This window comes from Archangium sp. (assembly GCF_036277355.1).
GTDB lineage: Bacteria > Myxococcota > Myxococcia > Myxococcales > Myxococcaceae > Archangium.
The window spans coordinates 56,411-113,826 of the sequence record NZ_DASUNC010000142.1 but is presented as its reverse complement, the minus strand read 5'-3'; the positions used below and the strand labels follow the sequence as shown (position 1 = coordinate 113,826).

Annotated in this window: 48 protein-coding genes (2 of these 48 running past the window's edge); 17 read left to right on the top strand and 31 right to left on the bottom strand. The window is 69.8% G+C overall.

Features of this window, described 5'->3' with window-relative positions; genetic code table 11:
* A protein-coding gene (locus tag VFZ09_RS34870) for an aspartate-semialdehyde dehydrogenase (protein ID WP_329732065.1) crosses the window boundary here: on the bottom strand, positions 1-787 show its 5' portion. 242 nt of this gene lie to the left of the window's left edge; 787 of the gene's 1,029 nt are visible here — the first part of the coding sequence; it begins with the start codon at positions 785-787; its stop codon lies beyond the left edge, outside the window.
* Positions 788-996: 209 nt separating this feature from the next.
* Here VFZ09_RS34870 and VFZ09_RS34865 point away from each other — a divergent pair, with 209 nt between their 5' ends.
* From VFZ09_RS34865 to VFZ09_RS34840, 6 genes are all read left to right on the top strand, one after another.
* Positions 997-1,542 carry a PDC sensor domain-containing protein gene (locus VFZ09_RS34865; RefSeq protein ID WP_329732064.1) on the top strand — a complete coding sequence of 182 codons (546 nt, stop codon included), beginning with the start codon at positions 997-999 and terminating at the stop codon, positions 1,540-1,542.
* Between the two features lie 4 nt (positions 1,543-1,546).
* Positions 1,547-3,445: a methyl-accepting chemotaxis protein gene (locus tag VFZ09_RS34860; protein ID WP_329732063.1), complete on the top strand. Its 1,899-nt coding sequence runs from the start codon at positions 1,547-1,549 to the stop codon at positions 3,443-3,445.
* Positions 3,446-3,510: 65 nt separating this feature from the next.
* The gene (locus VFZ09_RS34855) at positions 3,511-4,338 is read left to right on the top strand and encodes a hypothetical protein (protein WP_329732062.1); all 828 of its coding nucleotides are present in this window, start codon (positions 3,511-3,513) and stop codon (positions 4,336-4,338) included.
* A gap of 15 nt (positions 4,339-4,353) precedes the next feature.
* Positions 4,354-5,370 (top strand): type VI immunity family protein, encoded by a 1,017-nt coding sequence (locus VFZ09_RS34850; RefSeq protein WP_329732061.1) that lies wholly within the window; start codon positions 4,354-4,356, stop codon positions 5,368-5,370.
* Between the two features lie 224 nt (positions 5,371-5,594).
* The gene (locus tag VFZ09_RS34845) at positions 5,595-6,740 is read left to right on the top strand and encodes a hypothetical protein (protein ID WP_329732060.1); all 1,146 of its coding nucleotides are present in this window, start codon (positions 5,595-5,597) and stop codon (positions 6,738-6,740) included.
* Between the two features lie 39 nt (positions 6,741-6,779).
* Positions 6,780-7,841, top strand: coding sequence for a peptidylprolyl isomerase (locus VFZ09_RS34840; protein ID WP_329732059.1), 1,062 nt, complete (start codon positions 6,780-6,782; stop codon positions 7,839-7,841).
* 12 nt (positions 7,842-7,853) lie between these two features.
* Here the strand turns inward: VFZ09_RS34840 and VFZ09_RS34835 are convergent, their stop codons facing one another.
* The 7 genes from VFZ09_RS34835 to VFZ09_RS34805 all read right to left on the bottom strand — a co-directional run bounded on the left by VFZ09_RS34835 (position 7,854) and on the right by VFZ09_RS34805 (position 17,075).
* Positions 7,854-10,034: a serine/threonine protein kinase gene (locus tag VFZ09_RS34835; protein WP_329732058.1), complete on the bottom strand. Its 2,181-nt coding sequence runs from the start codon at positions 10,032-10,034 to the stop codon at positions 7,854-7,856.
* A gap of 3 nt (positions 10,035-10,037) precedes the next feature.
* Positions 10,038-12,302: a protein kinase domain-containing protein gene (locus tag VFZ09_RS34830; RefSeq protein WP_329732057.1), complete on the bottom strand. Its 2,265-nt coding sequence runs from the start codon at positions 12,300-12,302 to the stop codon at positions 10,038-10,040.
* A gap of 140 nt (positions 12,303-12,442) precedes the next feature.
* On the bottom strand, positions 12,443-13,177 hold the full coding sequence (tsaB, locus tag VFZ09_RS34825) for a tRNA (adenosine(37)-N6)-threonylcarbamoyltransferase complex dimerization subunit type 1 TsaB (protein WP_329732056.1): 735 nt from the start codon (positions 13,175-13,177) through the stop codon (positions 12,443-12,445).
* Between the two features lie 10 nt (positions 13,178-13,187).
* Positions 13,188-13,625 carry a septal ring lytic transglycosylase RlpA family protein gene (locus VFZ09_RS34820; RefSeq protein WP_329732055.1) on the bottom strand — a complete coding sequence of 146 codons (438 nt, stop codon included), beginning with the start codon at positions 13,623-13,625 and terminating at the stop codon, positions 13,188-13,190.
* 114 nt (positions 13,626-13,739) lie between these two features.
* Positions 13,740-15,371 (bottom strand): RIP metalloprotease RseP, encoded by a 1,632-nt coding sequence (gene rseP, locus VFZ09_RS34815; RefSeq protein ID WP_329732054.1) that lies wholly within the window; start codon positions 15,369-15,371, stop codon positions 13,740-13,742.
* 82 nt (positions 15,372-15,453) lie between these two features.
* Entirely contained in the window at positions 15,454-16,281 is an 828-nt protein-coding gene (locus VFZ09_RS34810) for a phosphatidate cytidylyltransferase (RefSeq protein WP_329732053.1), read from the bottom strand.
* Positions 16,278-17,075, bottom strand: a complete 798-nt coding sequence (locus VFZ09_RS34805) for an isoprenyl transferase (RefSeq protein WP_329732052.1) — start codon at positions 17,073-17,075, stop codon at positions 16,278-16,280. Before VFZ09_RS34805 ends, VFZ09_RS34810 begins: the two co-directional genes overlap by 4 nt.
* Before the next feature lie 274 nt (positions 17,076-17,349).
* Between VFZ09_RS34805 and VFZ09_RS34800 the strand changes: the two genes are divergently transcribed.
* On the top strand, positions 17,350-18,546 hold the full coding sequence (locus VFZ09_RS34800; protein WP_329732051.1) for a serine/threonine-protein kinase: 1,197 nt from the start codon (positions 17,350-17,352) through the stop codon (positions 18,544-18,546).
* Positions 18,543-19,496, top strand: a complete 954-nt coding sequence (locus tag VFZ09_RS34795) for an RluA family pseudouridine synthase (protein ID WP_329732050.1) — start codon at positions 18,543-18,545, stop codon at positions 19,494-19,496. Before VFZ09_RS34800 ends, VFZ09_RS34795 begins: the two co-directional genes overlap by 4 nt.
* Here the strand turns inward: VFZ09_RS34795 and VFZ09_RS34790 are convergent.
* Entirely contained in the window at positions 19,381-19,629 is a 249-nt protein-coding gene (locus VFZ09_RS34790) for a YjbQ family protein (RefSeq protein ID WP_329732094.1), read from the bottom strand. The genes VFZ09_RS34795 and VFZ09_RS34790 overlap by 116 nt on opposite strands.
* Between VFZ09_RS34790 and VFZ09_RS34785 the strand changes: the two genes are divergently transcribed.
* Entirely contained in the window at positions 19,561-19,749 is a 189-nt protein-coding gene (locus VFZ09_RS34785) for a hypothetical protein (RefSeq protein WP_329732095.1), read from the top strand. The two genes, VFZ09_RS34790 and VFZ09_RS34785, sit on opposite strands and share 69 nt — an antisense overlap.
* Before the next feature lie 30 nt (positions 19,750-19,779).
* Positions 19,780-20,994: a DNA polymerase IV gene (locus VFZ09_RS34780; RefSeq protein WP_329732049.1), complete on the top strand. Its 1,215-nt coding sequence runs from the start codon at positions 19,780-19,782 to the stop codon at positions 20,992-20,994.
* Here VFZ09_RS34780 and VFZ09_RS34775 read toward each other — a convergent pair.
* Both VFZ09_RS34775 and pcnB read right to left on the bottom strand, forming a co-directional pair.
* A complete protein-coding gene (locus VFZ09_RS34775; protein ID WP_329732048.1) occupies positions 20,991-21,995 on the bottom strand; it encodes a hypothetical protein in 1,005 nt (334 codons plus the stop codon). The genes VFZ09_RS34780 and VFZ09_RS34775 overlap by 4 nt on opposite strands.
* Before the next feature lie 134 nt (positions 21,996-22,129).
* The gene (pcnB, locus tag VFZ09_RS34770) at positions 22,130-23,815 is read right to left on the bottom strand and encodes a polynucleotide adenylyltransferase PcnB (RefSeq protein ID WP_329732093.1); all 1,686 of its coding nucleotides are present in this window, start codon (positions 23,813-23,815) and stop codon (positions 22,130-22,132) included.
* A 75-nt stretch (positions 23,816-23,890) separates the two neighbouring features.
* On the opposite strand from pcnB, the gene VFZ09_RS34765 reads away from it, so the two are divergent.
* Together VFZ09_RS34765 and yjjX are read left to right on the top strand one after the other, a co-directional pair.
* Positions 23,891-24,910 (top strand): NAD-dependent epimerase/dehydratase family protein, encoded by a 1,020-nt coding sequence (locus VFZ09_RS34765; RefSeq protein WP_329732047.1) that lies wholly within the window; start codon positions 23,891-23,893, stop codon positions 24,908-24,910.
* Between the two features lie 25 nt (positions 24,911-24,935).
* A complete protein-coding gene (yjjX, locus tag VFZ09_RS34760) occupies positions 24,936-25,487 on the top strand; it encodes an inosine/xanthosine triphosphatase (protein WP_329732046.1) in 552 nt (183 codons plus the stop codon).
* An 82-nt stretch (positions 25,488-25,569) separates the two neighbouring features.
* On the opposite strand, the gene VFZ09_RS34755 is transcribed toward yjjX, so the two are convergent.
* The 14 genes from VFZ09_RS34755 to VFZ09_RS34690 all read right to left on the bottom strand — a co-directional run bounded on the left by VFZ09_RS34755 (position 25,570) and on the right by VFZ09_RS34690 (position 39,383).
* Positions 25,570-26,130, bottom strand: a complete 561-nt coding sequence (locus VFZ09_RS34755; protein ID WP_329732092.1) for an adenine phosphoribosyltransferase — start codon at positions 26,128-26,130, stop codon at positions 25,570-25,572.
* Between the two features lie 46 nt (positions 26,131-26,176).
* The gene (locus VFZ09_RS34750; RefSeq protein ID WP_329732045.1) at positions 26,177-27,040 is read right to left on the bottom strand and encodes a D-hexose-6-phosphate mutarotase; all 864 of its coding nucleotides are present in this window, start codon (positions 27,038-27,040) and stop codon (positions 26,177-26,179) included.
* An 88-nt stretch (positions 27,041-27,128) separates the two neighbouring features.
* Entirely contained in the window at positions 27,129-28,385 is a 1,257-nt protein-coding gene (locus VFZ09_RS34745) for an MFS transporter (RefSeq protein WP_329732044.1), read from the bottom strand.
* A gap of 9 nt (positions 28,386-28,394) precedes the next feature.
* Positions 28,395-29,339, bottom strand: coding sequence for an ABC transporter substrate-binding protein (locus tag VFZ09_RS34740; RefSeq protein ID WP_329732043.1), 945 nt, complete (start codon positions 29,337-29,339; stop codon positions 28,395-28,397).
* A gap of 57 nt (positions 29,340-29,396) precedes the next feature.
* Positions 29,397-30,017: a GDP-mannose pyrophosphatase NudK gene (gene nudK / locus VFZ09_RS34735; protein WP_329732042.1), complete on the bottom strand. Its 621-nt coding sequence runs from the start codon at positions 30,015-30,017 to the stop codon at positions 29,397-29,399.
* A 1-nt stretch (position 30,018) separates the two neighbouring features.
* On the bottom strand, positions 30,019-30,927 hold the full coding sequence (gene mtnP / locus VFZ09_RS34730) for an S-methyl-5'-thioadenosine phosphorylase (protein WP_329732041.1): 909 nt from the start codon (positions 30,925-30,927) through the stop codon (positions 30,019-30,021).
* Positions 30,924-32,051, bottom strand: a complete 1,128-nt coding sequence (locus tag VFZ09_RS34725; protein WP_329732040.1) for a fatty acid desaturase family protein — start codon at positions 32,049-32,051, stop codon at positions 30,924-30,926. Before VFZ09_RS34725 ends, mtnP begins: the two co-directional genes overlap by 4 nt.
* 12 nt (positions 32,052-32,063) lie before the next feature.
* The gene (locus VFZ09_RS34720; RefSeq protein WP_329732039.1) at positions 32,064-32,741 is read right to left on the bottom strand and encodes an HAD-IA family hydrolase; all 678 of its coding nucleotides are present in this window, start codon (positions 32,739-32,741) and stop codon (positions 32,064-32,066) included.
* Complete coding sequence (locus VFZ09_RS34715) at positions 32,734-34,074, bottom strand: hypothetical protein (protein ID WP_329732038.1); 1,341 nt, start codon at positions 34,072-34,074, stop codon at positions 32,734-32,736. Before VFZ09_RS34715 ends, VFZ09_RS34720 begins: the two co-directional genes overlap by 8 nt.
* 34 nt (positions 34,075-34,108) lie before the next feature.
* The gene (locus tag VFZ09_RS34710; protein ID WP_329732037.1) at positions 34,109-35,236 is read right to left on the bottom strand and encodes a DegT/DnrJ/EryC1/StrS family aminotransferase; all 1,128 of its coding nucleotides are present in this window, start codon (positions 35,234-35,236) and stop codon (positions 34,109-34,111) included.
* Positions 35,233-35,739 carry an NUDIX hydrolase gene (locus VFZ09_RS34705; protein WP_329732036.1) on the bottom strand — a complete coding sequence of 169 codons (507 nt, stop codon included), beginning with the start codon at positions 35,737-35,739 and terminating at the stop codon, positions 35,233-35,235. Before VFZ09_RS34705 ends, VFZ09_RS34710 begins: the two co-directional genes overlap by 4 nt.
* A 15-nt stretch (positions 35,740-35,754) precedes the next feature.
* Positions 35,755-36,861, bottom strand: a complete 1,107-nt coding sequence (locus VFZ09_RS34700; RefSeq protein WP_329732035.1) for a DegT/DnrJ/EryC1/StrS family aminotransferase — start codon at positions 36,859-36,861, stop codon at positions 35,755-35,757.
* Entirely contained in the window at positions 36,854-37,909 is a 1,056-nt protein-coding gene (locus tag VFZ09_RS34695; RefSeq protein ID WP_329732034.1) for a Gfo/Idh/MocA family oxidoreductase, read from the bottom strand. The genes VFZ09_RS34700 and VFZ09_RS34695 overlap by 8 nt, the downstream gene beginning before the upstream one ends.
* Before the next feature lie 241 nt (positions 37,910-38,150).
* The gene (locus VFZ09_RS34690; protein ID WP_329732033.1) at positions 38,151-39,383 is read right to left on the bottom strand and encodes an IS3 family transposase; all 1,233 of its coding nucleotides are present in this window, start codon (positions 39,381-39,383) and stop codon (positions 38,151-38,153) included.
* A gap of 340 nt (positions 39,384-39,723) precedes the next feature.
* Here VFZ09_RS34690 and VFZ09_RS34685 point away from each other — a divergent pair, with 340 nt between their 5' ends.
* Complete coding sequence (locus VFZ09_RS34685) at positions 39,724-40,824, top strand: citrate synthase (protein ID WP_329732032.1); 1,101 nt, start codon at positions 39,724-39,726, stop codon at positions 40,822-40,824.
* A gap of 24 nt (positions 40,825-40,848) precedes the next feature.
* Here VFZ09_RS34685 and VFZ09_RS34680 read toward each other — a convergent pair whose 3' ends face one another.
* The 3 genes from VFZ09_RS34680 to VFZ09_RS34670 form a co-directional block, all read right to left on the bottom strand.
* The gene (locus VFZ09_RS34680) at positions 40,849-42,246 is read right to left on the bottom strand and encodes a cytochrome P450 (protein ID WP_329732031.1); all 1,398 of its coding nucleotides are present in this window, start codon (positions 42,244-42,246) and stop codon (positions 40,849-40,851) included.
* Between the two features lie 80 nt (positions 42,247-42,326).
* Complete coding sequence (locus VFZ09_RS34675; RefSeq protein WP_329732030.1) at positions 42,327-47,939, bottom strand: Ig-like domain-containing protein; 5,613 nt, start codon at positions 47,937-47,939, stop codon at positions 42,327-42,329.
* 103 nt (positions 47,940-48,042) lie between these two features.
* Positions 48,043-49,992 carry a carboxypeptidase-like regulatory domain-containing protein gene (locus VFZ09_RS34670; protein ID WP_329732029.1) on the bottom strand — a complete coding sequence of 650 codons (1,950 nt, stop codon included), beginning with the start codon at positions 49,990-49,992 and terminating at the stop codon, positions 48,043-48,045.
* 176 nt (positions 49,993-50,168) lie between these two features.
* On the opposite strand from VFZ09_RS34670, the gene VFZ09_RS34665 reads away from it, so the two are divergent.
* The 4 genes from VFZ09_RS34665 (at position 50,169) to VFZ09_RS34650 (ending at position 56,464) form a co-directional block, all read left to right on the top strand.
* Complete coding sequence (locus tag VFZ09_RS34665) at positions 50,169-50,843, top strand: family 43 glycosylhydrolase (RefSeq protein ID WP_329732028.1); 675 nt, start codon at positions 50,169-50,171, stop codon at positions 50,841-50,843.
* A gap of 40 nt (positions 50,844-50,883) precedes the next feature.
* Positions 50,884-52,110 (top strand): cytochrome-c peroxidase, encoded by a 1,227-nt coding sequence (locus VFZ09_RS34660; RefSeq protein ID WP_329732027.1) that lies wholly within the window; start codon positions 50,884-50,886, stop codon positions 52,108-52,110.
* Positions 52,111-52,316: 206 nt separating this feature from the next.
* Positions 52,317-54,134, top strand: coding sequence for an ATP-binding protein (locus VFZ09_RS34655; protein ID WP_329732026.1), 1,818 nt, complete (start codon positions 52,317-52,319; stop codon positions 54,132-54,134).
* Positions 54,135-54,163: 29 nt separating this feature from the next.
* Positions 54,164-56,464, top strand: coding sequence for a tetratricopeptide repeat protein (locus tag VFZ09_RS34650; RefSeq protein WP_329732025.1), 2,301 nt, complete (start codon positions 54,164-54,166; stop codon positions 56,462-56,464).
* A 110-nt stretch (positions 56,465-56,574) separates the two neighbouring features.
* Here the strand turns inward: VFZ09_RS34650 and VFZ09_RS34645 are convergent, their stop codons facing one another.
* The 3 genes in view from VFZ09_RS34645 to VFZ09_RS34635 are tightly spaced (each overlapping or abutting the next) and all read right to left on the bottom strand, a layout consistent with a single transcriptional unit that may run on beyond the window.
* Entirely contained in the window at positions 56,575-56,907 is a 333-nt protein-coding gene (locus VFZ09_RS34645) for a hypothetical protein (RefSeq protein WP_329732024.1), read from the bottom strand.
* Positions 56,904-57,398 carry a 4Fe-4S binding protein gene (locus VFZ09_RS34640; protein WP_329732023.1) on the bottom strand — a complete coding sequence of 165 codons (495 nt, stop codon included), beginning with the start codon at positions 57,396-57,398 and terminating at the stop codon, positions 56,904-56,906. The genes VFZ09_RS34645 and VFZ09_RS34640 overlap by 4 nt, the downstream gene beginning before the upstream one ends.
* Positions 57,395-57,416: the 3' end of a nitrate reductase cytochrome c-type subunit gene (locus VFZ09_RS34635; protein WP_329732022.1), read on the bottom strand. It continues 767 nt past the right edge of the window; the window shows 22 of its 789 coding nt (coding positions 768-789); the start codon falls outside the window, past its right edge; its stop codon occupies positions 57,395-57,397. Before VFZ09_RS34635 ends, VFZ09_RS34640 begins: the two co-directional genes overlap by 4 nt.

Below are 57,416 nucleotides of genomic sequence, written 5' to 3'. Positions count from 1 at the left end.
CCACCGGGGCGGGCTTCTTCAGCCGCACGTGGAGGCTGAGCCCGTGGCCGAAGAAGGTGGGCACCTGCACGGCGGTGCCGGCCACCACGGGCACCTCGCCCTTGCTGGCGAAGAGCCGGGCGCACTCCAGCGTCCAGCCGGCCTCCTCCTCCGTCCAGGGCGAGTTGGCCAGGAAGGGGCCCACCTGGGGCACCAGGTTGAAGGCCACGCGGTGGGGGAAGACGTGGGCCTCGGGCTCGCGGCCGGACAGCAGCGCGGACGTCTGCTGCTCCAGCTCCTTGAGGCCCCGCTGGCCCGAGGAGGACACGCCCATGAGGGCCGTCACCTGCACCTGGGCCACGCCGAAGGCCTGGCGCAGCGGCTCCACCAGGGTGGCCACCGCCGTCGTCACCGCCGAGGGCAGCGCCACGATGCGGCCCTTGAAGGAGGCGCCCAGCACCTCGGAGTTGAAGCCGGGGAGCACCAGCGGGACGTTGCCCTCGGCGCGGAAGGCGTTGCTGGCGTCCACCACCCAGGCGCCCGCGGCCTGGGCCAGGGGGGCCAGGGTGCGCGAGGCGTCCGCCGGGGTGGCCAGCAGCACCAGGCCCGTGCCCCGGAGCGTCTCGGCGGACACCGGCTCCACCTCCAGCGTCTCCTCGCCGTACTCCACCTCCTCGCCCTCGGAGCGCTCCGAGGCCAGCACGCTGAGCTGCTCGGCGGGGAAGTCCCGCTGCAGCAGGGTGGAGAGCACCTCGGTGCCCACCACGCCCGTGGCGCCCACCACGGCGATTCGCAGGTTCTCGTTCATGGCGGTCCCTTTACCCCAGCCCCCCGCCCGGCGCGCGGCCTTCGGTGGTAGACGTCTACCACTCAGGTAGGACAAAATACGACATCACTGGTAGACGTCTACCACCGTGGCGCCCGCCGGGGGCTGTCCCACCGTGTCCGCATGGAGGGGGAGCAGGGGCGCGGGCCCGACACGGGTGCGCGCGTCCCCTTCCGGTAGACTGGTGGGACATGTCGATGTGGACCCTCGTCTCGTTGTTGCTGCTCGCGAACGTGCCGCCGGACGGCGCGGCGCAGATGAAGAAGGTGGACGGGCTGATGCCCGAGCTGCGGCGCATGGCCACGGATCCGTCGGTGGTGCGCGAGGTGAAGAAGCAGAACGCGCGGCGCGTGTCCCTGGAGAGCATCCGGCAGTGGGACGAGGAGTGGCGCGCGACGCCGGCCCTCACCCCGCTCAAGCGCCAGCTGCTGGGCAACCCGTGCGCGCGCACGCTCGGCGGCTACCGGGAGCGGCTGGGCCGGGTGGTGGCCGAGGCCTTCGTCATGGACAACCAGGGCGCGCTGGTGGGCGCCACGCGGCGCACGTCCGATTACTGGCAGGGCGATGAGCCCAAGTGGCGCCAGTCCTTCAATGGAGGCCGGGGTGGGGAGCTGCGTGAAAAACCCTTCTTCGACGACTCCTCCCAGTCCTATGTCGTCCAGGTGTCCCTGCCGGTGAAGGATGGCGCCCGCGTCATCGGCGCCCTCACCGTGTCCCTCTCCCTGCTCGAGCTCTGAAACCATGAACCTCCCCCTCTCGCGAGGCCTCAAGCTGCGCGGCCGCATCACGCTGTCGGTGGCGATGCTCTCGGCGCTCGCCATCCTGTCCGTCACCGGCGTGGGCCTGTCCTTCACCCGGCGCACGTTGTCCAAGCAGATCCACGCCACGTTGAGGGCCGAGGCCGAGGGCTTGAAGGATCTGGTGGAGCGCATCCTCGCCGAGCGCGAGGCCAACGTGCGCGGCTGGTCCGAGGACGCCATCCTGCGCGGGGCGCTGCTCTTCGACACCTACGACAAGAGCGACGCGGTGCTGGCGGGGCTGGTGAAGCACCACCCCTCCCTCAGCGGCTTCGTGCTCTTCAACGAGCAGGGCCGCGCGGTGTCGGCCAGCTCGGAGGCGCTGCTCAAGAGCTTCCAGGGCCGGGAGCGGGAGGTGCGCGAGACGGCGTGGTACCGGGCGGCGCTCGAGGGGCGCTTCACGGCCGACGCGCTCGCGCGGGAGAAGGACGCGGCCTTTGGCAAGCGGGTGCTGCCGCTGGCCGCGCCGGTGAAGAGCCCGGCCAGTGGCGCCCGGATCGGCGTGCTGCTGGCCGCGTATGACTGGAGCCAGGTGCGGGACGTGGTGAAGGCCGCGATGCAGCGGGCCCGCGAGCGCGCCCAGGACAGCTTCGCCCTGGAGGTGCGGAGCGAGGAGGGCACGGTGCTCTTCAACTCACGTCCCGCGGATGCGGCGCCGCTGGTGCGGCCCGTGTCGCAGGAGGCCATCAACGGCACGGACGTAAAGGACGTGGGAGACGGCTGGCACTTCGTGGCCACCCTGGACGCGCGGGAGGCGTATGCCCCGCTGGCGCAGGCGGCCACGGTGGCGCTCGGGATGCTGGGGTTCTTCCTGGTGCTGGCCGTCGCGGGCTCGTGGTGGCTGGCGCGTGGCATCGCCCGGCCCATCTCCGCGCTGAGCGAGGCGGTGACGCACGTGCTCGAGGAGGGAGACCTCTCGCACCGCGTGGAGGTGAACAGCGGGGACGAGGTGGGGGAGCTGGCCCACGCCTTCTCGCGGATGATGGAGCAGCTGCGCCAGACGACGGTGGGCCTGCAGCAGGGCACGCGGGTGCTCACCGGCGCGGTGGCGGAGCTGAGCCAGGCGGCGGAGCACCAGGAGCGCAACCTCTCGCGCCAGGCGGCGGCCATCCAGGAGACACAGGTCACCGCGCAGGAGATTCAACAGACGTCGAAGATGGCGGAGGAGCGCTCGCGGGCGGTGCTGCAGGTGACGGAGCGGGCGGAAGAGGTGGGCCGCCTGGGCGAGCAGACGCTGGGAGCGAGCATCGCGGGGCTGCAGGAGCTGCATGAGAAGGTGGGGCGGCTGGCCAGCACCATCCTGATGCTGGGCAACCGGACGCAGCAGATTGGAGAGATCGCCCAGACGGTGAAGGATCTGGCGGACCAGTCGAACATGCTGGCGCTCAACGCGGCCATCGAGGCGGTGCGCTCGGGCGAGCACGGCAAGGGATTCGGCGTGGTGGCGCGCGAGATTCGCGCCCTGGCGGACCAGTCCATCGAGTCGACGGACCGGGTGCGGGAGCTGCTGGACGATATCGGCAAGTCCATCCAGGACACGGTGTCGATGACGGAGAAGGGGCAGCAGCAGATGCAGGGCGGGCTGGCGCAGATCAAGGCCAGCGGCGAGAGCCTCCGGGAGCTGACGTCGATCGTGAAGGACAACGCGGGAGCGGCGAGGCAGATCGCCGTGGCGGTGAGCCAGCAGAACGCGGGCATCTCGCAGATCTTCACCGCGGTGTCGGACCTGTCGTCGCTGATGGAAGAGACGATGCAGGGAGTGCAGGCCACCACGCGCGCCACGAGCTCCCTGCGCGAAGCGGCCGAGCGCATGGAGTCGGTGGCACGCACCTACCGGGCCTAGTGCACCTGCCCCGCTCTGTCCCGAGACAGGGCGGGGTTCCATCCCGACACGCCAGGGAACACGTGATGTCCTCCCTTCACACAGGCTCGCGCTGGGGCCGGCCAGTCCAGGGCATGCGGTTCCTCGCCACCGTGTCGGTGGCCGCGCTCCTCTGCCTCTCCTGCTCCATGGTCCATCCCCGTGTCCATGGGGGTGGGCAACTCACCGGTACCCGAGCTCAGTTCAACCAGTCGTGTGGTGCGGCCTGCGCGGCCCCGGTCAATGCAAGCACCGGGGAGATCCTCGCGCCCGCTGCGTCCCGGGCCGGCCAGGTGTTCGAAACAGTCGTCCAGGCCACCGAAGCCCTCCAGGGATTCATCCACGTCACCAGGTTCCTCGATGAGGCCCAGAGGGGCGTCGTCGAGGACGTCCTGAAGCAGTGCGTGCATACAGCCAACAGGAAGGTGGACGAAGAGCTCTTCGGCAAGGATCGCACCCTGCCCGACTCGGAATGCGAGAAGGAGCCCACCGTCAAGGACAAGCTCGCCCCCTCCTGGGCGCGGCACCTCGGGAAGCTGAAGCACGCGGTCGCCTTCGAGTGCATCCAGAGGAAGCTCGCGGAGAAGTTCCCCGACAACTTCGCCGTGGAGCCGCGCTACCGGAAGGACGAGATCACGAAAGAAGTGCTGCTCACCGACAGGCGCACCGGCTCGCTCCGGCCCGATATCGTCATCCACTTCACCCGCAATGCCACCCGGATTCAGTGCATCTACGACCTCAAGTTCCCTTGTGGCTATGAGGTGGGCAACCCCTGGAACGCGGAAGCCGTGAGGCAGATGAAGTCGTACGAAGGACTCGGTGGTCAGTGCAAACCCGCCCTCGTCACTCCCCAGTTTGGTGTTGATCGCCGGTAGTGCTTGCCGATGGTCATGAACCCCTCCCCTCGTATCCGCATCTCGGGCCCGGTCAGGACCAGGAGTTGGACGCGTGAGACGGGCGCCACCGAGCGCATCGAGGACCGGCTCCTCATCCGTGACCTGGTCCGCATCGTCTTCTTCGTCCCCTGCGACCACTTCCAGATCTCAGCGGGCGTGTCGCATGCGCTCGACAGCTATCTCCGCGCCGTGGAAGGACACCCCGAGGCGCTCTCTCGCTACACCTGCTGTTACTGGGAACCGCGAGACCTGAGCGAGCGGGGTTGGGAGCTCATCCGGGAGAGCCTGCGGCCCAAGGAGCGCAGGTACTTCGACGACTACACGCCCGACGAGGCCTTCCATCCCGAGAAGGAGGGTGCGGATCCGTATTTCAGCATCTACGCCGATGACGATCGCGGCTACGCCTTCAGCTATCACGCCCGGCTTGCCTGGCGTGAGCCGCCACCACACAGCGTGAGTGTGCTCCAGGTCACCCTGCCAACGGAGTACCTCGAGGAGCGTGGTGCGGACGCTGTGCGCGCTCTGGCGCTCGACATGGGCTCCCGGTTGCCCTTTGCCTCGGGACATGCCGGCCTCGCCCTCTCCTGCTGGTACCCCGTGGACGAGCAGCTGGACCGGCTTCGCCCGGTGATATTCCGTCACCCCGGCTTCGACATCCGCAACGCCAGCATCCACGACAACATGGGCACCCGGGTGGATGGCATCCACTGGCTGAACTTTCTCGGGCAGCCCGTGCTGAATGCGTTGGGTGGAGCATCAGTCCTCCAGGCCCGGCTCCAGTGCCCCACGACCACCGTGCAGGAGATGGAGGAGCAGCGCGTCGTCGTATCGACAGGCTCCTGCCCCGAAGCGGGAGACTTGGATCGAGGCCAGGACCTTCCGGCATACCGCGAGCTCGCGAGGGTGCTGGAGCCCTGGATGGAGCCATTCCCCTGGCGTCTCACTCATTTCACGGACCCCTCCGTCGAGGAGGAGTTGCGACGCTGGTGGAGGCGCTTCCTCGACTGGTGACAGCAGTCACCAGGAGAAACTGGAGTCACCAGGGGCCGGTCATCAGCCGGGCCCCGGAATCCCTCGCGAGTCCCCCGGCTCGCGAGCATTTCCCGAGGGAAGACGGGCCTTTCACTCGTTCCCGCCGGGTCGCGTAGGCATTGGCACACCTCCTGCTCTGGATGGCGCACATCAACGGCGAACAGCCGCCGCGCCACCCACCCCCATCTTCGCAGGAGCCTTCCATGACCACGCCCGTCTCCAACAGCCATCCCTCGCTGCACCGCTCCAACTCGGCCCCCGTGCTCGGCGCCAGCGAGAAGCCGGCCCTGACCCGGACGAACTCGGCGCCCCACCTCACCACGCCGCCCAGGAGCGCCCCCGCGGCCTCCAAGCCCCAGTCCCTCCACACGCAGGACACCCTGGAGCCCGCCGCCAAGACGTCCGCCGCCGCCGCGAAGCAGAACCTGCTCGGCAAGTACGTGCAGAGCGCCACCGACGCCGCTCACGCCAATGGCGCCGCGGGTGCGTTCGGCAAGCTGAAGGCGGGCGGTGGCGTCGCCGCCGGTGTCGCCGGCATCGGCACCAACGCCGCGGGTCTCGCCAGCGCCATCAAGAACGGTGACGGCAGCCAGGCCACCGACAGCGCCCTCCTGCTGGGCAAGAGCGTGCTGAACACCGTCAAGGGCGGGCTCGACGTGGCCGCCATGATCCAGTCCGGCAAGGAGTTCAAGAACCTCAAGGGCGCGGCCCAGGCGGCCCTCGGCGCCCACGGCGAGGTGGGCAAGAACATCGCCGGCAAGGTCGCCGAGTCCGTGCTCTCCGGCAAGCCGCTGCGTGACATCGACGTGCTGGGCGAGCTCGCGAAGTCCAAGGGCTTCGGGGCCACCATCGGCACCACCCTGAAGCAGGGCGCCGCCGATGCACTCCGCGCCGTGGGTGGCGGGAAGCTGGCCGGGAAGCTCGAGGGCGGCATCGCCAAGGCGGGCCAGCAGGTCGCCTCGGGCCTCAAGGCGGGCGATGCCATCGTCGACGCCGCCAAGGGCGCCGAGGCCGCGGCCAAGCTGGGTGCCAAGGGCGCGAGCACGGCGGCCAAGGCGGCCGGCCGGTTCGCCCCGGGCGTCAACATCGGCATCGCCGCGCTCGACACGGCCCTGGCCGCCAAGACGATCGCCGATCCCAACGCGAGCATCGCCTCCAAGGTGACGTCCGGCATCACCGCCGCCGGCTCCATCGTGGCCGCCACCAACATCCCCATCGTCTCGCAGGTGGGCGCGGCCGTCTCCACCGCCTCCTCCGTGGCCGGCGCGGTCGTCGAGAACTTCGGCGCCATCAAGGAGGGCGCCAAGAAGGTCGGCGAGGGCATCAAGAACTTCTTCAGCGGCTGGTAGTCGTCCCCCCCTGGTCCCCACCTCGCAGAGGCACGCACCATGAACTCCCACACCTCCAGTCCCCAGTCGTTCGGATTGCCCCGGATCTCGCCCACCTGGCGCGACGAGCGGAGTCACCCCGTGGTGCTGCCCCAGGTGGAGGCTCCCTCCCTGGAGGGGCTGTCCGTCACCCTCCCCTCCCCCCAGGGCTTCACCTCCGAGCAGGTCCAGGAGCGGTTCCTGGAGCTGGCGCGGCCCCACGCCACCGAGCACCACCGCTACCCCACCGAGCACATCGCCTGGGGGGACGAGGTCCTCCTCAACATCGCGGGCTACTCCCAGGGCCACCTCATCCCCTTCAGCCTGCGCACCGGCGAGTGGCTCCCCGTCCAGCCGGATCCGCTGCTGCCCGGCCTGTATGAGACGCTCGTGGGCCGCTCGCCCGGCGAGGGACTGGTGGTGGAGGTCACCCTGCCCGCGGAGTACCCCGTCGAGTCGCTGCGCGGCACGCCGGCCCGCTTCGTCCTCCAGGTGCAGGCCGCCCGCGAGGTGAGGTACCCCGACTTCGAGAGCGAGGCGTTCCTCATGGCCTTCGGCCGGGGCCACACGCTGCAGGAGGCCATGCGCGACGTCGTGCGGCAGATGGAGGACGAGGCGGCGCAGCTGCTCCTGGTCCAGGCCCAGCAGCAGGTGCTCAACCAGGTGGCCGCGCGCACCCGGGTGGAGATTCCCCGCGAGCTGGTGGACGAGGAGATCCGCCGCCGCTGGAGCACCAGCGAGGGCCGCTCCGCCAGCGAGCTCCAGTTCAACGGCCCGGAGCGGGAGGAGTCGCTCGGCGCGTGGCTGAAGGACGTGGACACCCGCGCCGAGGTGGAGCACCGGCTGCGCATCAGCCTCGCCCTGGGCGCCATCTGCAAGCGCGATGGCCTGACGCTCACGCCGCAGGTGGTGGAGAAGGTCCTCCGGGACCAGGCCCACGCCGCCGGGCTGACGATGGACGAGCTGGCGGACGCCCTGCGCGCCGAGCCGCGCAACCTGGCCCGGATCGATCAGGTGGCCTGGCACCTCATGGCGGTGGACCACGTCATGCGCCGGGCACGGATCCAGTTCGAGGGCGCCTGAGTCCCGGGCCGCTCAATCCTTCCGCTCCAGCGGGGAGACGCGCCGCACGCCGAGCGTCTCCCAGTCGATCCGGAACTTCGCGAGCGGCGCGGAGCGAGAGCCGATTCCCAGCACGCCGTACCGCTCGCCCTCGGAGAAGGTGAACTCGCCGCGGGCGTGCTCCACGCCCCCGCGCTCCAGCTGGAAGAGGAGATGCGCGTTTCTCGACTGTCCTCCCTCCTCGTCCTCCAGGAAGAGCGGGAGGCTCAGGCCGCACCGTGTGCGGGTGCTGAAGGAGAAGGACGCGAGGAGATGCACCTTCTCGCCCGTGACGACCTCCACCCCCTCCAGCGCGAGCCGCGCACCCCGAAGGCAGTCCGACGAGCTCCCCAACCATTGCTTGTGCTGGGAGAGATCGATGTCTCCAGGCGTCTCCAGCCGCAGCTCCACGGAAGGAGTGTCGTGCGACCGGCTCGGCCGGACCGGCTCCGGGGAGGAGGTGCGCGAAGGAGAGAAGACACGGCCGTCCCGTCCGAGGTCCCCGGCCTCACGAGACCAGGTCTCGGAAGGCACCGGGCCGGTCCGCAGACGTACTTCATCCAGGGCCATCGCCGGAGCCAGCTCGCCGGGCACCAGGGCATCCCAGCCGATGCGCAGTCCCTCACCGAGCCCGCCCTCCGGCACGGGCTCCACGTCCTCCGCCACGCGCCCCCCCTCCACCCAGAGGCGCATGCCGGTGGCGCCCCACTCCAGCGCGACGTACATGAAGCGGCCCAGCTCCAGCGGCTGGGGAGACACCAGCTCGCGCGGGCCCACTGCGAACGTCAGCCGTCCCGACTCGTCCAGCCGGAGTTGGAGCGTGCGCTGGATGCCCGCGTACGCCGTCAGCACGGGACCGGCGCCCGGCCGCTCGCGGCTGAGCCACAGGGACAGGGCCCCCTCGGACGGAATCGCGAACCCCGGGTGCCCTTCTTCCCGCACCACCCCGAGCGAGCCCGTGCCCCCCAGGAGCACGCCCCGTCCCCGCGCTCCTGGCACCAGGTCCACCTCCAACGGCTTCAACGCGGGCCCTCGCTCCGCGCTCTGGAACAGGAGCGCCCTGCCGGAGTCCTCGAAGGACCAGTGGGCCAGCACCTTGCCGGCCGGCGTCTCCCCGGAGGGTGACTCCTGTGCGGGCGGCTCCGGAGACTCCGTGGGCCTGGAAGACTCCACGGGCTTCGGCGGCGCTCGCGGGGCGGCCACCACGGCCGGAGCGGGCGCGGGCTCGCGTTTCGCCGACACGAAGGCCACGACGCCCACGGCCAGCGCGGCTCCGGCGGCGGCCAGGGGCCAGCGTGGAGCGGTCTTCGGCAGGGGCGCATCGAGCGCCAGCAGGGCATCCGCGGCACTGGGGAAACGGTCCTCGGGCCTGCGCGCCACGAGCTTCCGGAGGAAGGCCCGGAACTGCTCGGACACGTGGATCTCCCGCGTGAAGACCAGCTCCCAGTCTCCGCTGAGCAGCGTCTCCGGCGGGCGCCGGCTGAGCAGGTGCAGCAGCGAGGCCCCGAGCGCATACAAATCACTCACCGGCGAGACGCTGCCCCCGAGCTGCTCCGGGGCCATGTAGCCGAAGGTGCCGTTGAGCGTGGCCTCGTGCGTGCGGCCCTCGCGCAGCGCCCGGGCCGAGCCGAAGTCCACCAGGACGATGTGACCGTCCTCGCGCCGGATGAGGTTGGCCGGCTTGACGTCGCGGTGGAGCACGGGCGGCTGGCGCGAGTGCAGGAAGCCGAGGATGCGCAGCACCTCGCGGGCGATCTTCCGCGCCTCGGCCTCGTCGAAGCGGTGGTGCTCCAGGCGCGCCGCCAGCGACTCGCCGGAGACGTAGTCCTGCACCAGGTAGAAGCGGGCCTGGGCGCCCTCGCCCTCGGCGAAGGAGGCGTGGAGCCGGGGGATGTTCGGATGGGAGAGCGCCTGGAGCAGGCGGGACTCGCGCTCGAAGGCCTCCACCTTGTCCGCGTCCGGCGCGTGCGCGAAGACGAGCTCCTTGATGGCCACGGAGCGGCCCTCGGCATCGAGCGCCAGGTACAGCCGGCCATGCACGCTCTGCGAGAGGACCCGCTGCACCCGCAGCCCGCCCGGAGCCCGCGCGGCACCACAGAAGGAGCAGCGAGGCTCCGCACAGGGACGGGCACACGCCACGCACGAGCCGGGGGCACTGCCAACGGGAGCGCTCACGCCCTACTCCTCCACCAGGGTGACATTGTCGATGGCGCCCTCGACGCTCGCGCCATACCCGAGGATCGCGATGCTCTTCACGGCCCGGATGGGCCCTGCCTTGAACGGGACGAGCAGCTCGTTGAGCTCCACCTTCACGTGCTGCCACTTGCCCGGGCGGACCGGCACGAAGTGCACGGCGGTGTCTCCACGGAGGGCGGACTGCGCCGGAAGAGAGCCCAGCTCCACGAAGAGCGCCTTCGTCCCGGGGCTGGACTCCATATGGAAGCTCATCCAGAGGGACAGGCCCGCGCCCGGTGCGTTCCGCGTCAGCTGCACGTCCAGCTCGAGCCACAAGCGGCTCGCCCGGTAGACGCCGTGCTCCCGGGGCTGCGTCACCAGGAAGACGCCCCGCTCCGTCCCGGGGCCCGCATGGAAGAGCGACAGGTGCGGGTTCCCCGCCTCCTCGACGAGCGTGAACTCCTGCTCCACGCCCTCGGGGAGCGGCTGCGGCTCCCACCGGCGGAGTCCGCGGAAGAAGTCCTCGGAGAAGAGCGGCGGCTCCGGGGTGTACTCGCCCGCCGCGCCGGGGCTCCCCTGCTCCAGGGCCGCGAGCGCCGCCACCGCCTCCTCGGGCAGCACGCCGCGATAGAGGGTCAGGTCATCGAGGGACACCCGGGGCGGCGCGCTCGCGTCCGGCTCCAGCGGGTTCCTGCCGAGCCAGAGCGTCTGGCCCTGACGGGAAGCGAGCACGGGCGTGGGGTCCTCGGCCACGAGCCGGCCACCGATGTACAGGCGCGTCCCATTCTTCCCCCAGGTGGCCACGACATGGTGGAAGACGTCCGGCGCGAGCCGCACGCGCGGCTTGAGCCACCGGGAGCCCTCGGCGCTGAACTCCAGGTGCCCGCCGTTGACGACGAGCTCGAGGTGCGGGCCCGCGGGGCTACCGCCACCGGAGGTGCCCTTCGAGGCGACCACCGTTCCCAGCGTGTCCAGGAAGGCGTTGCGCCGCAGCCAGACGGAGAGCGAGCCCTCCTCGAGCCCCTCCATGACGAAGGGCTGCTCGGAGCCCGCGCTCGCGGAGTCCCGCACCACCTCCACGGTGAGCGACTGCCCGAGCCGGAGCGCGCTGCCCCGCAGGCCGGTGTCGCGCATGCCCACGGGCGTGGCGAGGTCGAAGCGCCGCTGATCGTCGCGCGCGAGGCGCGTCAGGGTGGGGTCCTCGCCCTGCGTCTTGCGCAGCACGGGGTCGTCCTCGTCGAACCGCCAGCGCGCGTGCGGAGGGAAGTCCGGCAGCAGCGGCAGGTGCGGCTCCCACGGAGCGGGACGGGGTGGCTCCACCTTCACGGGCTCGGTCACTGGAGGGCTCGCCTCGGGTGGAGCATCGGGAGCCCTGGCGGACGGACGCGCGGCCCACACGGTGATGGCCACCACGGCACCCAACGCGAGCACCGGAAGGGTGGCACGGCGCCAGAGGGGCACCGGCTGGTTGTCCCCCGAGGACGACTCCAGCGCGAGCTGCGCATCGAGCGCGGAGCGGAAGCGTTCGGCCGGGTCGCGCGCGATGAGCTTGAGGAGGAAGCGCTCCATGCGCGGAGAGACGAAGGCATGGGCCGCGACGTCCAGCGAGAGGTCCGACGCGAGCATCTCCTCGGGAGACCTGCCGCTGAGCAGGTGCAGCAGCGAGGCGCCCAGCGCGTAGAGGTCGCACGTCTCGTCGAGCGTCCCGCCGAGCTGCTCCGGGGGCATGTACCCGAAGGTGCCCACCATGGTGGCGCCGGCCGTGCCCGAGCCGAAGAGATCTCTCGCGGCGCCGAAGTCGACGAGGAACACGGCCCCATCGTCGCGGCGCACGAGGTTGGCGGGCTTCACGTCGCGGTGGACGATGCGCGGCGACAGCTCGTGCAGGTAGCGCAGGACGTCGAGCACCTGCCGGGCCACCTCGAAGGCCTCCTCGTCACGGAGGCGGCGCTTGCGGAGCAGGTCGCGCAGGGAGGTCCCCTGGATGAGCTCCTGGGCGAGGTAGAGGCGCGTGTGGACGCCACTGCCCTCCTGGAAGGAGTCCACGAAGCGGGGGATGCGCGGATGGGAGACCTGGCGCAGCAGGCGGGCCTCGCGCTCGAAGTCCTCGAGCTGCCGAGCCTCGGGCACCAGCGAGAAGACGAGCTCCTTGAGGGCCACCTGTCCGCCGCCGGGCGCCTGCGCGACGTAGAGCCGGCCATGGGGGCTCTGCGAGAGGAGGCGCAGCACCCGGTAGCCTCCGGGCATGGCCGCGGCGCTGCAGAGCACGCACCGTCCTTCCGCCAGCTCGCCTTCACAGAGCGGGCAGTGCGAGGGAAGAGACGCGTCGGAGGCGGAACGGGGGGCGGGGGCGCTCACGGCCGGGACAGTCTACCCCGGCGGCGCGAGGACCCCTCGCGGTTACACCCTCAGTCCTCCTTGAGGCGCGCGGTGGGCGGAGGCCCGGGCAGCGGGGGGAACTTGGGGTTGCGCTCGGGCTCGGAGGCGCGGACGTAGTGCGGCTCCAAGGCGAAGAGGGCCTCCAGGGGCTGCGTCTCGGGGAAGCGCACCAGCGAGGCCAGCGCCACCGCCGAGGGGAAGGAGGGCGCGCTCAGCAGCCGCGAGGGCGCCACGCCCTGGGCTTCCAGGGCCGCGCGGTACTCGGGCAGTGCGGGTCCCAGCGCGAGCGCCTCGGGCTCGGCGGCCATGCGCGCGGCCACCTCCTCCGGGCTCATCGCCTCCTCGGGCCCCAGGGCCTCCACCCGCTGGCCCACGCGCCGGTAGGGCCCCAGGTAGAGGTCATCCTTGCGCGCTACGGCGAGGGCGAAGAGGGGGGGATCCTCGGGGCCCTCCAGGGCAATGGCCGCGAGCGAGGAGGCCCCGGCCACCTTGAGGCCCGCCGCATACGCCAGCCCCTTCACGCAGGACAGGCCGATGCGCAGGCCGGTGAAGGAGCCCGGGCCGAGGCCGATGGCCATGCCCTCCAGGGACTTCAGCGCCACGCCGTGCCGGGCGAGCAGCTCGCCGACGATGCCGGGCAGCGCCTCGCTCTGCTTCTTCGGAGGGCCCACCACCACGTGCTCGAGGACACGCACACCCTCCCCTTCCCGCTCCACGAGGGCCAGCGACAACGTGAGGGTGGAGGTATCGAGCGCGAGGAACATGGGGAGGCTTCTACCCGGTCTTGTCCGCGCAGCGGTAGAGGCGAACCCGGGCCAGCCCCTTGTCCAGCATGCCCAGCTGCTTCGCCGCGGCGAGCGACACGTCCACCACCCGTCCCCGGACGAAGGGCCCCCGGTCGTTGACACGCACCTCCACCGAGCGCCCGTTCTCCATGTTCACCACGCGCAGGCACGCGCCGAAGGGCAGCTTCTTGTGGGCGGCGGTGAACTTCTGGGGGTTGAACTTCTCGCCGCTGGCGGTGGGCCGGCCGGCCAGTCCGGGGCCGTAGTACGAGGCGAGCCCCTCCTCCAGCCAGGCGCGCGCGGGGGGTGGCTTCTCCGGCCGAACCACCTCGCGGTCCTCGTCATCCCTCGTGGGCCGGGCGGCACGCGGTGCACAGCCCACCAACAACCCCAGCCCCACCATCAACCCCACGAGCAACCGTCGCATCGCACCTCACGAATCCTTCTCAGGAATGTGACCGATATCCCCTCTCCCCTCGGGAGAGGGGAAATGGCCGCGGTGTCAGCACTTTTCTCCGGGGCACACCTTCGCGGACGGGGCTCAGCGGGTGATGTCGTTGATCAACGCCATGCCCATCAGCGCCATCAGCAGCACGAGGCCGACGACGTTGGCCACCTCGCGCACGCGCACCGGAATGGGGCGGCGGCGGATGCCTTCCCAGAAGGCGGACAGCAGGTGGAAACCATCGAGGATGGGGATGGGCAGCAGGTTCATCACGCCCAGGTTGATGGAGATGATGGCCATCAGGTTGAGGAAGTAGTCCAACCCCTGGTCCACGCTCTTGGAGGCCAGCTGGTACATCATCACCGGTCCGCCGAGCGTCTTGTGCGACACCTGGCCCGTCACGAGCCCACCAATCACCTTCACCATCTGCCCGACGATCTTCGGAACCACCGTAGCGGCCTCGCGCAGCGCCTCGCCCACCCCGAGCGTCACCGTCACCTTGTCCGTGGGCAGCAGCTCCGCCGAGGAGGGCAACCAGGGCCGCAGACCCAGCTCGAGCCGGGAGGACTCCTGGCCCATCTCGTCCTTGCTGGTGTGGTTGGCCTGGGCAATCGTCTGCGTGCGCTCCTGACCGTCCGCGGAGCGCCAGCCGAGCTGGAAGGACTGCTCCTTCAGGGTGCTGAGCTTGCCGGCCAGGACGTTGAACGAATTCAGCGGCTCACCGTTGAAGGAGACGAGCTGATCCCCCACCCGCAGACCGGCCTTCTGCGCCGGGCTGTCCGGGAACACGGAGCCCACGTACATGTCCGAGGGATGCACCCCCAGGGCGGCGAAACCCTCGGCGCCGGGCTGCTTCTGTACCGTCACCTTGTGCACGGAGGGCGCATGCCCCGTCACCACGCCGACCGGCACCGGATCCATGCGCTGCACGGTGAGCTCCAGCGTCCCCTCCATCTTCGCCAGCTGCTCGTTGAGCGCGGCCTCGTCGGGGATGGCCACCCCGTTGATGGACAGGATGCGGTCAAAGGTCTTCAGCCCGGCCTGCGCGGCTGGCGAGCCCGGGGGCACGCCCACCACGGCGGGCCGGTTGGTGTGCGCCACGCCAATCTGCCCCCGCTCCACCGAGTCCACCGGAGAGGACTCGACGATGCGGTTGGGCGTCACGTTGACGATCTGCTGCTTCCCATCGCGCTCGATGGTGAGGGGGATGGAGCGGTCGAAGCGGCCGATGAAGGCCTCGCGCATCTCCTCGAAGGTGCGGACCTTGTCCCCGTCCACGGCGACGATGCGGTCTCCGGGCCGGATGCCGGCGGCGGCCGCGGGCATGGCCGGGTCCACGTACCCCACGCGGGTGGAGATGGTCTCGTGCGGCCCGAAGAAGACGAAGAAGTAGATGAGGACGGGGAAGACCAGGTTGAAGACGGGCCCGGCCACCACGATGAGGGCGCGCTTCCACGGGGCGGCGTTGAGGAAGCCGCGCTGGGCGTCCTCGGGGCTCAGCTCCTCGTGGGGGGTGTCCCCGGCCATCTTCACGTAGCCGCCCAGGGGCAGCAGGGCCACCTGGTACTCCGTCTCCCCCTTGGTGAAGCCGAACAGCTTCGGCCCGAACCCGATGGAGAAGCGGATGACCTTCACCCCGCAGGCCTTGGCCACGAGGAAGTGGCCCAGCTCATGAACCGTGATGAGCACGCCGAGCAGGACGATGAACAGACCGGGACCTTGAAGCATGGTGCCAACACTAACCGTGGGACTCATGCCCGACAATGCGCATCGCGGCCCGCGGTCCTGCCGACCGGACAATCGGCGGCCGCTACGGAAGCAGCCCGCGGATGAAGGTCACGTAGACGAACACCAGCGGCGCGTTGAACAGCAGCGCGTCGATGCGGTCCAGGATGCCGCCATGGCCCGGAATGGCCACACCGGAATCCTTCACCCCGTAGGCCCGCTTGAGCATGGACTCGCACAGGTCCCCGATGGGACCGAGAATCCCGCCGAAAATTCCCAGCACCAGACAGTCCGTCACCGTGAGCATGGGATAGAAGAAACCCCGGGTGATGAACATGCCCACCACCGAGCCCAGCATGCCGCCGAAGAAGCCCTCCCAGGTCTTGTTGGGGCTGACCTCGGGGTAGAGCTTGTGGCGGCCGAGGAAGCGGCCGGCGAAGTAGGCGGACGTGTCGTTGGACCAGGTGATGACGAGCGCGGAGATGGACCACGCCATGCCGTCCGGCATCAGCCGCAGGGCGGCCACGGAGGTCAGTCCCACCGAGCCGTACAGCATGCCCGTCACCAGGTGGGCCACCCGCATGGGCGCGTCCTGCAGCGGGCCCCGGATGAGGTGATAGGTGAAGGCGAAGATGAGATAGAAGACCAGGATCCAGAAGGCGCCGGCCCCCGTGCGCTCGGGCTCCTTGAGCGTCAAAACGGGCAGCACGCCCGCGAGCACGATCCCCACCCAGGCCGCCGGTGAGAGCGTCTTCTGGGTGATGAGGTAGTACTCACTGGCGCAAATGGCGGCGGCGACGCTCAACAGGGCCGCGCTGTACAGACCTCCCTTGAACAACAGGAAGATCACCAGCGGCAGCAGGGTGAGCGCCGAAACAGTCCGGATGACGAGGTTCTTGTTCTTCTCGTTCACGCCTTGGCCCGGTGGGAGTCCTCTCGCTTCACTTGCGCGGAGGTGAGACCGAAGCGCCGCTCGCGTTGCTGGTATTGAGCCAGGCAGCGCAGGAAGGCCTCGGTCCGGAAGTCCGGCCAGAGGACGTCGCTGAAGCACAGCTCCGCGTACGCCAGCTGCCAGAGCAGGAAGTTGGAGATGCGCTGCTCGCCGCTGGTGCGCACCACCAGGTCCAGCGGGGGCAGCCCATTCGTCCAGAGGTAGGACTCGAAGGTCTGGGTATCCAGCTGGGCCGGCGTCAGCTCGCCCTTGCAGGCGGCCTCGGCCATGCGGCGCGCCGCCTGGGCCAGCTCCTCGCGTCCGCCATAGGACAGTGCCAGCGTCAGCACCATCCCCGTGTTGTTCGCCGAGTCCGCCCGCAGCCGGTCCAACGGCTCCTTCACGAAGCGCGGCAGCTTCTCCACCTCGCCAATGGCGTTGAGGCGGATGCCGTTCTCCAAAATCTCCGCGCGCTCGCTCTCGAGGTACTCGCGCAGCAGGTCCATCAGGGCGGCCACCTCCTCGGCGGGGCGGGCCCAGTTCTGCGAGGAGAAGGCGTAGAGGGTGAGGGCCTGGACGCCCACGCGCCGGGCGCAGCGGGTGACCTCGCGCACACTGGTGGAACCCTCGCGGTGGCCCTCCACGCGGGGCAGGCCGCGCATCTCCGCCCACCGGCCGTTGCCATCCATGATGATACCCACGTGGCGCGGCAGGGGCCGTTCCTGGACGAGTCGCTCGAGAGCAGCCACAGAGGGCGGTGACACAGGGCGTTCCATGAGGCTGCGCAATGTAGAGGCACCACCCCTCCACGTCCACGGGCGTGTGCGGGAGTGGTCGCCCCCGTGGCCCGAGCGGTCGCGCCGCCGGGTGGAACGGCACCGGCCCGCCCCAGCGCAACTCCCCGGCTGTCAGTGAGTGCTGGACCTACCCCACCCTGGCTACCGGGCCCCATGAGCAGGGGGAATGCCCGGATGACGGTCATTCAACACCCATCTCCTCCAGGCGGGCGTTTGACCCTGACCCGACAGGGTATCTAGGATCGACGACTTGATGCGTCCCAAAGTCATCGGTCCCTATCGCGTCCTCGAGACACTCGGAAGTGGTGGAATCGGGACCGTCTACCGGGCCCTGGACGACAGGACGAACGAGCCGGTGGCGCTCAAGCTGCTGTCGGGCGGTCCGGCGATGGACTCGCGGGCCGCGAAGCGCCTGGTGCGCGAGTTCGAGGCCCTCGAGGACCTGTCCCATCCCAACGTCGTCAAGGTGTACGACACCGGCGTGTACCAGAGCTCGCCCTACCTGGTGATGGAGCTCATCGAGGGGCTGACGCTGCGCGACTACCTGTCGCTCAAGGGCGATCAGCTGGTGTCGTCCCTGAGCGGCTCGTCCGGCTCCCTCTCCAGCTCGATTCCGGGCTCGCTCTCGGACTCGGGCTCGTTCCGGCGCCCCCAGGCTCCGGCCTCGGCGAGCCGGGAGGCGGACTCGGAGGACGGCGGCGAGCTGTTCGATCTGTCGGCCTTCGCCGAGGAGGCGCCGAGCGAGGAGATGGTGTCGGGGGGCTCGGGCGGGATGCGCTTCGGCACGTCCGGCTCGGCGGCGCGGCTGCCGGTGGCGATGGATCCGTGGCTGGGCTCGGACTCGGACGAGATGGATTCCATGGAGTTCGACCTGCCCTACGACATGGGGGCGCCCGAGACGGTGATGGTGAAGCGGGAGTCGGCGGCGCGGCTGGAGGAGCTGAACCGGCCGGAGCGGGTGGGCCGCCTGAAGGACGCGCTGCTGCAGGTGTGCGAGGCGCTGGCGTACATCCACGCGCACGGACTGGTGCACCGGGACCTGAAGCCGTCCAACATCATGGTGGACGAGGACCGGCAGGTGCGGCTGATGGACTTCGGCCTGGCGAAGTTCCTGGCGGACGACGCGGGGATGACGCTGGACGGGAGGATGGTGGGGACGTTCCGCTACATGCCGCCGGAGCAGATTCTGGGCGAGCCGCTGGACGGACGGGCGGACCTCTACAGCCTGGGCGTCATCCTCTACGAGTTGATGACGGGCCGGCCGCCTTTTGACGCGAAGTCGCCGGTCGACTTGTGGCACAAGGTGTTGGAAACCGAGCCCCCGCCCGTGCTGGCCATCAACCAGAGGGGAGATCCCCAGCTGGCGCGGGTGGCCCATCGCCTCATCCGGAAGGAACCGGACGACCGGATCCAGACGGCGGAGGAAGTGTACGAGGCACTGTCCGAGTGAACGAGACCGGAACGACGCACACGCTGGTGGTGGAGGAAGGCAAGGCGGGGCAGCGGGTGGACCTCTTCATCGGAGAGGCACTGGGGCTGTCGCGAGCGAAGTTGAAGAAGCTCTTCGATGCGGGCGCGGTGAAGGTGGGAGGCCGGCCGGCGAAGAAGGGGCTGCTGGTGGCCGTGGGGCAGCGCATTACGGTGGTGGTGCCGGAGGAGCGGCGCGAGGTGGTGCCGGAGCCGGAGGCGCCGCTGACGGTGCTGCACGAGGACGAGGCGCTGGTGTTCGTGGACAAGCCCGCGGGCAAGCCCTCGCACCCGCTGCAGCCGGGAGAGACGGGCACGGTGGCCAACGCGCTGGTGGCGCGGCATCCCGAGTGCGCGGAGGCGTCGGAGGACGAGCGCGAGGGCGGGCTGTGCCACCGGCTGGACATCGAGACATCCGGGGTGATGGTGGCGGCGCGCACGCGCGAGGCGTGGAGCGCGGTGCGGGAGGCGTTTGGCGGGCGTGAGGTGGACAAGCGCTACTGGGCGCTGGTGACGGGGCCGCTGGCGGACGAGGGGGAGATCGACCTGCCGCTGCGGCACCACCCGAGACACCCGGACCGGGTGGAGCCGGCGCTGGACGGGGGCGAGGGAGCGCGGGAGGCGAGCTCGGAGTTCCGGGTGCTGGGACGCGCGGGGGAGTACAGCCTGGTGGAGGTGCGGATCCACACGGGGGTGCTGCACCAGGTGCGAGCGCACCTGGCGGCGGTGGGAGCGCCCATCGTGGGAGACACCCTCTACGGAGGCAGGGAGGAACCCGGCCTGAGCCGCTTCTTCCTGCACGCGAAGGCCCTGGGCCTCACCCACCCGGTGACGAAGCAACCCCTGCGAGTCGAGAGTCCCCTCCCCCAAGAGCTCCTCGAGGTTCTCGGGAAACACCAGATCCCCTCTCCCTCCGGGAGAGGGACGGGGTGAGGGTGCCCGGCCCCCGGGTTGACCCCTGGGGGGCGAGCGTCTGCAACCAGTCCCAGATGTCCTCGTGGAGACCGGGCTCGTCGTCGTTGACGAAGACCCCGGCGGTGATGTGCATGGCGGAGACGAGCACCATGCCTTCCTGGATGCCGCTCTTGCGGACGAGCTCGGCGACGGAGTCGGTGATGCGAACGAGCTCCCGGCGTTGGCGGGTCTGGAAGGTGAGGTATTCGGTGAGGGTCTTCATGGGGAGTGAGCGTCAGAGAGGTCCAGTAGAGTGAATCCGATGAGGGCCATCATCCACGTGGACATGGACGCCTTCTACGCGTCCGTGGAGCAGCGGGACAACCCGGAGCTGCGGGGCAAGCCGCTGATCGTCGGCGGGGACGTGCGGCGCGGGGTGGTGGTGGCGGCCTCGTACGAGGTGCGCAAGTACGGGGTGCGCAGCGCGATGCCCATGGCGAGGGCGATGAAGATGGCGCCGCACGCCATCGTGGTGAAGCCGCGCTTCAACGCGTACAGCGAGGCGAGCGAGCAGGTCTTCTCCATCTTCGAGCGCTACACGCCGCTCATCGAGCCGCTGTCGCTGGACGAGGCCTTCCTGGACGTGACGGCCTCGGTGGGACTCTTCGGAGCCCCGGCGGACATGGCGAGGCGGATCCGCAAGGAGATCTCGGCGGAGACGGGCCTGCCGTCGTCGGCGGGAATCGCCGCGGTGAAGTTCGTGGCGAAGATCGCCTCGGACGTGGCGAAGCCGAATGGCCAGCGGGAGGTGCGGGCGGAGGAGACGGTGGCGTTCCTCGCGGGGCTGCCGGTGGGACGGCTGTGGGGAGTGGGGCCCAAGACGGAGGAGGCGCTGAAGCGCTCGGGGCTCGAGACGATCGGCGACGTGGCGAAGCGGGACGCGGCGTGGATGGAGGCCCGGTGGGGCGCGAGCGGACGCCAGCTGTGGGAGCTGGCGCAGGGAATCGATCCGCGCGAGGTGGTGCCGGACCGCGAGGCCAAGAGCGTGGGCGCCGAGGACACCTTCGACGAGGACCTGACGGGGATGGAGGCCCTGAGCCCGCACGTGCACTCGCAGGCGCTGCGGGTGGCGCGGCGGCTGCGGCGCGCGGGCGTGAAGGGCCGGGTGGTGCAGCTCAAGCTGAAGTTCTCGGACTTCACGCTCATCACCCGGCGGGTCACCCTGCCCTCCGCGACGGATGACGGGCAGACGCTCTACCGGGTGGCGAAGGAGCTGCTGGAGAAGGCGCACGAGGACAAGCCGGTGCGGCTGACGGGCGTCTCCATGCAGGAGCTGGGGACGGGCGGAGGCGAGACGCGGCAACTGGGGCTGTTCAGCGAGCCGGAGAAGCCGAAGAAGAGCGACAAGCTGAACGCGGCGTTGGATCGGATCGCCGCGCGCTTCGGCACGAAGGCGGTGACGACGGCGGACATCGCGGACACCGAGGAGCTCGAGCCGGAGCCCACGCGCCCCCAGAAGCCGAAGCGCCCCAACTAGAACGAGCCCATGCCCACCAGGCCGAAGGTGCGCGTCACGTTGTCCTGGAGGCCCATGAAGAGCCCGGACAACACCGGGCCCGTGCGCAGCGTGGCCGTGGCCAGCGAGCGGAAGCGCGCCGTCTCCCACTGACGGCTGAACACCGCCCGGACGCTGAAGCCCTCGCGCTGCACGCTCGTCTCCAGGTCCGTCCAGAGCTGCGGCTCGGCATGGGTGGAGTGGACACCCATGGACAGCTCGAGCCAGGCCAACCGGCTGCGCAGGGTGGCCCAGCGCGTGTCGAGCAGGAGCCCCTCGGGAGAGCGCGCGGCCGCGCACCCCACTTCCATCTGCTCGAAGCGGAGGGAGGTCAACGGAAGCTCCGGCAACCGGAAGCGCGCCGACATGTCCGCGCGCGCGTTCTTGAACCGGGGCTCGGAGTGCAGCTGGATGGACCCGTTCAGGGTGCCGCCGAGCGTGGTGGCACTCACGGAGGTGGGCAGCCCGAGCTCGTTGGCCTGGGCGGTGCCGAACTGGTGCACGAGCCCGAGCACCGCCACACCCGCGGAGACCATCGCCGCCGGCTTGGGGACGTGGAAGTAGTCGAGCGCGGATTGAAAACCCTTCTGGAGCGGGCTATCCGGTCCGCGCAGTCTGGGGCCGAGGTCCCGTATCCGGACCTGCCCCCCCTCCGGGCCCAGGGCGAGCAGGGAGGCGAGGTGCCGCCCCGCCGGCAGCTCGGACAGGGTCAGGTCCTGCGCGGGCTGCGACAGCGTGTCCAGGGCGTCGCGTTGCTCGTACTGCCTGGACGGAATGAAGGCCCAGGCCCGCGAGCGCACGGCGAGGGAGAGCGAGGGAACGAGGAAGCCCCCCTCCAGGGCGCGATCCGGATCCGCGAAGGAGAACAGCAGCTCCTCGAACGCGGGACGCTCCGGCATGCTGGGAGGGGGAGCGAGCGGCCGATAGAGCTCGAGGACCTGGGCGCCGGACGGGAGCCCCCAGAGTGCCACGATGAACAGCACCGCCCTCGAGAAGGCGCCTCGCCCCATTGAGGGCAAAGGTGGTGAGACCTCCGCTCGCTCGCAAGGAAGGCGGGGGGAGCCCGCTCGGCCGATCGTTCAGCCCCTCACGTCCCCCAGGCCCCTCTGGCCGGGGGTCAACCCTCGTCGGACTCGGAATCGCCGTCGGAGTCCGGGCCGGAATCGGCGTCGTCCCCCTCGTCGTCACCCGCGTCCGCGGCCTCCACACCCGGGCCCGCGGGCGCTCCGGCGGCGGAGGCGGAAGCCCCCTCGCCTGCTCCCGTCTTGCGCCCACCCCGGCGGCGGCGGCGGCGGCGCTTGCGCGGAGCCTCCCCGCCCTCGGTGGCACTCTCGGAGGACTTGATCGGAGGCAGCTCGCCGCGCTTCCACGCCTCGAGCGCCTCGCGGTGCTGGCCGGTGGCCTCGACGGAGATCTCGAAGACGATGAGCGCGTCGTTGAAGAGCGGGTGCCGGCGGAAGGCGCCCGTGCGGCGGCGGCGCTCGCCCGTGAGGGTGCGCTGGGCGATGAGCAGCAACCGGCAGCGCTCGGCGATGCGGCGCGGCAGACGCGCGCTCTGGACGAACTCGGCGAGCAGGTCCTCGATGGCCTGGGCCACGGAGGGACGCTCCGCCTGCTCCTGGCTCTCCACGACGGGAGCCGCCTGGGCGATGGGGACGAGCAGCGCGGCGAGCAGGATGGCGTCATCCAGCGGCTCGCCGGTGGAGACGCGCCGGTCGAGCGCCTCGGCGAAGGCGTAGAAGGTCTGCTGGCCGCTGCGGCCGTACTCCTTGAAGTACGCGGCCACGGGCGGCAGCAGCACCTTGAGCGCGTCCAGCGCGGCGAGCAGCCGCAGGGTGGGAGCGGCCACCCCGCCGCGGATGAGGCGGAAGGTCTCCTCCAGCAGGCGCGCGGGGGCGCAGCGGGGGAGATCCTCGACGGCGCCCTCCATGGCGGCGTAGGTGCGCGACTCGATGTCCAGGCCCAGCTTGGCGGCGAACCGCACGGCGCGCAGGATGCGGACGGGGTCCTCGCGCATGCGGATTTCAGGGTCGCCGATGGTGCGGATGTAGCGCTCGTCGATGTCGCGCCGGCCCCGCACGTAGTCGATCACCTGGCCCTCGGCGACGTCGTAGAACAGGCCGTTCATGGTGAAGTCGCGGCGGCGCGCGTCCTGCTCGGCGGTCCCGAAGACGTTGTCGTGGGTGATGAGGAGATCCTGCGACTCCTCGGCCTCGGCGCCCTCCTCCTCGCCGTTCTCGGCGCCGGTATCGGCCGCGCTCACGCCGTTGGCGGCGTCGAGCTCGGTGGGGTTGGCGCGGAAGGTGGAGACCTCGATGATCTTCCCGCCCTTGAAGTAGATGTGGGCGAGCCGGAAGCGCCGGCCGATGAGGCGGCAGTTGCGGAAGATGGCGCGCACCTCGCCCGGGTGGGCGCTGGTGGCGATGTCGAAGTCCTTGGGGGTGCGGCCCAGCATCAGGTCGCGCACGCAGCCGCCCACGAGGTAGGCCTGGTGGCCATGGGAGTGGAGGCGGTGGATGACCTTGAGGGCATCCGGATCGAGCTTCTCCGGGTCTATCTCCGCGGGCCTGCCGGAGCGGGTGGACTCGGGGAGGAAATCAGTCTCGGGGAGGGAGTCCTCGGGAAGTGTCTCCGTGAAAGCGGACATGGCCATGGGGTTCTCCTCCGCGGCTTCGGGGACCGGCAGCAGCTCGAGGGGGTCTTGGGACCCATCCTCGGAGGCAGCAACCTCGCGCGCGTCATCGGGCGCAGGCTGGAGCGTCGGTCCGCCGGCGGGCGGTGTTTCAGTGGAGTCTCGCGTCATCTCGCGGTTGACGCCCCTTGGGGGGCGCATCTAAGGGGCGACCTATACCGCATCCTCCCCGGAAGGGAGTAGCGCATGAAGACATTGTTGACGGGAGCAACGGGGCTGATCGGGGCCAACCTCGCCCACCTGCTGTGTGAGCAGGGGGAGCACCCTCGGCTGCTCGTCCGGGAGCGGAGTGACCGCCGGGGGTTGCGGGGGCTGCGCTACGACGAGGTGCTCGGCGACGTCCTGGACGCCGAGTCGCTCCGGGGGGCGCTGAAAGGTGTAAATCAGGTCTACCACGTCGCTGGCATCGTCCGGTTCGATCCCTTCACACGGGAGGACGTCTCCCGTACCAACGCCCAGGGGACGAGGAACGTTTTGGAGGCGGCGCTGGCGGCTGGCGCGCGGCGGGTCGTGGTGGTGTCGAGCGTGGCGGCGGTCGGCCATGGGACGCTGGCCGAGCCGGCGACCGAGGAGAGCGCGTACAACGACGCGGGGGACAACCCCTATCACGAGTCCAAGCGGGAAGCGGAGCGGCTGGCGCTGGCGGCCTCGGGGAGGGGCCTGGAGGTGCTGGCGGGCAACCCGAGCTTCGTGCTGGGCCCCTACGACGTGAGGCCCTCGACGGGGGAGTTGCTGCTGCTGGCGGCGAAGGGGCTGGGGGTGGCGTACCCGAGCGGCGGCATCAACGTGGTGAACGCGCAGGACGTGGCGCGAGGGCTGAAGCTCATCATGGACAAGGGCCGCCCGGGGGAGCGCTACATCCTGGGGGGTGAGAACCTCACCTACCGCGAGCTGCTCACAATCTGCGCGGAGGAGGCGGGGGTGCCACCGCCGAGGATTCCGCTGCCGGACGGGGTGGTACAGGCGGTGGGGAGGCTGGGGGACGTGGTGGGCCGCTTGTCACCGGACCTTTTCAAATTCGTGAACACGGCGTTCCTGCAGGCGCTGCCGTTGCCGGCGTACCAGTCCTCGGCGAAGGCGATGCGGGAGCTGGGGTACCAGCCGAGGCTGGTGCGGCTCGGCATCCGAGAAGCACTGAGGTGGTTCCAGGAGGAAGGAATGCTCCCGAGGGACCGCCCCCTGACGCCCCGAGGCGTCGTGGGTTGAAAACCATCCAGGAGAACCGAGTCCCATGTCCATCACCATCGCCGTAGGCTCGACGAACCCGGCCAAGACGACGGCAGCGAGAACCATGTGCGAGCGGGCCTTCCCGGGCTGCACGGTGGCCGCGGTCGAGGTCCCCAGCGGAGTGCCCGAACAACCCATTGGCCCGGACCAGACGTCGACGGGAGCGAGAAACCGAGCCCGAGCGGCGCTCGCGGCGGTGCCGGGGGCGCGGATGGGGATGGGGCTGGAAGGGGGCGTGGACGAGGAAGGGAACCTCATCAACTGCGTGGCCGTGGTGGAGGCCGGGGGCCGGGAGAACCTCACGTGGGGCGTGAGCTTCCCGCTGCCACCCGCGGTGGTGACGCGGGTGCTGCGAGGCGAGGAGCTGAGCCGGGTGATGGACGAGGTCACCGGCCGGACCGAGAGCAAGAAGCAGCAGGGAGCGGTGGGCATCCTGACCAACGGCCTCTTCACGCGGGCCGAGATGTGGCAGGGGCCGCTGGCGTGCGCGCTGATGCCCTTCCTGCACCCGGAGCTCTACCCCGCTCCAGCAACACGCCCCCTGCCTGAAGCGTAAGATCGTTTTCCTCGAGCCGATGCTCGATGCGGCCCGGTCGCATGAGCCCACACGGGTTCGAATCCCGTCGGGGACACGAGGCTCAGTAGGAGAGCAGGGCGCAGACCTTGTCGCGGCCCAACCGCTCACGCCCTGGGAGGAAATCGAGCGAGATGAGGAAGCTGAACCCCACCACCTCGCCCCCCAGCTGCATCACGAGCCGGGCGGCGGCATCCGCCGTACCGCCCGTGGCCAGCAGATCATCCACGATGAGCACCCGGTCACCCGGTCTCACGGCGTCCTCGTGGACCTGCAAGGCGTCCTCGCCGTACTCCAGGGCATAGCGCTCGGTGCGCGTGCGCCAGGGCAGCTTTCCCGGCTTGCGCGCGGGAACCAGGCCCGCGTGCAGCTTCAGGGCGATGGGCGCCCCCAACAGGAAGCCGCGGGCTTCCACGCCCACCACCCGGGAGATGCGCTGGCCCTGAAAGGGCGCGGCCATCGCGTCCACGACCCGCCCCAACAGCTGGGGCTCCGCGAGGATCGGCGTCATGTCCTTGAAGAGGACACCGGGCTTGGGAAAGTCCGGGATGTCCCGCAGCCGGGCGACAACCTCTTCCCGGAGCGAGGAATCCTGCGGAAGGGAGAACGGTGAGAGCGTCTGCATCATGGAGGGACTCCCGAGGGGGACGGCGGGGAAAGAGCTGCAACACTCAGAAGACGCTCAGGTGCTGGGAGGCCAACCACTCCTCCCCAGGCCCGAGAGAAACGGGGCGTTCCACCGCGGCGGACTCGATACAGACAAAATGTCTGTATCCGTCATCCGGAAGGTCGGCGAGCTTTCTGGAGAGCTCCTGCCAGGGATTCCAGACGACCACGTCGGGGAATGCGTCCTGACCGACCCGGATCGAGGTGCCGTTCCCCCGCACCTCGACGGGCGCGGTCACACCGAAGAAAAACCGGTCCAGATGCCGATCAATCCGGAGAAGCGCCTCCTGCTGGACACCCATCCGGCGATGGTCCGCGGAATCCAGATAGCGGGCTCCCCGCAGGCCATGGATGACGGCTTCGGTCGCGCTCGCGGCCAGATAGGTATGCAACGCACTGGTGAAGCCGAACGGAAGGCTCCCGGTGTTGACGACAGCCAGGGACACCGTCAGCTCCAGAGCCTTGAAGCGCGCACGCAACACGAGCTCGAAAGGATGGGGCCAGACAGCCCGGGTCAGTGCGTCGTCCGACAGCCGCAGCTCGACTGAACCACTTCCATCGGAAAGGGGCCCGCTGCTCGACACCCGCCAGACACTGGACCTGGCGAAGCCATGCTTCGGCAACGGCCCCTCGTGCGCGAACTGGGGAAAGATGACAGGAATTCCGCCGCGGATCGCGGCATTCGCGTGCGTTCCGGCCAATGGGCTCAAATACAGACGTTCAATGCCATCCGCGGTCTTCCAGGAGCAGATCTGCCCGCCATGGGCGGAGAACTGGATTCGCGCACCATCGGCTGCCACCACCGTGGACGATGAACCGGGCTCCGGAGCTCCCGGCTCCCGGTTCAAACCATCATCATTCGAGCGCATGGGTTTTCGTTCGCGAGGCAGACCCATGCCCGGGCAGTCAATGCCCTCCAGCAAGGGACCTCGTCTCGAGACGACGAACGTCTCGTCACTACGGGGTTGGAGACAGCTTCACCTCCCGCCCCACCGTGAACCGGCGGGCGAGCAGGATCGCGAAGAAGACATAGATGCCAACGACACCAATCGGGATGGAGGGACCGAAGGCATCGGCGACGACACCCGCGGTCAGCGTGCTCACGGTGATGGCCGTATCCGCGCCCAGACGCCAGATCGAATACACTCGCCCCGAGTGCTCCGCGGGGCACGCGGCATGGAGCCCGCTCCACAAGGCGATGGTCTGGATGGCCATCGCCGCTCCAGCCACGGCCGTCAGCAGCACGATCACCGGCAGGCTCGTGGCGAAGGACATCAAGCCGAACGCACCTCCGATCGAAATCCAGGCGGCCGTCGCGTAGGCCAGCGCGTGCCGGCCCATCTTGAGGCGCGTGGAGAAGAAGCCCGCCACCAGCCCGCCGATTCCGAAGGCGGTGACCGCGGAGGCATGGCCGGAAGTCCCGCCGCCCGTGGTGTCCAGGGTCAGGCGCGGCAGGAATACGTAATAGCAGGCGCCATACGCGGCGTTGAAGAGGCACTCGGCCACGATGATGTACTGCAGCGCGGGCTGCTGGCGGATCACCCCCATCGCCTCCTTCAGGTCGGCGACCAGCCCCTTGCGCTGCTTGCGCTCACTGCGAAAGTCCCGGACCTCGAGACGGCGTCCCGCCACGGCCATGCCCGCGTAGAACAGCCCGATGAACGCATAGAGGTTGAAGAGCGAGGTCACACTGCGCAGCGCGTTCGCGAGCAACGGAGCGGTGAGGCGAGCCGTGCGCTTCGCCGTGTCGGCGATCCCATTGAGCTGCTGGGTATCCACCCCTTCGTGCGACAGACCTCGCACGAGCGAGTAGAAGCTGGGCGCCTCGAAGGTGCGGCAGGTGGAGATCGCGAAGGCGAACAGGCACAGCAGGGGCACGTCCACCCAGCCGAGTTTCGAGAGGCCCGCCACCAGCAACGCGAGCACGCTGCACACCAGGTTCGCGGCGATGATCGTGCGCCGGGGCGGCGCGGAATCCGCATGAGCCCCCGCGGGCAGGCTGAACAGCCAGAGCGGCGTGCGGCTCGACATGCTCGCGATCGCGGTGGCGGTCGACGAGTGCGTCAGCTCCCACACGATCCAGATCAGGGCGACATCCTGGATGACGTCCGCCATGAAGACCGCCAGACGGCCGAGAAACACCATCTGGACGTTGCGTTGGCGCAACGGACTCACCTGGCTCGCGGCAACTCCTGGCGCGGACGACGTGGTCATGAAGGTTCCTCAAACGGCTGCCGGCGTGAAGATGCGGCGCCAACCCTCGCACGCGGACGCCCTTGAAGCAGCCGCCTGGGCGGCGTTGATGGGGTGGACCTGGAGCCCTTGCTCCTTCGGCAGGGGGTCCGCTTCACCCACCAGGACGATTTTCTTGTATTTCCTGTAAATCGAGCAAGCCTCGGGTGACAGCATCCACTCCAGGGCCCTGGACGCCGGCTCCCCGCGGGCGGAGCCGGCGCGCAGCGCGAAGCCCTCGGGCTCCGAGCCCGCGGCGTCGGCCGGAATCACCATCTTGACGGGCAGCCCCATGCGCGCCATCCGCTCCGCGGCAATGGACACGGTGACGCCGATGGCGGCCTCGTCTCCCGCGACCGCCAGGCAGGGGGCGAACGCGGAGCGCTCGATGAGCGGCCGGTTCGCGGACACACCGCGGAGGATCTCCCACGTCCTGGCCTCCCCCGTCATCTGCAGCAGGGCCGTCAGGTGGAGGAAACCCGCCCCGGAGTAGGTCGGGTCTGGCACGACCAGCTCCCCGCCGTAGCGCACGTCCGCCAGGTCCTCCCAGCGGGTCGGTATCGGAAGGCCCCGCCGGGCCAGGCGCGCCTCGTTCACGCAGAACGCGGGAACGAAGGCGGAGGGACAGAACCAGCGCGACTCGGGATCCCTGGCCGACGCCGGCAGGCGGCGCACCCGCTCCGACTCCAGGGGCGCGAACCAGCCGCGCAACTCGGGGGCCAACATCGTCGTCAGCGCCCATCCCAGGATGATGTCCCAGGAGCCGTTCGGTCCCTCGGCGAGGAGCCGCTCGAGCAGGGCGGCGGTGGACATCCGTTCCATCCGGATCCGGAGATCCGGATTCGCCGCCTCGATGCCCTGGACATACTCGGCCAGCTCGTACTCCTCCATGGCGCTATACGCCACCACGGTCTGCTTCTGATGCACGTCTGTCATTCGATGTCCTCATGAAAGCAGACCCGGGTCAGACGGGCATTCCCCCCGGGTCTGCGCTCAGTCCAGCAGCCCCGCCAGCCTGGCGTGTTGCAGGAGCATGATGGTCTTGCCGTCCATGATCTCGCCCGTGGAGATCATCCGCAGCGCCTGAGCGAGCGGAAGCTCGAGGACCTCGATGTCCTCGCCATCCGAATGTACCCCGCCGCCCTCCCCCGTCTTGTCCCGATCGGCGTACTCCCCCACGAAGAAGTGGAGGATTTCGGTGACCGAGCCCGGGCTCATGAAAGCCTCGAACACCTTTCTGACATTGTTGACCAGAAAGCCGGTCTCCTCCTCGGTCTCGCGCTTGATACACGTCTCCGCGTCATCCTTGTCCAGCAGGCCGGCACAGGTCTCGATCAGCATCCCATGGTGGCCATTGACAAACGCGGGAAACCGGAACTGCCGCGTGAGGATGACGGTCTTCTTCTCACGGTTGTAGAGCAGGATGGTGGCGCCATTGCCACGGTCGTACGTCTCCCGGCTGACCTGCTGCCACGAGCCGTCCTTGCGCTTGAAGTCAAAGGTCGTCTTTCGCAGGACATACCAATCATCCGACAGGACGACAACGTCTTTGATCCGGATGCGGTCTCGCATGTCTTCGGGGGCGCGGACGCCGCGCGCGGTTTCGCCACTCATATTATCTGGAACCTCCATCCCGGGATTGGATGATACGGGGGACGACGAACCCCAACCGGCTGAGCATCTCGGGACTGCGCGAAGCGGGATGCGTCATGATGGCCGTGTCGAGCGCACGCTCACAACCCTGAGGACATGACTCCTGGTGGTCCGCCAGCACGTCGCACACATGCTCCACAAGCGAGTTGGCCTGCACGGCGATCCGCTCCATCCGCTCACTGACCAGGCTGGCGGTCACGGCCTCATGACTGTCATACCAACAGTCATAATCCGTGGGCATGGCGACCATCGCATAGCAGAGCTCCGCCTCACGTGCCAGTTTGGCTTCTGGCATGGCCGTCATTCCAATCACCGTCCCGCCCCAACTCCTGTACAGATTGGACTCGGCGCGCGTCGAGAACTGCGGCCCCTCCATCACCACGTAGGTTCCGCCATTGACATACGTCAACTTCAACTTCGAGGCCACGTCCGCCAGCGCCGTCCGCATCCGCGTGCAGACCGGGTCGCCAAAAGGAACGTGCCCGACGAGCCCCCGTCCGAAGAAGGTCTTCTCCCGCTGGATCGTCCGGTCGATGAATTGATCCACGAGCACGAACGAGCCCGGCGGACACTCCTCCCGCAGGCTCCCCACGGCGCTGAGCGAGAGCAACTGCGTGCAGCCGACGTGCTTCAACGCCGCGATGTTGGCGCGCACGTTGATCTGCGAGGGAGGAGTCTGGTGGCCGGGCCCGTGGCGCTGGAGGAAGGCGACCTGGGCGCGGCCGAGCGTCCCGAGGATCACCTCGTCCGAGGGCTCCCCGAAGGGGGTCTCCACCTTCACCCGCTGGACGCTGGACAGGGAGAGCAGCTTGCTCAATCCGCTCCCGCCAATGATACCGATACGAGGGACCTTCACGCTTTTGTCCGTCACCGCTCCTCCTGGATGTACAAAGTGGGTTCAACCCGGGTCTCGGCCGAGACGAGGCGCTCCTTCAGCTCGGAGAGCGCGGAAGGAATGCCGTCGCGCGAGAACAGCAGGCCTTCGCTCGCATGCGCTGTGTAGCGCGGCTCCTCCACCTTCAAAACCCGGTCGATCGCCGGCAGGTAGTTCCAGCGCACGCCCGGGTACAGGGAATGGGCCAGGTGATAGGCATCCGACGTCGGGCAGAGGAACACGCGGACCAGCCAGCCAGAAAACCCCCGGTAGTCCGTGGGGCGTCCCGCCAGGAACTCCCGGGTCAGACGGTCCTCGGACCAGCCTGGCGTCTTGAACCAACGATGCTCCGTCAGGAGCGACACCCAGGCGAACAGGGAGTAGGTGGTCACCAGGGGAACGAGCCAGCCCCAGACAATCGCCTTCCAGCCCGCCGCGGCATACAGCAGCGCGGAGAGCACCAGCAGCGTCACCACCCGGGCCACCGCGGTGATGGGCCGATGGTTGAGCAGGCTGTTGCGCACCATCGTCTTGAGGTTGACCATCATTCCCGAGGGCGAGAGCGGATGGAACAGCCGGCCGATGAACTGCGCATGGGTCATGCCACTGCGCATCCCGCCGTCACGGACGCGCGCGCGGTTCGGATCGAGCTTCTCGTGATTCGGGTGGCGGTGATGCTCCTGGGTATGGGTGATCTGCCGGCTGTGCATGTCCCGCTTGAACGCCGGGAACTGATAGAACACATCGGAGAGCCACCACTGCCAGGCGTGCGAGCGGCACAGGGCGTAGTGCACCGCGTTGTGCCCGAACTCCTGGAGGGCCCGGAAGCGGCCTCCCACCCAGAAGCACACCGCCACCCAGGCCAGGGGATGGTCAACCCACCGTGCGAGCAGGAGCGCGATGAAGATGTCGAGCCACGTCCACACGAACGGGAGGGGCGCGAACCACTCATCCAGTGGTTTGTACAGAAGCTCCCGCGTCCCCTCCAGACGCGGGCGGAGCCGGGAGATGCGCAGAACCCGCTCCGGGTCCGAGTAATAGAGGGACACGGCCGCGCGGAACAACAGCGTCGAACACAGCAGCGCGGCGAGCAGCAGTGGCAACGATTCAGTGGGAAGCATGGGATGAATACCTCAGCGGTTGGGCACGACCCTGCCCCAAGGCAGGTCCTCGAACAGGGCTGGGATTCCAGTCATCCGCGGGGAATTGCATGCGCCCAGGCGGTCCTCGTCCTGGTGCCCGCACGACAGGATGCAGCTGTTCCACCCCAGGGCCGCGGCGACCTCCGCGTCGTGGGTGGTGTCTCCCACATAGAGGATGCGCTCGCCCGGCAGCCCCAGCTTCGCGTGAAGGATGTGCCCCTCCTCGAGCTTGCTCGTCCCCTTTTCATCCCCCAATCCACACACATGGGTGAAGTACCCGCTGAGCCTCTTCGCCTCGAGGGTCCGCACCAGGGTGGGCCGGTAGGACGCGGACAGGATGGATGACCCGATGCCATTCTCACGCAGACACTCCAGCAACTCCAGCGCGCCCTCGTTCAACGCGCAGTGCCGCACCCGCGCGTCGAAAACAGCCAGGTACTCCCGGAGGATGTCGCTGAAGGCAATCCGCTCCAGATCGAAGCCGAGCGAGGAATAGAACGCGGAGATCGGAAACTGGAACCGGGCACGGTAGAACTCCCGCGTGACGGCGGGGACACCGAACCGGGCGCACACCTGGTTGACCCCAGTCACGGCCAGGTCCACGTCGTCGAGCAGCGTCCCGTTCCAATCCCAGACGACATGTTGAATCTGGTTCCAGACCTTACGCATGGGAATCATCGTTCACCGTCTTGCCCAAACGCGGGAGCAGCTTGTGGAGGACGACCCGGGCCGCGATTTCAGGCCGGAAGAGCTGACTCGGGGAAACCACCAGGTTGGTGACTCCCACCTGGGTCTGCAGCGCCAGCCGGTGGGAGGCGGCCAGCTCGCAGAGCCCCGAGCCGTACCAATGATGGAACCGCAGCCCGAGCGAGCGGCGGCCCTGCGTCTCCGGAAACCGCATGTCCTCGGACACCGCCATGTTCCACGCGGGCTCGACGACCTGGGCCATCAACGCCTGGATGGCACGGGCGCTGGTGCCTCCCTGCTTCCATACGGGAAGTTGCCGCCTCAGCACGTCGGCTTCCAGCGAGCAGAGCGTCATGCCCTGGCTGTACAACGGGTTCATGCTGCACAACGCGTCGCCCATGACCACGAGCCCCTCGGGCCACACCGGCATGTCCTCGTAGTGGCGCCGCAAGCTGCCCGGAATGGCGAAGCCCGCGACGTCCGAGAGGGGCTCCGCCTCCCGGATGATCTCCTGGATATCCGGGACCGGCAGCTTCCCGAGGAACCGGAGGAACTCCTCGGGGTCCGGCTTGGGGAATTCACCGAACCACCCGCCCGTGGTGACGAGCCAACGATTCCCCTCGATGGGACTGATCACCCCCATGGCCCGGCCATGGGGAGGCCTTGGCAGGACGAGCAGCACCTTCCAGCGATCGGCGAACTCGGGCCGCCGCCGGTAGATGCGGGACGCATAGCCGAGCTTCGTCTCGACGAGGGTCTTCTTCACCTCGCCCAGCCCCTCCTTCGCCAGCCACTCGGCCACGCGAGAGCCCCGCCCGTTGACGTCGATCACCAGCTCCGCCGACAACTCCCGGACCGGAGCGGACCCGTCCAACACCACCCCGTGGACGCGGGGCGCGCCCTCCCGGCGCAACAGGAAGCCCATGGCCCGGGTCTTGGAATGGACGGTGATCCGCGGATTGGCCCGGATGCGCCGGCGGACGATGTTGTCGAGCAGGCCCCGGCTGCAGTAGTGCGCGCTCACCCCGGTCTTGAACCGGTTCTTCCACTGACCATAGTGGAAGCATTTGACATCATGCCCCTGGTCCGCGATGTCCGCGCCGGCCTGGACCAGCTCGGCCAGGAGACCCGGGAAGACCTCCTCCATGACCTGCTTGCCACGCAGCAGCAGCAGATGGACGTGCTTCTCCTGCGGGACGCCGCGCCGATCACCCAGGCCGTCCTCGAAGTCGCCCTTCTCGATGATCGTGACCCGCTCGAACTCCGAAGACAGCACTTCGGCGGCGAGACAGCCACCAATACTGCCGCCAAGCACGATGGCATGTCTGCCTTTAGATCTGTCCAAGGAATCATCCCTCATAGGCATTCACCGCCGCGACGATATGTTGGAGATCCTCGTCCGAGAGCTGCGGGTGCAGGGGAATCGTCGTCAGCGAGCGCAGCAACTCCCGGGCGTTCTTGCAGTCCCGCCGGCGGTCCGCCAGGAGCGGGTAGTTGTACAGGGGTTGGTTGTCGTACTTCTTGACGTCCGAGGGGACACCCTTCCTGTCCAGGTGCTCGACGAAGCGCCGGCCGTCCCCCTTCACCACCTGCAGGAGGAGGGCGTAACCGTTGATGGTTCCCCCTTCGACGATGGGCAGCTCCCGGACGAGCGGGTTGTGGATGCGCTCGAGGAGGTACCGGCGATTGCGCGCACGGATCTCCAGCTGCCAGTCGAGCGCCTGCAGCCGGGCGAGTCCCACGGCCGCTTGCAGTCCACCCAGCTTGTAGTTGAGGCCCACCCGTTGGCCATCGAGGTTTCCGAACCGGGTGTACGCCCGCATCTTCGCGTCCCGGGAGGCATCGTTCGTCATCACGAAGCCCCCCTCGCCGGTGGACATGAACTTGCCTTCGTGGGTGCTGAAGCAGGCGATGTCGCCGAACTCCGCCAGCCACCTCCCCTGCAGGCGCGTCACATGGCAATGGGCCAGATCGAGGATCAATGGGACGCCATGGGCGTGAGCGAGGGTCCGCAGCTCATCCGCCCTCGACGGGTATCCCCACATGGGGACCTCGATGATGCCGCGCGTTCGTGGCGACATGACCCTTGCCAGGTCTTCCGGATCCAGCCCGAAGTCATGGGGGCGCACGTCACAGAAGACCGGCACGAGCCCGCGCGCCATGACGGGCAGGACCGTGCAGATGGGGCAGCTGGGGGGAACGATGATTTCATCACCCACCTGCCACTCGATGCCTTCCAGGGCGACCGAGACCGCGACCGCGCCCGAGGAGACCGCCAGCACGTGGCGCATCCCGTAGCGCTCCGAGATCTTCCGCTCGTACTGCTCCACGATCGGCGCGGTTCCGGTCAGGCCCGTCTCCAGGGCCTGCCGCAGGTACAGCTCGTCATCGGGATGACGGTGCCGGAACGCATCGTTGATCCGCCGGCGGGGCAGCTCTTCCCGCGCGCCCCTGGACGCGGCTCCTGGCGTGCTCATGCCGCCACCTGCTCCTTCAGCGTGTCCATGGCCCGCCAGATCTCCTCGTCCTCGAACACCCGCCGCAGCAGGACGCGGAAGTTGGGGAACAGCTTCAGGTCCGCGAGCTCCTCCTGGCTGAAGAAGCGGGCCGCATGGACCTCGCCATTGGCGATGCAGTTCGTATCCAGAGCCACGCACAGGTAGATCAGATCGATGTGGTAGTGGTGGCCCTTGGGATCATTGATGCGCTCACACAACACCCGGTAGGGCGTGTGCAGCACATGGACGTCGGCCTCGGGGTCAGCCAACGGTGTGTCGAGAAGACCCAGGATCCTCGCTTGTATCCCCGTTTCCTCGCTGATCTCGCGAAGCACGGCATCATCTGGTGACTCCGTGCTTTCGATATGCCCACCCGGGTAGAGCCAGACACCGAGCTTCCGGTGGTGGATCAACAGCACCTTGCGATCCGGATGGAGAACGAAACCCGACGCGGTCCACTGCTTGGGCAAGCGAGGATCCATGGTGTTCACGCCGGCCTACCTCTCCTGGTAGGCATTGACGACGCCTACCATGTAATCAATGTCTTCACCCGACAGGGCCGGATGCACGGGGATGGTCGTCATGGTGTTGAGCAGCCGCTCACCCTGGGGGCACGGGCGGCGGAACTGCTCGACGGCCGGGAACCCGTACAGGCAGCGGCAGCCATAGCGCTTGATGTCCGACGGGATGCCGTGCTCGTCCAGGTAGTCGATGAAGCGGCGGTTGTCGGCGAAGCTCGTGCGCAGGGTGAGGAAGTAGTAGTTCGTCCTCGCGCCGGTGATCCGCGTGAACTCACGGACGGACGGATGGGTGAGCTGGGACAGGAACCGCTCCGCGTGCTCGCGGCGGCCCTCCAGCTGCCGATCCAGGTACTTGAGCCGGTTCTTGCCGAGCGCGGCGGCGAGCCCGCCCAGCTTGAAGTTCAGGCCGAAGTCACGGCCGTTCAGGTTGCCGAACCGGCTGTAGTCCCGGCAGCGCCTGGCCAGGTCATCGTTGTCCGTGAGGATGAAGCCCCCCTCCCCCGTCGCCAGCGGCTTGCGCTCGTGGGTGCTGAAACAGGATAGGTCTCCGTACGCGGAGAGCGAGCGTCCATGCAGCGTGGAGCCGTGCGAGTGGGCGAGGTCCAGGATGAGCGGAATGCCGGCCTTGCGTGCGGCCTGCTGCAGCTCGTCGACCTCGGTCGGCATGCCCCACATCGGGATCTCGATGATGGCGCGGGTCTTCTTGGTGATCACCCGCGCCAGGTCCTCGAGGTCCACACTGAAGCTGTCCGGACGGGTGTCCACGAACACCGGCTTGGCGCCCATGTCCATGATCGGGTAGACGGTGCACAGCGGGCAGGTGGGCGTCAGCACCACCTCGTCACCGGCCTTCACGCCCGCGGCCGCCAGCGCCACCGTGATGGCCGCGCCGCCGGACGAGATGGCGATGGCGTTGCGGTTCGAGAAGTAGGCGCGAAGAGCCGCCTCGTACTCGGTGACGATGTCGGAGGTTCCCGACAAGCCACTGGCCAGGGCCGCGGCCAGGGCGGGCTGATCATCCTCGTAGCTCGCGCGGTATTTGTCGGAGATGACTCGCTTGTTCTTCACGGATGCCTCAGCCATTGGCCACACTCCTCTTCTGCACCCCAGTGACACTCAAGGACGGCGCCGCCACGACGCCCGGTTGGACCTCCGCCGCGCACACCTGCTCGATCACCTGGTAGGTCGGAATCATGCTCTCGAAATCCGCCTCGAAGCGGGTACCGGAGCGGATGGCGTTGAAGAACCCCGTCAGCTCGGTGAAATAGCCGCTGCGGACATAACCCGAGTCCAGGGGGCCCGGCTGCCAGGCATTGCGCCAGCGCTTGTCTCCGCCCACCACCTGCGAGGAGATCTCCGCGTCGTGGAGCGTGATGTTCCACAGGTTGTCGAGGGCGATCATGCTCGACCTGTCGCCGATCACCTTCATGTCGAACTCGAAATAGGGGAACATGCTGCCCGTCAGGATGGACGCGGACCGCCCGGACGAGAACGTGATGTCGATCCGCGCCAGCATCGCATCGGTCCCGTGCTGGACGGTGGAGTGGACGTCCGTCACGTGCTCGTCCTTGCCGAAGGCCGTCGTCAGATCGATCGAGTGGATCGTCTGGGCGAGCAGGAACGAGCGGAGGGTGGAGGAGAGACCCCACATGGGAGCGCGGGGCTTGCCCGCGTAGTGGTTGATCTGCACATGCATCGTCCGGCCGAACTTCTCGCTCGCGGCGATCTTCCGCAGGTGCTGGACCGGGCGGGCGAAGCGGAAGTTGAGGCCCACGCCGGTCACCACCCGCTTGCGCGCCGCCGCGTCGATCATGTCCTTGAGCTCATTGAGCGTGAAGCACGGCGGCTTCTCGACGAAGACATGGATGCCGCGCTCAATGGCCATCAGGGAGATGTCCCGATGGGCCTGAGGAGGACAGGCCAACACCAGCGCGTCCGGGCCCATGATGTTGATCATCGTCGCGACATCCTTGAAGACCTGGACGTCACGGACGTAGCCCTTCACCTCTTCCGCGCGCTCGAGCGACACATCACAAGCGGCGACGATCTGAATCTCGGGAATCTGCAACAGCGAGGGGAGGAGGTTTTCCTTCGTCTGCGCCCCGATGCCAACCAATCCAACGCGTATCAAGCGACGTTCCTCGTTTCTCCGCGGTATCGGCGACGCAGGAGAACGGCCCTGGGACATGTGCGGATGGCCGTTACACCCCTGCTGACTGCATTGCCGGCCCGGCGGCTGCCCAACCTCCCTCTACGGGTTGCTGGGATGAGCGCTCACCAGGCGACAACAATGCTGCCACCGCAGGACGTGCTTTCGTGGCAGGGCATGGATCTCATGCGAAGACCCATCGCCCGCCACGGGACGTTCTGTGTCAAGGGAGTTGTCGCCTGATGGGTAAAGGCCGCGCTTGCGGAGGTTCCCTCAATAGAGTCCCTCCCTGATGAACGCGCACGCCCCAGAAGGGCCAGACCTTCATCTGGACCGGAACAGGTGGGTGCCAGCGCCGGGGACCCCCAGACCACCGGACACCCGAGCGGAGCCGGGCCTGTTCGTAGACCGTGCGCCGCCTCGCGAGCACGGAGGCATCGCGCCCGAAATATCTGTCGTCGGGAGAGACGAAAGACAAGCTTCCGTGGAGGTGCTCGTGGTTGTACCAGGAGACGAACCGGCCCATCCAGGCCCGCGCGAGCGCCAGGGAGGAGAAGGTGACGGGGTAGTCCTTGTGTCTCTTCAAGGTGCTGAACAACGCCTCGGCATGGGGATTGTCGTTGCTGACCTGGGGGCGGCTGAACGAGGGCACGATTCCCAACCGCTGGAGGGTGCACAGCATCGTGGTCCCTCTCATCGGCCGGCCATTGTCGGAGTGCAACACGAGTCCCGCCGGATTGATTCCGTTCTCCTCGCACACCTTGCGGACGAAGCTGGCGGCATGCTCCGCACGCTCCTCGCGGTGGATCCTCCATCCCATGATGCGCCGGCTGAAGACATCCATCACCATGTAGAGGTAGAGGAAGGAGCCCCGGCCCGGGCCATTCAGGTAGGTGATGTCCCAGCTCCAGACCTGATTGGGCGCCGAGACACGCCGCTCGTGTCCGGGCTGCGGTCTGGTGCTGAAGTCCCTGGCGCACCACTCGCGTTTGTACGCGCGGAGGAGGCGATACATGGTGGACTCCGAGGCCACATAGATGCCCTGATCCGCGAGTCTCGGAACGATTTGTCTGGGGGAAAGCCCCTCGAAGAAGGGGGAGTGGAGCAATTCCAGGACGAGCCTACGCTCCTGATCGCTGAGGCGGTTGGCAGGGCAGCGACGCGCCATGCGCCGACGATCCTGGACGCACTCGGGTTTGCGCCAACGTTGCACGGTCCGCGCCGAGACGCCCAGCAACCGGCACGCCAGGGACAACCGCGCGCCATCCGCGATGGCATGCGCCACCAGATGACAGACCTTGAGCCGGACGTCTGGAGTGTGGAGCCGCCCCCGCCCCCCCACGACGAGGCCCTTCGCGTTCCTCGACAGGGTCACCAGTGCGCGAGCCTCCGCGAGCGCCTGTTCCTTGCGGCTCAGTTCCCGTGCGAGCGCCTTTACCCCCTGCGGTGCGGTCATCGAGCCAGGAGAGTGGATTCGCCGGGAAGAGGGGGCCCTGGGGTTCGCGTGCTCAAGTCCGGGACCGCGCACCTCATCGAGGCCGTACAGTTCACGCATTTCCATGCGCCCCAGTATCTGGTGGTGCGCGAATGCCGTCCAAGAAGCGTGTCGCCCGGGCCAGCCCGCGCGCAGGTGCCTCCTGGAGCGGCCCGTCAGCCGGAGCCGTGCACGAGGTGACCGGAGACGTGGTGCTGGACAAGAGGACGTCTGGCGTGGTGCAGCCAGGGACATGTCGATTGTCGAATCGAGTTTTGGGCCCGTGGGCGGCGCGTTACAGCCTGTATCGGAGGGCACCAACATGGGCACGACGCAAACGGCTGTGCAGGCGGGACTCGAAGGCGTGGTGGTCGCCGAGACACGGTTGAGCGAAGTCGACGGTGAGCGAGGGCGGCTGGTGATTGCCGGCGGTGACGTGGAGTCACTCGCCGGAACCCGCTCGTTCGAGGAGGTGTGCGCGCGGCTCTGGGCACCCTACGCGAAGCAGCCGCTCCCGGACTCGCTCCAGGCGGCGCTGGGCGAGGCCCGGGTGCGTGCCTTCGGGCTGCTCGATGGGTTGGGGGATGCGCTCTCGGCGAAGGACGGCATGGACGCCCTGCGGGCCGCGGCGGCCCACGTGCCGGAGCACCCCGAGGGAGAACTGGCCACGCAGCTCCTGTTGACGGGGGCCCTCGCCGTGTTCGCGGGAGCGTGGGGGCGGCGCGGACGCGGGCTCGCGCCAGTACGCCCGGACCCGACGCTGTCCCACGCGGCGGACCTGCTGCGCATGGTGACCGGTGAGCACCATCCCGAGCGTGCCGCCGGGCTCGACGCCTACCTGGTCACCGTCTCCGACCACGGGCTGAATGCCTCCACCTTCACCGCTCGGGTGATCGCCTCGACGGGCTCGGACGCCGTGTCGGCGGTGGTGGGGGCCATTGGCGCGTTGAAGGGGCCGCTGCATGGCGGCGCTCCCGGGCCGGTGCTGGACATGCTCGACGGCATTGCCCGCCCGGAGCGGGCCACGTCCTGGCTCGAGGAGGAGCTGCGGGCCGGGCGCCGCATCATGGGCATGGGCCACCGCATCTACCGCGTGAGGGATCCCCGCGCGGCGGTGCTGGAGCGAGCCCTCGAGCGGCTCGAGCGCGGGGGGCTGCGGACCGAGCGGCTCGCCCTCGCCCGAGCGGTGGAGCGCGCGGCCGAGGACCTTCTGCGCCAGCGCTACCCGGACCGGCCCCTGCGCGCGAACGTGGAGTTCTACACCGCCGTGCTGCTCGACGCGGTGGGCCTCGACCGCACCATGTTCTCGCCCACCTTCGCCTGTGGCCGCGTCGCCGGGTGGCTCGGGCACATCTCCGAGCAGCGGGCGACGGGACGCCTCATCCGGCCCGCGTCGCGCTACGTGGGGCCGATGCCGGAATGAGGGGGTGATCCCCCGCTCCCGCCGTCAGTTCCGTGACTCGACGATGACGGGCACTCCCCCGCGAGGCGCCAGGGTGACGCCTCGCCGCGACACCTGGAACGTGTAGGGGGTGGCGGGCCGGAGCTTCACCCGGCGGAGGACCTCGGCGAAGACAATCCGCATCTCATACGTGGCGAAGGCCATGCCGAGGCAGCGCCGGGCCCCTCCGCCGAAGGGAAAGTATTCGTAGGGGCTGGGGCGCTTGCCCACGAAGCGCTCCGGGTTGAAGCGCTCGGGCTCGGGCCACAGGTCCGGGCGGCGATGGGTGAGGTAGGCGCACGCCATCACCGCCATGCCGGCGGGCACGTCCCACTCGCCCACCTTCATGGGCCGCTGCAGCACCCGGCCCACCGCGGGAGCCACGGGCACCAGCCGCAACGTCTCCTTCAATGTCGCGTCCAGGTACTCCAGGCGGTTCACCTGCTCGGGCGAGAGCGGCCCCGTTCCCGCCACCTGCCGCAGCTCCTCCCGGAGCTTCTCCTCCACCTCGGGGTGCTGGAGGACGAAGTGGAAGGCCCACGCGAGCGTGGTCGCGGTGGTCTCGTGTCCGGCCGCGAGCAGGGTGATGGCCTCGTCGCGCAGCTCCTGGTCGGACATGGGCTGGCCCTGCTCGTCACGGGCCTGCATGAGCAGGGACAGGACGTCCTCGCGCTTCTCGACCCCCTCGGCGCGCCGCCGGGCAATCTCCGCGAAGAGGTACGCGTCCACCTCCTGCATGAGGCGGCTGAGCTGGGTCCACGGCAGGGCGCGGCTCACGTTGACCTTCCAGGGCCCGAGCTGAATCGGATCCCTCCCCACCGCGAGCAGCGCGAGCATCCGCTCCGCCGGGAGCAGGGCGCTCATGTACAGCACGGCATTGTGCGAGCCCATGTCGAGCATCCGCGCGAAGAGCTCGTGGAAGTGCGTGAACGTCTCGCCCTCGGCGAGGCCGAAGACCGTCTTGAGAATGATGTCCAGGGTGATGTCCTGGAACACCTCGTGGAGGGTGAAGGCCTTGCCCTGTGCCCATCCGTCGATGGAGCGGCTGGCGGACTCGCGCATGGACAGCCCGTAGGACAGCATCCGCTCGCCGTGGAAGGGCGGCGTCATCATCCGCCGCTCGCGGATGTGCTCCTGGTCATCGAGCAACAGCAGCGAACTCTTCCCCACCACGGATTCCAGCACCCGGTTCACCGGCCCCACGTAGAGGTCCTCCGGCTTGCCCGTGAAGAGCTGACGCACCATCTCCACGTCGCGGGTGAAGAAGAACGGCGGGGTGTTGGGGAACTGCATCACGAAGCTGTCGCCGTGGCGTTGGACCGACTCCTCCATGAACCGCAGCGGATGGGCGACCCATTGGTGGAGCTGGAGGAAGGGCGGCAGGTGGATGCGAGGAGGTTGCATGGGTAGAGGCTCCGGAGAAGCCAGGAGTCTACCGGAAGTGCCAGGCCCGCCCGTCCATCACTCGGGCGGGCCCGTGACTCCTACCGCGACGAGAGGCGGCCGCGGCGCCCCATCCGCGCCAGGGCCAGCAGGCCCAGCAGGGAGGCCACCCCTCCCGTGGGGGACGAAGTGCAGCCGCAACCCCTCGGCTCCTCTTCCTCCTCCTCCGGAGGCTCCATCACCGTGAAGGTGCTCGGAGCCGAAGCCTCGCTGACGTTGCCCGCTCCATCCCTGGCCGTGGCGCTCACCGTGTGCGGGCCCTGTGCCAGTTGATAGAGCGAGTTGACGCTCCATGCCGACGAGGCATCCGCCCGGGTCGTCCCCACGACGAGCCCATCCACCGTCACCACCACCGTGCTGTTCGCTTCGGCGCGCCCCGAGAAGCGCAGCTCGCTGGGACTCACGGTCGCGCCAGTGGTGGGCGTCAGCACCTCGGGCGGAGCCGGGGCCACACTGTCCACCACGAAGTCACGAGGTGAGGAGACAGGGCTGGTGTTGCCCACGGCGTCCGTAGCGGTAGCCGTGACCGTGTGCGCTCCCTGTGCCAGCGGCGAGGCCACGGTGAACGTCCAGGCCCCGGAATCATTGGCCCTCACCGTCCCCACCCCGGTGCCATCCAGCCTCACGGTCACCAGGCTGCCCGCCTCCGCGGTGCCCGAGATCGTTGGCGTCGCGGTGGTGACGACACCCGCCGGTGCCGTGAGCACGGGAGCCTCCGGCGCCACCGTGTCCTCCACGTCCACCGAGAAGCCACGGGTCGCGGAAGCCACGCTGGTATTGCCCGCGGCATCCGTGGCGGTGGCCGCCACCGTGTGCGAGCCCCGGGACAGCGGCGAGGCCGGTGTGAAGCTCCAGTCCCCGGAGGCGCTGGCCGTCGCCGTCCCCGCCACGGTGCCATCCAGCCTCACGGTCACCATGCTGCCCGACTCCGCCGTCCCCGAGATGGTGGGCATCGTGGTGCCGACGCTCGCCGCCGGGGCCGTCAGCACCGGTGCGCTCGGGGCCACCGTGTCCACCGTGAAGCCGCGGGCCTCGGAAGGCACGCCGGTATTGCCCGCCACATCCGTGGCGGTGGCCGTGACCGTGTGTGCTCCCTGGGTCAGCGGAGAGGCCAGCGTGAAGCTCCAGGTTCCCGAGGTATTGGCCGTCACCATCCCTACCCTGGTCCCATCCACCGTCACGCTCACCGTGCTGCTCGCCTCGGCGGTGCCCGAGATGATCGGCGTCGTGGTGCGGACGAAGGCCGCTGGAGCCGTAAGCACGGGGGCAGCCGGCGCCACCGTGTCCACGGTGAAATTGCGCGACGAGGAAGCGGAGCTGGTATTGCCCGCCGCATCCGTGGCGGTGGCGCTGGCCGTGTGCGCTCCCTGCGCCAGCGGCGTGACCACGCTCAAGCTCCAGGTTCCCGAGGGACTGGCCGTCACCGTCCCCGCATTCGCCCCATCCAGCTTCACACTCACCGTGCTGCTCGCCTCGGCGGTGCCCGAGATGATCGGGGTCGGAGTGTTGACGAAGGCGGCGGGTCCCATGAGCGTGGGAGCCGACGGTGCCACCGTGTCCACGGTGAAGCCGCGGGCCGCGGAAGGCGCGCTGATGTTGCCCGCCGCATCCGTGGCGGTGGCGGTGACCGTGTGAGATCCCTGCGTCAGCGCGGCGGTCGTGGCCAGGCTCCAGTCCCCGGAGGCATTGGCCACCACGGTCCTCGCGCTTCCGCTGTCCAGCCGCACCGCCACCGTGCTCCCCGCCTCCGCGGTCCCCGAGATGATCGGCATCGTGGTGCCGATGAGCGCGGCCGGAGCCGTGATCACGGGGGACGGCGGGGCCACCGTGTCCACGGTGAAGCCATAGGCCGCGGAAGGCGTGCTGGTGTTGCCCGCCGCGTCCGTGGCGGTGGAGGTGACCGTGTGCGCCCCCTGCGCCAGCGGTGACGCCGGGGTGAAGCTCCAGGTCCCCGAGGCATTGACCGTCACCGTTCCCACCTCGGTACCGTCCAGGGTCACCCTCACCGAGCTCCCCACCTCCGCCCTGCCCGAGATGACCGGCGTCACGTTGCTGACGATGGCGGCCGGAGCGGTGATCTCGGGAGCCGCCGGGGCCACCGAGTCCACGGTGAAGGCGCGCGGCGCGGAGACGGGGCTGGTGTTGCCCACAGCATCCGTGGCGGTGGCCGTGGCGGTGTAGGGCCCCTGGCCGAGCGGAGAGGTCAGCGTGAGGCTCCAGGTCCCCATGGCATCGGCCTTCACCGTCCCGATGGCAGCACCATCCAGCATGACCGTGACCGTGCTTCCCGCCTCCGCCGTCCCCGCGAGGGTGGGCGTGGCGGTGTTGACGAGCGCCGCCGGGGCCGTCAGCACCGGCGCGGGCGGTGGGCCATCGACGAAGACCACCGCGCCCCCGGGAATGGCGTTGGCCGTCACGCTCATCAGGTAGTACCCGTCCAGCACGGACGGCACCCGCATCACGAACGAGGTGCTCGAGAAGTCCTGCAAGACCACGGAGGTCCGCCTCCCTCCCTCCAACGCCTGGAGGGAGACGAGCGGGAAGTTGGCGCCGGAGTTCTGGGTGGTGCCACTGTGGGCCTCGGAGATGCCACGCAGGCCGATCCCATTCACGGTGACCGCCGCTCCCGACTGGAGGGAGGCCGGGGGAGTCACGAGGGGCCGCCACGCCTCGACGGCCCCCGTATCCTCGTACACCTCCGCGCTGTCCAGGGCTCCCGTGGCCGCGCTCCCTCCCACCGCGAGCACCCTGCCCGCTGGCAGCGGCGTCGCGGTGAAGTCGGCGCGGGCGGTCCCCAACGCCCCCACGGAACTGAAGGTCCCCGTGGACGGAGCGTAGAGCTCCGCGCTGGTCAGACGGCCCGCGGTCCCCAGGCCCGAAGCCACCAGGACCCTGCCCGAGGGCAGCGCCAGCGCCACATGGCGGGAGCGAGCGAAGACCAGGGCGCCCGTGGCGCTGAAGGTACCGCCCACCGGATCATACAGCTCGGCCGAGGCCACGGCGCCCGAGGCGCCGCTTCCACCCACCAGCAGCACCTTGCCCGAGGGAAGGAGCGTCGCCGTGTGGTCGGCCCGCGCGCTCGACAGCGTGCCGGTCCCCCGGAAGGTGCCCGTTACCGGGTCATACAGCTCCGCGCTGGCCAGCGGCGCCGAGGAGGACTGACCGCCGGCCACGAGCACCTTGCCCGTGTTCAGCAACGTCGCCGTGTGGCCGGAGCGCGCCGTGCCCAGCGAGCCCGTGGACAGCCACGTCCCCGAGGCGGGAGCGTACAGCTCGGCGCTGAGCAGCGGACCCGAGGCGCCCTGGCCTCCCGTCACCAGCACCATACCTCCGGGCAACAGCGTCGCCGTGTGCCGGGTGCGCGCCGTGCCCAACGCGCCCGCGCTGCTCCAGGTCCCCGCCGCCAGGTCATACACCTCCGCGCTGGTGATCGGACCGCTCGCCCCCTCTCCGCCCGTCACGAGCACCTTGCCCGAGGGCAGCAGCGTCGCCGTGTGCCGGGCGCGAGCCGTGCTCAACGCGCCCGTGGTGCTCCAGGTCCCCGCCGCCGGGTCATACAGCTCCACGCGGGTCAGGAACCCCGAGGCCCCCTGCCCTCCCACGACGAGCACCTTGCCATTGGGCAACAGCGTCGTCGTGTGCGAGGAGCGGCCCGCCGTCAGCGAGCCCGTGGTGCTCCAGGTCCCCGTCGCCGGGAAGTAGAGCTCCGAGGCGGCGGTGGGGCCCGAATAGCCTCCGGCCACCATGACCGAGCCATCGGGCAGCAGCGTCATCGAGTAGTCGTCGCGGAGCACCTCCAGGGAGCCGGTGGTGCTCCAGGTGCCCGCGGCCGGGTCATACACCTCCGGGTTGACGATGAAGGCCCCGCCACTGGAGGAGCTGTACATGTACCCGGGCCCCACCAGCACCTTGCCATTCGGCAGCAGCACCGCCCCATGGTACTGGTGCGGTTTGGCCATCGAGCCGGTGGCGTTCCAGGTCTGCGTCTGGGGATCGTACAACTCCGCGCTCGCGAGGGTGTTGGCGGTGAAGCTTCCATTGGAGCCTCCGGCCACCAGCACCCTGCCGTTGGGGAGCAGCGTCGCCGTGTGGTCGTCGCGGGCGGAGAGCATCGGCGCGTTGGTGCTGCTCCAGGAGCCCGTGGCCGGATCGTACAGCTGCGCGACGGCGGTGACGGTGTTGCTTCCCGCGTAGCCTCCCGCGACGAGCACCTTGCCCGTGCTCAGCAGCGTGGCCGTGTGGGAGACCACGGCCTTGACCAGGGAGCCGGTGGAGCTCCAGGTGCCCGTCGCCGGGTCATACAGCTCCGCGGTGGTGGAGGGCATGCTCGTCCCATCCACACCGCCGGCGACGAGCACCTTGCCGTTGTTCAACAGCGTCGCCGTGTGGCCGAAACGCGAGGTGTCCATCGAGCCGGTGAGGCCCCAGATGCCCGTCACCGGATCGTACAGCTCGCAGCTCCGGGTCGAGCCAGGCGTGTAGCCTCCGGCGATCAGCACCTTGCCATTGGGCAGCAGGGTCGCCGTATGGTGTTCCCGCGCATTGGCCAGGGTCCCCGCGGCGCTCCAGGTGCCCGTCGCCGGATCGTACAGCTCCGTGCTGGCCATCTGAACGCCCCGGCCGCCCTCACTGTCACCTCCCGCCACGAGCACCTTGCCGTTGGGCAGCAGCGTCGCCGTCTGCCGGTAGCGGGCCGCCACCATCGAGCCCGTGGAGCTCCAGCCTGGATCCACCACCACGGGGCCCTCCAAGCCCTCCAACCCCACCTCCATCTCCACCCGCAGGGTCCGCCCCACCAGGGCCAGCCGAGGCAGGTTCCCCGGTCCACCCCGGCCAGCGGGCAGAACGCCCCCCAGCCTCACCTCGCCCTGGCGGCTGCGCCCCGCCGCGTCCCGAGCCACCACGTAGTGCAGCCGCACCACCGGTACGTCCGAGCCGTCCAGGAACTCCAGGTACTCGCCCGCGTCCCGCAGCACCTGGATGCCCTCGGGCACCTCCACCTCATAGGTGGCCCGGTACGGCCTCCCTCCGGCCTCCATCACCACGAACTCTTCCGCCCGCTGCGTCAGCGTCAGCCCCCGCGCCTCCAACCCCTGCGCGCCCTCCGCCGACCAGAAGTGCCTGGGTCCGTAGAAGGCCGCTCCCGCGACAGGCTTCGACGCCGCTCCCGCGCTGGAGGCCTGGGGCCTGGCCCGGAAGACGTAGCCCCGCGTGGCCACCTCCAACTCGCCGTTCTCCGTGGCCGGCAACCTCACCCGCAGCGCGGCCTCGGGATGGACGGGCATCCGCCGTGGCTCGGGCTCCGGGCTGCCCACGAGCTCCGGAAAGTACGCCCGCGCCAACTGGAGCGCGCTCTCCTCGCTCGGAGCCTCCTGCCACGCCCGCGCCGAAGGTGCTCGCGCCGGAGCCTGAGGCCAGGAGACGCGAGGCGCCTTCCGCGACGGCAGGACCTCCCGCGCGGCCTCCACCCGGAGTTCCCGCGGGTGCCCCACCGCCACCCAGCCCCCCTCGGTGGCGCGAGCCTTGACCGCCTCCTGCTCCTCACCCTGGCTGCAGCCCAGCCAGACACACAGGAGGGCCAGCCACGTCAGCCCGCCCCCGCGTGCAAACCTCGCGGCTCCCACACTCCGGCCATTCCTCTGCGCTGGTCTCACGGCGTCCCCCCTCCTGGGTATCGCATCCGCGGGTCCTCATGGAGGCCCCCGGGAGGGTGGAGACGACGACATGGGAAATGATGCAAAAAAATCCGCGCCGCACTCAATCCCTGGCACGCGGGCCTTCCAGCATCAGCTCCAGGTTCGACGCGGGCACCTCCACCTCCACCTCTCGCATCGGGTGGCCGGACTTCTCCGCCCGCAACCGGGCGCGTCCCGGGGCCAGGCCCGACAAGGTGAAGCGGCCCTGGACATCCGTGCGGACGCTGCCAACGCCCGCTTCATCCCCCAGGAGGCCCACCTCCGCATTGCCCACCGGCATGCCCCGCTCGTCCCGCACGCGGCCGGACAGCGTGACGCCTTCGCGCAGCACCAACGTGACGGGCACGGACTCCTCGTCCCACGCCTCCACCGGGACGGGCTCGGACGGGAGGTAGCCCGGGGCACGCGCCCGCGCGATGTAGCTGCCTGGAACGAGGCCCCCGAAGGAGGCCGCACCCCGGGCGCCCGTGCCCTCCTCCCGCACCGTCTCCCCGCGCCCCTCGCCCACCCCCGAGAGGGTGACGGACGCCTGCTCCACGGACTCCCCGCGCATGCCACGCACCAGCACGGTCACCGCCGCCGCGGGCAACACGGAGAGCTCCAGCGGCTCGGTCCGCGGCAGCTGGAGCTCCCGCACCACGGACAGGTACCCCGGGCGCTCGACGCGCAGCGTATACGTGTCCTCCGAGAGCTCCCGCACCTCGAAGCGTCCATCCGGGCCCGTGCGCACCTCCGCTGCCCCGCTCCGCCCGGGTCCCATGAGATGAATCCGCGCGCCCTCCAGCCCGAGCCCCTCGGGTCCGAGTATGCGGCCCGCCAGCACGAGCTCCGGCCGCAGCGCGATCTCGACGACCGTCTCGGGGCCCGCGCCCACCTCGAGGGTCCGCTGCACGGCCCCATGGCCCGGAGCCCGGACGACGAGCGCATGGGGGCCCGGTACCAGCGGAGCGGCCCGGAAGTGGGCCACGCTCTCCTCGCGCCAGTGGAGCGCCGGTGTGGCCGGTGACTCGACGCTGGCGCCTTCGAGCAGCCGGCCCGAGCGCTCCTCCACCACCCGCACGAGGAGCCCCCCCGCCGCCGTCAGCGACAGCTCGAGCCCCGAGGTGTCCTCGGTCAGCGGCTCGATGGCCAGTTCGCCCACGCCCGTGGCGCTCTCGGCGAGCAGCTCGGTGCGTCCGCAGTCGAGCCCCTCCAACACGAAGTGGCCCGCGCTGTCGGTCCGCACGCCCGGCTCCCTCCCCCGCGACCGCACCCGGGCCCCGGCAACGGCAACGCCGCGCTCGAGCACCCGGCCCTCCACGCGCACCGCGCAGGGCAGCACCACGGTGACGGGCCTGGACGCGGGAACGAGCAGCACCCGCTCGCCATGGGACGCCGCGCGGGCCCACACGCCATAGCGCGCCTGGGGGAGCAACCCCTCCACCTCGAAGGCGCCCGTCTCGTCGCTCTCCACCTCCCGCAGACGCCGGACGGGCGCGAGGCTCACCACGGTGAGGCGGGCCCGGGCCACGCGCCCCTCCCCGTCCACCACCTGGCCCTTCAGCCGCTCTCCGTCCATCACCACCAGGCGCACCTCGGAAGGGCCCGGCCGCACGTCCAGGGCGAGCGCGGCGGGCCGTCCCTCCACCTCGGCCAGCAGGTGGTAGCGGCCCTCGGGGACGCGCAGCAGGAAGTCTCCGTCCGGGCCCGTGGTGACGGTGGCGCGCGGAGGTGCCTCCAGCGCGTCCGCGGCCACGTGCCGCGCCAGACCCTCCTGCGTCTCCGCGGGCCCGGCCTCGAAGGCGAGCACCTGGGCGGCCACGGGCATCCCCCGGGCATCCTGGACCCATCCGCGCAGCGCCGTGCTCCCGCTGGCCGCCCGGTCTGGCGTGGAGGCGCCCGGGCTCGTACCGGTACCGGCGCTCCACGCCTCCTCGGAGGCCCTTCGCTCATCGGAGCCGCCGGACAAGGTGCTCACGAGGAGTGCCAGCAACACGAGCAATGCGCCCCCCGCGACGAGCCCCTTGCGCATCGGAAAATCCTCCACCCTGGCGCGTACCCTCATGTTCTTCGGAGGGCACGTGCCCGCGAGAATCCCAGAAATTGATTTTAAATCTTTTTTTGGGATTCCGGGAAAAAGCCTCCCTCAAAGAAAGTGGGTGAAGCCGCGAATCGCCGGCGCGACACAACCCCCACCCGGGAGAACCCATGAAGCCACTCCGCCGCCGCGCCCCCTTCACCCCGGTGGCCGGCGGGCCGCTGGTCTGCCCGGGCCTGGCCGACACCCCCACCGCGGACGACACCGTTCCAAACCGTCCCATCTCGACCGCCGGTGTCATCGATCCGTCTGGCTTCAAGGACAGCGACGGCGCGCGCTACCTGCTCTACAAGACGCAGCAACTGCCATCATCGCTGCGCATCGTCCGGCTCGACGCGGCCGGCACCCACGTCTTCAGCGGTGCCACCAGCCGCCAGTTGCTGCGCTCGGACCGCATCGTGGAGAACCCCGTCCTCGTGAAGCGCGGTGGGGCCTACGTCCTGTTCGCCTCGCGCGGCCCCTACAACCAGTGCAGCTACGAGACCATCTGGATGCGGGCCTCCAGCCTGGCGGCCAACGCCTTCAACACCGTCACGCAGAACACGCTGCTCACCCCCGCGAGCACGAGCGGGGTGTGCGGCCCCGGCGGCGGGGATATCGCGGCGGCGCTCGACGGCGGGCAGCGCATCTTCTTCCACGGTTGGCTGTGCGGCAGCAGCCCCTGCCCGTCCGGCTTCAATTCGCAGACAGACACCGGGGGCCGCCGGGGAATGTACGTGGCGGTGTTGGGCTGGGACGCCAGCAACGATCCGGTCGTCAACCTGTTCCTCAATCCGGGGGACTGACGCCGTGCTTCGAGTGTCTGTCCATTCCCGGAAGGTGCGTATGGCTTTCGTGGCACTGCTCGGACTGCTGACACTCGGTGGCTTCGCCGGTGGCGGCAGCCCGCCGGGCGAGAAGGCCGGGCCACCGGCGCTCACGTCCGTGGAGCAACTCGGCAGGAGCCTCTTCTTCGACACCGGGCTGTCCGAGCCGCCCGGACAGTCGTGCGCCTCCTGCCATGCACCCGCGGCGGGCTGGACGGGCCCGAATGCCAGGGTCAACGCGCACGGGGCCGTCTACGAGGGCGCCGTGCCAGGGCGGTTCGGCAACCGCAAGCCGCCCTCGGCCGCCTACGCCACGCGCGCCCCCGTCTTCCACCGCATCGAAGCAGAGGGCACCTTCCAGGGCGGCCGCTTCTCGGACGGCCGCGCCACGGGTGAGAAGCTGGGCAACCCCGCGGCGGACCAGGCCCAGGGGCCCCTCCTCAACCCCGTGGAGCAGAACAACCCCCATGCCGCCTCTGTCGTCGCCAAGGTGTGCGCCGCGCCGTACGGGAAGCTCTTCCGTGACGTCCACGGGCAGGCCATCTGCGACGGCGCCCACGTGGACCGGGCCTATGACGCCATCGCCCGCGCCATCGTGGCCTACGAGGGCTCCCGGGAGGTCAATGCCTTCTCCTCCAAGTACGACGCGTACCTGGCCGGGCGCGCCGAGCTGACAGCCGTGGAGAAGCAGGGCCTGCAGCTCTTCGAGGGCAAGGCGAAGTGCGCCCAATGCCACCCGAGCCAGCCCGGCCCTCGAGGCGAGCCCCCCCTCTTCACCGATGACTCGTATGACAACCTGGGCCTGCCACGGAACCTGGAGAACCCCTGGTACACCCTCACGGAGCGCAACCCGCTCGGCGCCGCCTGGGTGGACCATGGCCTGGGCGCCTTCCTGGTGCAGCGCCCGGACTTCCGGCCGTTCGTGCGAGCCAACCTCGGACTGCACAAGGTCCCCACCCTGCGCAACGTGGACAAGCGGCCCCGGCCGGACTTCGTGAAGGCCTACGGCCACAACGGCTACTTCAAGAGCCTCGAGTCCGTCGTCCACTTCTACAACACACGAGACGTTCTGCCCGTCTGCCTGCCGGAGACTCCCGGCCTCGCCAGCGACGACTGCTGGCCACCGCCGGAGGTGGGGTTGAACGTCAACACCGAAGAGCTGGGAGCACTTGGACTCTCCGGGCAGGAGGAGGCCGCGATCGTCGCCTTCCTCCGAACCCTGTCGGATGGCTTCTTCCAGCCCTGAGGAAGGCATGGGTTGAAACGCGGGCGGGCGCGACACACCCTCGTGTAGGCGAGTATCGGACAACACGGACGAAGAGCATCGGTCAGGAGAGCTGGGGCACCACGTCCCTGGAGCCGCGGATCGCGTGCGGAAGTGGCCTTCCTCCGCGTTCCCTTCCCCCGCCGGGCTCGCCTACCGTGCGGGCTCCGTTCCTTGCCGGAGAGCGCGTGAGTCCTGTTGCCGAGTTGGTGCGCACCCAGGTGGACCTGGGTGGGTTGATGCGAGTGCTGGCCAACAACATGTACTCCACCCCCGAGGTGGTGGTCCGTGAGCTCGTGCAGAACGCGCACGACAGCTGCACGCGCCGGAGGCTGGAGGACACGTCCGCCCCGGAGGCGCGCATCCTCGTGGTGCCGGACGCGGCCGCGGGCACGCTGTCCATCGTGGACAACGGAGCGGGGCTCACCCGAGAGGAGATCGACCGCTACCTGGCCACGGTGGGCGCGGGCTACACCGGGCGCCTCCGGGCCGCGGGCGCGGACGCGGGGCTCATCGGCCAGTTCGGCATCGGCTTCCTCTCCGCCTACGTGGTCAGCACGCGGGTGGACCTCTACACCACCTCCTTCCAGACGCCCCAGGAGGCGTGGCACTTCTCCAGCGCCGGGGGCGAGCGCTACACGGTGGCCCCGCACACCGCGCAGGACGTGGGCACACGCGTGGTGCTCCAGCTCTCCGAGCGCTTCCGGCCCCTGTGTGACGCGCCCACGCTGGAGGCACTGCTGCAGCGCTACTGCTGCCTGCTGCCCATGGCCATCCACGTGGGCAGCCCCGAGCGGCCCGCCATCAACCGTCCCCCTCCACCGTGGCGCGAGACGGAGGCGCACTCGCCCCTGCGCCGTCGCACGCTCGAGCGGGCCTTCGCCGCCCGTTTCGAGCAGCGCTTCGAGCCGCTGTGCACGCTGCCCGTCGCCTCCGGCAACGGAGGCAGTGCGCGCGGCCTGCTGTGGCTGCAGGACGGCGCCACGTACGGCACCTCGGACAACCGCAACCTCTCCGTCTTCGTGCGCGGCATGCTGGTGAGCCGCGACGCGCGCGAGCTGCTCCCGGAGTGGGCCGGCTTCGTGGGGGGCGTGCTCGAAGCGGACGCGCTCACCCCCACGGCGAGCCGCGAGGACGTCCAGCGCGACGCGGCCTTCGACGTGACGGCGGAGCAGGTGCGCGAGTGCCTCATCGACGGGCTGTCGCGGCTGGCGCGCGAGGACGAAACCACCTGGCGGCGGCTGCTGCAGCGGCACAACGAGGCCCTGCTCGGCGCGGCCCTGTGCGACGAGCGGCTCTTCACCCTGCTCGCGGACGCGCTCAAGGTGCCCACCACCGAGGGAGACCTCACCCTGCCCGCGGTGCGCCGACGCAGCGGAGGCCGGCTGCACGCCTCCACCGGAGAGAGCGGCGGGCCCGAGGAGGTGCTCTGCCGCGCGCTCGGCGTGCCCGTGGTGGACTCGGGCCGCTACGCCGCGCTGCCCTTCACCCGGAGGTGGGCCGAGCGGCAGGGACTGCCCGTGCTGCAGCTCGGCACGCGCGAGGGCAACGCGGCCCTCTTCCCCCGCGTGCAGCTCGAGCCCGCGCAGGAGGAGCGGCTGCGCGCCCTCTTCGCGGAGGATGGCGTGGAGCTGGTGCCGAGCCGCTTCTCCCCGCCCGCCCTGCCGCTGGTGCTGGTGCCGGACCGCGAGGCCGAGCTGAAGGCGAAGCTCGAGGCGGACACGGCGGACAAGCGCATCGGCGCCGCGGTGCTGTCGCTGGCGCGCGGCTTCACCGCCACCCTCTCCTCCCGCGCCCAGGCGCGCCTCTACCTCAACGTGGACGCCCCCACGCTGCAGGCCCTGCTCGCGGCTCCCGAGGACCGGGCTCGCTCCGCCGCGCGGCTCCTCTCCGGCCTGTGCACGCTCCTCTCGCACCGTGACGAGCGCGCCGGGGCACCGAGCGTGGCCTCGGCCCTGGAAGGCATCTCCGCGGCGCTGTGCGCGCTGCTCCCGCCCTCCGCCTGACCCACCCTTCACGAGGAAACACACCCGTCATGGACATCTGGAAGTGGGTGAACGAAGCCCAAGCCGAAGCACGCCGCATGGGGAACACCCGCCTCGCCGAGCTGATCGACCGGCTGCCCACCGTCGTCACGGAGGACGCCCACACGCAGGTGGACGCCCTCTTCCCCGAGGCGCTCGCGCTCGCCCGGCAGGCGAAGAGCCCGTGGCTGGAGGTCTTCTTCCGGCACTGGAACCTGCAGAGCCGCATCTTCCACCGCTCCGAGCCGGGGGAGTGGCTCTCCGAGTCCATCTCGCTCCTGGAGTTCGCCCACCGCGAGGAGACGCGCGAGTGCCCCCAGAGCGTCTGCTCCACGCAGGACGTGGCCGGGTGCTATGGGCGCGCGGACGGCCCGGGCTGGGCCTCCGAGCGCAAGGCGGTCGTGCTCGAGACGCTCTCGCGCATCGATCCCAGCTGGCCGTGCTTCACGTGCCTCTCCACCGAGTACTTCCTGGGCCTGTTGGACGAGGAGCGCTTCGAGGAGGCGCTCGCGTGGCTCGAGAAGCAGGAAGCCGCCCTGGTCGCGGCGGGCCAGGGGCACAAGCGCAAGTACCTCCTGGGCGAGCGCGGCGACGTGCTCCTCGCGCTGGGCCGGTTGCCGGAGGCGCTCGCGACGGCGGAGGAGTACGAGGCGACCACCTCCTCGGACCACTCCCGCGTGGAAGCGCGCATCCTGCAAGCGCGGGTGCTCGCGCGCATGGGACGAACCTCCGAGGCCCTCGAGGTCCTGCCCTCCCTGTCCGCGGTGCGCGCCACGCCCGGCCACTACGGCTCGTGGGCGGGAGCGCTCGCGCAACTGAGGAAGGCCGGTGGCATCGGCAACGACGCGAACCTGGAGCGCACGCTGCTGGAGCTCGCCGGGCGGCTCGCGAGCACGGGAGCCATCCGCGGAGCGGTCCGCATCGAGGTACAGCGCGCCGAGGCCGCCCTGGAGCGAGGCCAGCCCCACTCCGCCCTGCACGCGTGCGAAAGGCTTGAGGCGCTCGTGCCCCGGCTGCGCAAGCCGCTGGGCGCGGACGAGACACTGCGCCAGTTGCGAGCGCGGGCGGAGGCCCTCATGTCCGAGCGCCCTCCCGAGCCGCCGGAGTCGGCCGCGGCGCTGCTCGAGCTGGCGGAGGCGCGCCCCGAGGACGTGCTCCGGATGCTCGACGCGGCGCGGACGCGCTGGCCCGGGGAGCGGGCGACGCTCGTGCGCGCCCAGGCGAAGGCACTGGAGCGGCTCGGCCGCGGCGAGGAAGCGGAGGTGGCGCTGCGCTCGCTGCTGGACGCGGACGCGCACCCCACGCCCGACGTCGTGCACGAGCTCGGCATGAACCTGCTCGAGCGGCGGCGCTTCACGGAGCTGCATGCCCTCGCCGACTCGGTGCTGTCCACGTCCGGTGACACGCCCCTGCGCGTGGAGGCGTACCGGCTGCGGGCCCGGGCCGCGCTCGAGTCGGGTGACAAGGCCGCGGCCAAGGCCCCGATGCGCGCGATGCTGGAGCTCGACCCGGAGCTGCGCGGAACCACCCTGGCGCTCGCGGCGGTGGAGCGCGACACGGGCGAGCGGGAGCAGGCCCTGGCGCGGCTGGACGCCGCCGTGGCCCGCTGGCCGGAGCCGGGGCCGCACGACTGGGACCGGGTGCTCGTGGCCACCCTGCTCGGGCGCTGGGACGTGGTGCGCGCGTCCGCCGCGCGGCTCGGGATCAAGCTGTCCGGGGACTCGGGCCCGGTGGAGGAGGAGTGGGAGCCGTGCCGGCTGCGCTACACCGAGCCGGACGGCACGTTCACGGAGGTGTGGGCACGGCGCACCGGCCCCGTCACCGCACGCGTGGTCTCCATCGCCATGCCCGACTCCGCGCAGCACGTGGGGGATGTCGTGGCCTTCGACGCCACGCCCCTCAACGAGGGACCCGCCGAGGGAGAGGAGGAAGATCACTCCTGGCTGTACCCCGTCGTGGAGGTGCTCCGGCCGGGCCGGTACAGCGTCTTCGCGCTGGATGGCGTGGGCCCGGGCGATGAGGCCATCGAGCGGATGTACGAGACGCTGGGGGCGTGCGGGGCGCGCCTGTCGGTGCGCACCTCGGAGACGTACCGGCTGACGAGTCCGGAGGGTGAGGAGGTGCCCGGATTCTTCGCGCTGCTGGCCGTGCCGCCGGAGGCGGACCTGGGTGAGGTGGAGGCGGGCCTGCGCCGGTGCGCGGAGGGGCTGCCGCATCCGGTGCTGTGGCCCACGCTGCTGGAGAAGCTGGGGCGGGAGCAGGAGGCGGAGGCGCAGCGCGCGGTAGCGGAGGAGTGGGAGATCTCGCTGTAACGCGGGCGAAGAGAACACTGACGTACAACCGGAGCGGAGTGAGGTGACACTGAGCCAATCTCCCCTCGCCCTCCGGGAGAGGGACGGGGTGAGGGTATCCGTGCCCGTGTTCAACCCACCCTGTGCTCGATGCGGATCAACCGGACCCCTCGGGGGGTGTGCATCAGCGTGTCCCACCAGTTCGTACCGTCGTACCAGTAACGGATCTGCACGCCGACCACGCGCTTCTCCCGGAGTGCCAGCTCGGCCTCGGAGAGCGGGACGGACTTCTCGGAGGCCATCAACGAAGCGCCGCCCTTGAGCAGCACCTCGTCCACGACGGCACAGCGTTGGATGTCCCGGAACAACTGCGCCAGGGTCTCCGGGTCGAGGATCGCGTCCTGCAACTGCGGAAGCGCGGCGTTCTCGGGAGAAGCATTCGCGAGGCGGATACCTGTCGTCATGGACCTGGGACCTGCTGGCGGGGAGGGAGGAACTCGAGGGCGTTGAGCGGAGCCGGGCAGGCCTGGACGCAGAGGCCGCAGCCGTTGCACCGCGACTCCACGACGCTCGGACGGCCCGACTCGAGGGTGATGGCGCCCTCGACGGGGCAGCGCTCGGAACAGGTACCGCAGAACGAACCCTGCCACGCGAGGCAGAGCTGGGGACGCACCCGCACGGTCATCCCGGCCACGGGCATTCCGATCCGGCTGATGCCCTCCTGCGGAACGGCGAGCCCCTCGCGCAAGGAGAACACCGGCAGCTCGCGGCCCGTCACCTCGCCCGAGCGCGCACGGGAGGAATAGAACGCCTCGAGCGAGAAGCCGGGCTCGGGCGCGGCGTGAGCGGGCACGGGAGCCGGAGCCGGAGCCGGAGCCATCGGGGGCTTGGGCTCCTCCTGGCGCCGACGAAACCCGAGGAACGCACGGCGGCTGAGCGTGACCTGGGAGCTCATGGCCGAGCCTCCATGGCC

Bases quoted from the DNA above. Each gene is read 5' to 3' on its own strand.
- VFZ09_RS34865 (WP_329732064.1), top strand. From the start codon at position 997: ATGTCGATGTGGACCCTCGTCTCGTTGTTGCTGCTCGCGAACGTGCCG.
- VFZ09_RS34860 (WP_329732063.1), top strand. From the start codon at position 1,547: ATGAACCTCCCCCTCTCGCGAGGCCTCAAGCTGCGCGGCCGCATCACG.
- VFZ09_RS34855 (WP_329732062.1), top strand. From the start codon at position 3,511: ATGTCCTCCCTTCACACAGGCTCGCGCTGGGGCCGGCCAGTCCAGGGC.
- VFZ09_RS34850 (WP_329732061.1), top strand. From the start codon at position 4,354: ATGAACCCCTCCCCTCGTATCCGCATCTCGGGCCCGGTCAGGACCAGG.
- VFZ09_RS34845 (WP_329732060.1), top strand. From the start codon at position 5,595: ATGACCACGCCCGTCTCCAACAGCCATCCCTCGCTGCACCGCTCCAAC.
- VFZ09_RS34840 (WP_329732059.1), top strand. From the start codon at position 6,780: ATGAACTCCCACACCTCCAGTCCCCAGTCGTTCGGATTGCCCCGGATC.
- tsaB (WP_329732056.1), bottom strand. From the start codon at position 13,177: ATGTTCCTCGCGCTCGATACCTCCACCCTCACGTTGTCGCTGGCCCTC.
- VFZ09_RS34820 (WP_329732055.1), bottom strand. From the start codon at position 13,625: ATGCGACGGTTGCTCGTGGGGTTGATGGTGGGGCTGGGGTTGTTGGTG.
- rseP (WP_329732054.1), bottom strand. From the start codon at position 15,371: ATGCTTCAAGGTCCCGGTCTGTTCATCGTCCTGCTCGGCGTGCTCATC.
- VFZ09_RS34805 (WP_329732052.1), bottom strand. From the start codon at position 17,075: ATGGAACGCCCTGTGTCACCGCCCTCTGTGGCTGCTCTCGAGCGACTC.
- VFZ09_RS34800 (WP_329732051.1), top strand. From the start codon at position 17,350: ATGCGTCCCAAAGTCATCGGTCCCTATCGCGTCCTCGAGACACTCGGA.
- VFZ09_RS34790 (WP_329732094.1), bottom strand. From the start codon at position 19,629: ATGGTGCTCGTCTCCGCCATGCACATCACCGCCGGGGTCTTCGTCAAC.
- VFZ09_RS34780 (WP_329732049.1), top strand. From the start codon at position 19,780: ATGAGGGCCATCATCCACGTGGACATGGACGCCTTCTACGCGTCCGTG.
- pcnB (WP_329732093.1), bottom strand. From the start codon at position 23,815: ATGACGCGAGACTCCACTGAAACACCGCCCGCCGGCGGACCGACGCTC.
- VFZ09_RS34765 (WP_329732047.1), top strand. From the start codon at position 23,891: ATGAAGACATTGTTGACGGGAGCAACGGGGCTGATCGGGGCCAACCTC.
- yjjX (WP_329732046.1), top strand. From the start codon at position 24,936: ATGTCCATCACCATCGCCGTAGGCTCGACGAACCCGGCCAAGACGACG.
- VFZ09_RS34755 (WP_329732092.1), bottom strand. From the start codon at position 26,130: ATGCAGACGCTCTCACCGTTCTCCCTTCCGCAGGATTCCTCGCTCCGG.
- VFZ09_RS34750 (WP_329732045.1), bottom strand. From the start codon at position 27,040: ATGCGCTCGAATGATGATGGTTTGAACCGGGAGCCGGGAGCTCCGGAG.
- VFZ09_RS34745 (WP_329732044.1), bottom strand. From the start codon at position 28,385: ATGACCACGTCGTCCGCGCCAGGAGTTGCCGCGAGCCAGGTGAGTCCG.
- VFZ09_RS34740 (WP_329732043.1), bottom strand. From the start codon at position 29,339: ATGACAGACGTGCATCAGAAGCAGACCGTGGTGGCGTATAGCGCCATG.
- nudK (WP_329732042.1), bottom strand. From the start codon at position 30,017: ATGAGTGGCGAAACCGCGCGCGGCGTCCGCGCCCCCGAAGACATGCGA.
- VFZ09_RS34725 (WP_329732040.1), bottom strand. From the start codon at position 32,051: ATGCTTCCCACTGAATCGTTGCCACTGCTGCTCGCCGCGCTGCTGTGT.
- VFZ09_RS34720 (WP_329732039.1), bottom strand. From the start codon at position 32,741: ATGCGTAAGGTCTGGAACCAGATTCAACATGTCGTCTGGGATTGGAAC.
- VFZ09_RS34710 (WP_329732037.1), bottom strand. From the start codon at position 35,236: ATGAGCACGCCAGGAGCCGCGTCCAGGGGCGCGCGGGAAGAGCTGCCC.
- VFZ09_RS34705 (WP_329732036.1), bottom strand. From the start codon at position 35,739: ATGGATCCTCGCTTGCCCAAGCAGTGGACCGCGTCGGGTTTCGTTCTC.
- VFZ09_RS34700 (WP_329732035.1), bottom strand. From the start codon at position 36,861: ATGGCTGAGGCATCCGTGAAGAACAAGCGAGTCATCTCCGACAAATAC.
- VFZ09_RS34690 (WP_329732033.1), bottom strand. From the start codon at position 39,383: ATGACCGCACCGCAGGGGGTAAAGGCGCTCGCACGGGAACTGAGCCGC.
- VFZ09_RS34685 (WP_329732032.1), top strand. From the start codon at position 39,724: ATGGGCACGACGCAAACGGCTGTGCAGGCGGGACTCGAAGGCGTGGTG.
- VFZ09_RS34680 (WP_329732031.1), bottom strand. From the start codon at position 42,246: ATGCAACCTCCTCGCATCCACCTGCCGCCCTTCCTCCAGCTCCACCAA.
- VFZ09_RS34670 (WP_329732029.1), bottom strand. From the start codon at position 49,992: ATGCGCAAGGGGCTCGTCGCGGGGGGCGCATTGCTCGTGTTGCTGGCA.
- VFZ09_RS34665 (WP_329732028.1), top strand. From the start codon at position 50,169: ATGAAGCCACTCCGCCGCCGCGCCCCCTTCACCCCGGTGGCCGGCGGG.
- VFZ09_RS34660 (WP_329732027.1), top strand. From the start codon at position 50,884: ATGGCTTTCGTGGCACTGCTCGGACTGCTGACACTCGGTGGCTTCGCC.
- VFZ09_RS34650 (WP_329732025.1), top strand. From the start codon at position 54,164: ATGGACATCTGGAAGTGGGTGAACGAAGCCCAAGCCGAAGCACGCCGC.
- VFZ09_RS34645 (WP_329732024.1), bottom strand. From the start codon at position 56,907: ATGACGACAGGTATCCGCCTCGCGAATGCTTCTCCCGAGAACGCCGCG.
- VFZ09_RS34640 (WP_329732023.1), bottom strand. From the start codon at position 57,398: ATGAGCTCCCAGGTCACGCTCAGCCGCCGTGCGTTCCTCGGGTTTCGT.